Source organism: Undibacterium sp. Ji83W, assembly GCF_049340385.1.
Taxonomy (GTDB): domain Bacteria; phylum Pseudomonadota; class Gammaproteobacteria; order Burkholderiales; family Burkholderiaceae_D; genus Undibacterium.
In genome coordinates, this window is the sequence record NZ_JBMPOZ010000025.1 from 1 (window position 1) to 57,671 (window position 57,671).

Below are 57,671 nucleotides of genomic sequence, written 5' to 3' on the forward strand. Positions count from 1 at the left end.
CGTTGCCGGTGGTCGAAAGCGTACGCGTGGCACCGCCTTCGCCGGTAATCGTCAGTGTAGAAATCGTGACGTCATTGGTGACACCGATGGTCTTGACCAGGTTGGTGCCAGTCACGACGAAGGCATGGGTGGTGCCGTTATAAGTCGCTGACGTGATCGTTGGTGCTGCGATATTCGAGACGGTCACGGCATTGCCTGTCAGATCGGCACCTGAGGTGGTGGTTTGATCCCAGTTGGCAGCAGCAGCGAGGTTGAAGGCGGTACCGCCTGCGGCAGTCGAGCCATTTTTGTTCAATATGCCATTGATATGGATACGGTCTGCGGGATCTAGTGTGACCGTGAATGATGTGGCGCCAGTCGCGGTGACATTACCTGTATTAGCCAACGTGTAGGAGCCGCCTTCTCCAGTCAGTGACAATTTACTGACATCAATGGTGTCACCACCGAAGATGTTGGCGACAGAAACTGACAAAATACCGGTGCTGGCGTCATACGTAGAACTGAGTATGCTAGGTGCAGCATTGGAGACAGTAATGCCATTGCCAGTCAGGTCGGCAATATTGCCGCCAGTGATGACGCTGTTCCAGTCGTCGGCTGCAGCAACATTGTAGACGGTAGCACTGCTGGCCGATGAGGTGCCATTCTTGTTGAGCAAGGAACTTACACCAGCAATGTCGGCACCAGTCAGGGTAATGATAAAACTGGTGTCGCTGGCAATTTCGGCATTAGCCGTCGTCGACAGAGTATATGTTGCACCGCCTTCGCCTGTAATCGTCAGTTTGCTGATGGTAATGTCATTGGTACCACCGAGCGTATTGACCAGGTTGGTGCCGGTGACTGTCAGCATATTGGTAGCGCCATTAAATGTTGCGGACGTGATCGTTGGGGCGGCGACATTGGAGACGGTGACCGCATTGCCGGTCAGGTCGGCTGGTGCACTTGTCATCCAGCTAGTCGCTGCTGCCAGGTTGAAGGTAGTAGCATCAACAGCTGAAACACCATTCTTATTCAAAATGCCATTGACATTAAGCTTGTCAGTAGCATTGAGTGTAAAACTGATCGTTGTCGCGCTGCTGGCGGTCACGCCAGGTGTAGTGGTCAGCGTATAAGAGCCGCCCTGTCCATTGAGCGACAGTTTGGTGACATCAACTGCACCACCATTGATGATATCCACACCGGTAATGGTCAGCGCACCTGTACTGGCATCATAGACAGCACTGGTGATAGATGCCGGTGGCACTGCAGAGGTAAATGTCCAGGTCGAGGTTGATGAAATACCGTTGAAAGTCTTGTTCGCGCCATCTTTAAAAGCACCACTGTCAATCAGGACATAATATCCTGTGGTACCAGCAAAATTGGCTGTGGGGTTGATGGTGACCTTGCTGTTGGCACCACCGGTACCGCTACTGAAAGTCACCTTGCTAATGTCTGTCGCAGCAATGGTTTCCAGTATCGCGTTATCAGACTGTCGGTAGATAACGATATTCTTGGCAGCAACGGCAGTAACAGCCTCACCAAAGTCTATGACCAGATCGTAATTGACAGGGACATCAACGACGCCATTGGCGGGTGACATAATACCGCTGAAATTGAAACTGCCATTGTCGCTGGATTCGAAAGCACCAATGTCGGTCGAACCGCCGCGGCCAAAACCACGGGCATCTGTTACCGGTGCACCAGTTGACGTACCGGCGTTGATGGCATTGCTGCCCGCCAGGATGGCAATGGTCTGTACTGCACCACCATTATTGGCCAGAGTACCCAGGGCACTGCCGAGCGTAGTGATAGTACCCGTCGTGGTATTGCTACCGCTGCCAGTAGTTCCTACCGTGCTGATGATCAGGTTATTGCTTCCTGTCAGCGAGGTCAATGTCCCGATAAAAACATCGTCGTCATCAGAAAGATTATTGGTGCTGCTATTGTTGGCGATGATAGAATTTTTAACCGTCAGCGTACCGCTATTTTGGGTCAAATAAAGGCCACCACCACCAATGGCCGCGCCATTCCCGCCAACAAATGAGTTGCCGACGATAGTCGAGTTCGTCAGTGTTTTTGCGCCTGTACCTGAGAGACTGATCCCGCCGCCGCCGCCGCTATTGTCGCCAGCCTTACCGGCTGAGTTACCTGCAATAGTCAGGTTTGTTAGTGTCGCTGCGGTACCGGCAGCAACGGAAATGCCGCCGCCATAACGACCATTGCTGGCAACATTGCCACTGATAGTAGTATTAGAGATTGTGACATTCGCCGCCTTGACATAGGCACCACCACCGTTACCAGATGAGTACGTGGCAGTCGCCGTATTATTGGCAATGGTAGTATTGCTGATACTGACAGTTGCTCCTGAATCATAGAATACCAATCCAGCACCCTTGCTCGTAGAATTGTTATTCCTTATGGCCACGTGATCAATTGTCAATGAGCCTGAGTACATCATGGCGATCGCGCCATACCCGCCGCTTGCATTGGACAAGGTCATGCCAGAGATACTAAGTGCTGAAGTATTGAGCGAGCCATAACTGGCCACAGAGGTAAAAATTGGCGAGCTATTATTGCCGCTGATGGTCAGCAGGTTTTCACCCGCGCCTACGATGGTCAGCGCATCACCATTATTTGTTGAATCTACATTGATTGCGCCGGAAGTCAGTGTCAGCGTTGCCGCGCCACTGGCAAACAGGGCAGGATCAAAAACAATAGTGTCAGCAGAACCGTCACCTATAGTCGCAGCTACCGCAGCCCGCAAAGATCCCGCACCACTGTCATTCAGGTTGGTAACCTTGATGGTTGCCAGATCATACTGATAATGCTGGGCCGCGATTGCTGTGGTTTCTACCGCACCGCTATGGTATTCCAGTACCCAGTCACCATGCGCCCCGGTGTCATTGGTCGATGCGGCGACATCTGTGCCAGTCGCTTTGGCCAATTCATTCACAAAATGGGCACCAGCATCACCTTTGGCGACATCGCAGCCATACAGCAAAATATCCGCCCCAGGTGCCATTGCCTTTTTTATGGTCGCCAGACTGGCCTGATAGTCTGTCAGATTATAAGAAGACAGCATGGTATTGCCGACTACCAGGTAACCTTCGCCACCATGCGAAACAACATGAACAGCAGTGATATCCGCCTTACCCTGCAAAGCATCAGCCATTTGCTGCACACCGTTCTTGAGCGGATCAAGCGTAATGACTTCAGTGCCTGGTTTGAGGTTACCAATCAGGCTTTGCCAGTTTTGCAGCGTAGTGTCTACAAACACTACTTCATGTGCAGCACTAACGACCGGAGCAGGGGCAACAGTTATTGCGGGTAACGACTGTATATGCAAAACAGCGTCCGGTGCCAGGCTGGACGAAAAACTGGAAGATGAATTTACATCAGGATTGGCAGTGTTGAGGGGATTAGTCGGTGTCATCTTCAGTTTTCAGTAGAATTTGGAACAAATTTGGCGGTAATTACATTGGCGCGGCTACCTGTCGTATCTTTCCAGAACGATAGCTGGCTGTATTGCTGAAACAGATCAGGGGGCAGTATGGTGTCGCGAGCCTGGAAGCTGACTTCTGGCCTCACCTTGTGCAAGCCACGCATGCCCAGTGGTGCATCAAATTCTGGCGCGTCATACTGGATATTCAGGAAATCATGCTCAAACGGTTCGGCACCGATAAAGTCATAAATCAAAGGCAGCACTTTTTGCGGCGCTTGCGCCAGCAAGTCGTAATCAATGAGCAGCATGGAGCCAGCATGTTCGCTATAGAAAGCGCTCTTCAGCGCAGCCCAAGGGTAGCCCACCATGCGGTTGCGCTGCGCCAAAGTCTCTACCCTGCTATAGACCGTAGCACGCTCATTGTCGTCATTGAAGAGACGGGTTATTTCATAAGGATCAGACGCATATTTGCGTTCTATGCTATCCATGACCCAGGCGACATTACGTACACAGGCAATCACTTTGGAATCGGGAAACTGGTCCATCAACATCGGCAGATGGGCCGTCCACATGCGGTTGGTATCAAACACCACGCTTTTATCAGTGTGCTCAGCATAATAAGAATCGAACAGACCTCGTACCAGACGCTTGCGCTCGGCCTTGGTAATGACCGGACCAAATTCCGTGCCAGCACCAAACTGATGCAACATGCTGGTATATAAAGTACCGACGGGGCTGGTCATTCCGGCATGAAAGCGCGGATTTTGCAGTAACAAAGCTGCCAGCAAAGTAGAACCTGAGCGTGGCAGGCCAGAGATGAAATGGTAGATGGGTGTTGTCATTATTTATGGCAGGCAAAACTAAAACTACGTAGATGGAGTTCTCTCTAAAACAGAGCAAACTATCGAATTGAGGCTACACGATAGAAATGCATCGCTAAATGTCATTCAATTGCTTTTCAATCACTCACCCTGCTAACAGTTTCAAAGTGCGCTTTGATGAAAAGATAGACAAAAGGCAAAACAATACCTGAGAAGACGGTAAATATTTATTTTTAGCAAAAAGCAAAATGTTAAACATAGTTAAACTCAGTTTTTATTTCCTTGCTGCATCAAATTTACCGACACTTCTTTCGTTTTGAGCAAAAAGACTCCCTTAAAACAGAAATTCAGCCTCAAAAAAAATCGTATATCTAATGCAAGGAGCGGAGTTATAGCACAGCAAAATTGGAAAAACGGCAAAAAAATACCCGCCTTTTAAGACGGGTATTTCAAGAAATTGTATATCTTTACTTCAGCGAGCCAGCTTTAATTGCTGCTTGTAGTTGTTCCAGATCAGACATGAGGCTTGATCGTCTCCAGCCATTTTTTCATGCGGTCTGCATCAGCCAGACGTGAATATTTACCCTTGGAGTCAAGGAAAACCATGACGATATTGCGACCTTCAATGATGGCTTGCATGACCAGGCAGCGGCCAGCTTCGGCAATATAACCAGTTTTTTGTAAACCAATTTCCCATGCAGGGTTGATGACCAGTTTGTTGGAAGTACCGTATTCCAGGTTTTTTCCACCAGGTGCGACGACATATTTTGAATCGGTGGAGTACTGTCTGATCACAGGATGTTGATAAGCCGCATTCACCAGTTTGACCAAATCTCTTGCACTGGCGCGGTTCTGGCTGGAGAGGCCGCTGGAATCAACATAATGCGTATCCGACATGCCCAATTGCTTGGCTTTGGTATTCATGGCCGTGACGAACGCAGGCAAGCCGCCAGGATAACTACGTCCCAGTGCTGAAGCAGCACGATTTTCTGAGCTCATCAAAGCGATGTGCAACATGTCAGAGCGTGAGAGTTTGGCACCTATCTTCAAACGGGAACTGGTGTTTTTTTCCTTGTCGATGTCGTCATTCGTCACTTCTATCTGCTCATCCATGTCCTGGTGGGCTTCCACCACAACCAGGCTGGTCATCAGTTTGGTAATCGAGGCGATGGGCAGGGAGACTTCGGAATTTTTTTCAAACAAAACCTTGGAGCTGTCCTGATCAACCACGTAGGCCACATTCGACTTCAGATCCAAAGGGTCTTGCGTATTTTTCAAGCCGGCACTATCACCCATACTTGGCCTGTCAGGCACTTCACGCACCAGTGCCACACGTTCAGTAATCACCTTGCGCTTGCCATGTACCATGACGGTACGCTTGACCAGTGTGCCTGATGCAGTATGAATAACAATTTTTTTGTGCGTAGCCACATGCGTCTTGCCGTGAGCCGCATGTTTTTTGGAAGAATTTTTGTGTGAGTTTGTGGCAGCCAACACACTAGCCACGGGCAAGAGCGCGATTAATGAGAAAACCACTGCACATCGGGCAAATTTCACCATTAATGACTCCAGATCAGATATGCCAAAAAGATAGTGCAGTGTAGCAAAATTCGGAAATTCCGCAAGGAAAATAAGGAGTTAGCGAAGCTTATTCATTAGGTGTATTAGACTAAGTTGCAAAAACATTCTGACTTTTAAACAAATTTCACAATTCAATTTCCAGAAATATTCAATTATCTTTTCTAATCGATAAAACGAACAAAGTCTGCCAGGCTGGCCCTTTCAGTCACCAGGGTATTTTCAATCTTGCTGTGATCCGCATAACCTAGTGACATACCGCACACCAGCATTTCATCCTCCGGTAGTTGTAATTGCTGGAAGATGATTTTGTGATACTGGGTAAATGCTGCCTGTGGACATGTATCAAGGCCACGACCACGTGCGGCGACCATGATGCTTTGCAAAAACATGCCGTAGTCCAGCCAGGAGCCTTGCTCCATCACTCTGTCTATCGTGAAGATGAAACCAACAGGCGCATTAAAAAATGCGTAATTGCGGCCATGCTGTGCATGCATGCCCGTCTTGTTCTCGCGCCCCAGACCTAGCAGCGCATACAAGTCCCATCCCACTTTGCGGCGGCGCTCCAGATAAGGCGTTACCCATTTGACCGGGTAATAATTATATTCTTGCTCATGTCCGCCCTGCCCCTCGCTGTTATGCGCCGCCAGGATGGCACGTGACAGTGCTTGCAGTTTCTCCCCTGTCAGCACATATACCTTCCATGGCTGGGTATTACTGCCTGAAGGAGAACGAGCCGCCACTTCCAGTATTTGTTGAATATCTTCGCGGGCCACCGGCGTTGGCAAGAATGCGCGTATGGAGCGACGTGACGTGATGGCTTCATCCACCACTTGCTGTGCAGTTGAATTGATCATGCGGATCATGCCTCTATGGTTTGCAAAAGCTGGCGCATGGCCGTCGGGATGGTGGTTGGACGACGATTTTCCCTGTCTACATAAACGTGAACGAAATGCCCCTGGGCAGCCGCATTGTCTTCACCATTCTTGAAAATGCCTACTTCATAGCGAACGCTGGAATTACCCAGCTTGCTGACAGTGACGCCAGCCTCGACCACATCAGGAAAAGCCACCGAAGCCAGATAATTACACTGAGTTTCTATGACCAGACCAATGACAGGGCTGTTCTCTATGTCCAGCACCCCATTGGTGATCAAAAACTGGTTCACGACCGTATCGAACCAACTGTAATACACGACGTTATTAACATGCCCATAAGCATCGTTGTCCATCCAGCGAGTGGTAATCGCATGAAAATGCTTAAAATCTTTTCTGGTTTTTGCTTGTATCGCCATCGTCTGCCACCCTACCATGATTAGAAAATGAATTGCCCGAGCGCAAGTCTCAACACGAAAGTCTAACATAGGCAACACACTTCATTTTCTGGTCATAATTGCCATACATAATTGCCGCAGGAAAAATGTTTTCAATAAATTCTATTTTCCTGTTTGCGTTTTTGTAAAAAAGTATTTTGAAATGCATAATTATTATATTGCGGCGCACAAATTTATCTTGACTTCATTTTGTGAATCAATAGAATATGGCTTATTGCATCGCACAATTTCATGGTTTATTAATTAAGTGCAGCGCTGCAACATTCCACTTAGCAATCGCCAGGTTTCTTGTATTCCACTTTCCTACTTAGGAGATGTCCATGTTTACTGCACCAGAACAAATTTCCGCAGCAACTAAAGCCAATTTCGATGCACAACTTGCTCTGTTCACTACATTGACAGGCAAAGCGTTTGAAGGCGTAGAAAAATTCATCGAACTGAATTTGAATGCCGTCAAATCCTCTTTGGAAGAAAGCTCTGCTGCAACCAAGCAATTGCTGGCTGCCAAAGACCCGCAAGAATTTTTCAATCTGTCCGCAGCCCAGGCACAACCTACTGCTGAAAAAGTATTGGCTTACAGCCGTCACCTGGCCAATATCACTTCCAGCACACAAGCAGAATTTACGCATGCTGCTGAAGCACAAATTGCAGAAACCAATCGCAAAGTTTTGTCTTTGATCGACGAAGTATCTAAAAATGCTCCTGCTGGTTCCGAGCAGTTTGTTTCCTTCTTCAAAACATCGATAGATAATGCAAATGCTGGCTACGATCACATCAGCAAAACAACCAAGCAAGCTGTTGAAGCGCTGGAAGCCAATCTGAACAATGCGGTCTCGACTGCAACTAAAGCTGCCACACCAAAAGCTGCAAAGAAGTAAACAAGAGTTAAGCCAAGTTAAGTAAGTTGCCGCAGGGCACTCCCATCCTGCAGCAATAGGCGCTGGTAAGCAAAAGCCCCGGAACATACCGGGGCTTTTGCTTTGTTACATATACGGCTTATGCAAACATGGCAACGACTTTCATCGCCGTCTGCCAGACCCCCCATCCCAGCGGGATGCAGGCCAGAGCCCAGTAAAAAATCACTTTTCCAGTCATGCTGGGATCAATATGCTTGTTCGTATCTTCCATGCTTACTCCTGATCTGAATTATTCTGATAGTCTATTAAGTTGCCAATTGCGCTGAGGTTTCAGGATTGAAATTTGATACTGGAGCCTTTACAAAAAGGTTCAAGGCAAATTCAGCGACCAGCAAACCACCCAGCACATAAACAACTGTCGAATAGGCAGCAGCGTCTGCCAACCCCTGGTTTTTCACCAGGTAATCGCGCCCTGCATTGACTACCAGTGGACCAATTACACCAGCCATGGACCACGCCGTCAGTAAACGGCCATGAATTGCGCCGACCTCTTTTTTGCCGAACATATCAGCCAGGTATGCGGGAATAGTGGCGAAGCCAGCGCCGTAGAAACTCATTACCAGGGCAAACAGGGCAACAAACAACAGCATATTACCGCTGGCTGCCGCACCAGGAATCGCCCAATAAGCAAGAGCACCGATACCAGAATACATGGCATATGCCCATTTACGCCCTATCTTGTCGGAGAAACTTGACCAGATAAAACGCCCGGCCATATTGCATAACGAGAGCAAGCCGACAAAGCCAGCTGCCGCTGTGACAGAAATACCAACCATCTTCTGCGCCATCAATGAAGCCTGTCCGAGTATGCCTATACCTGCAGAGACATTGAGCAACAATATCCCCCACAATAACCAAAACTGTGGTTTGCGTATGGCTTGTGCAACAGAAAAATCACCCGCACCTTGCGCGGCAATATGCGCAGCTTCTGTCTTGCTGGGTACCCAGCCGGCAGGTTGATAGCCAGCAAACGGCAAGCGGGCTATCCTGACAGCCGCAAGCTGAAAGCACAAATACAAGACCGCCATGCTAATAAAGGTGGCCGGAATACCGCCATATAGTGAACCCTCACTGAAATATTTCATCAGATTCACTGCTAATGGCGATCCCACCAATGCACCACCGCCAAACCCCATAATGGCCAAGCCAGTAGCCATGCCACGCTTGTCAGGGAACCATTTGATCAGGGTGGAAACTGGTGAAATATAGCCTATACCCAAGCCTGTACCACCAATCACGCCATAACCAAGAATAACGATGGGCAAAGAACCAATAACGACGCCCAATGCAGAAACCAGAAAGCCTGAAAAAAAACATAGCGCCGATGCCAGCATGGCCTTACGCGGCCCTACACGTTCAACCCACTTACCAAATACCGCAGCTGACAAACCCAAAAAAATGATGGCAACAGAAAAGATCCAACCCACACTGGTCAGACTTGATCCCAGTACCTTGACCAGCGGCCCATTGAATACAGAAAAACCATACGCCTGGCCAAGTGGAAAATGTATCAGTAATGCCGCAGCAGCCATCAGCCAGCGGCTATAGCCAGGTGCAGCAATCGCGGCATCTTTACTCAATGCCGTCTGCAATTTATTCGCAAGCCCCATATATATATTCCTTTGTTGTTTTATATAAACTATTAAACCAGAATGAAATATATCTTGATCTATATCAAGATCAAGTAAAAAAACATGTGCTTGCAAAAAATAGTGTGGCAATTACATTGAGATACTTAGATTCACGGCAATTTTTTGACAAAAGCATGCTTCCTGGCAGGCAAGAAAAACACTTTTCAGTAAGCCCCTGTAAGCGCCACCATCATCAAAGTCCAGCAATTGATCAGGCTTTCAAGGAGCAGATTGCTTGCCTGATGCTTCCCAGGGTAGTGAGCGCGTCAGCAAGACATTCAAGAGATTATCCTGAAAATTGATGTTATTCGTCAGTTGCACATGGTTCTCACACAAGAAGAACCAGTAGGCAATCGGGATGAAACTGTCCTCGCTTTGTTCAGCCGATGGGTCCAGGGTTTCCCTCGCCAGAAGAGATGGTTTGGTAACCCGGCCATCGCCTGGCTCCAGCATCAGCTCTTCATAACGCACACCGGCAACTGGTTTGCGTATATGTGCCGGGTCCAGTCTGGTCAGTAATTGCTCTCCTTCTTTTTCCAGCATCAGGCGGGCCGGTGTCAAACTGCAGTCGCCGCCAAACAAGACATAGCGTATCGGTGTCTCTGGTTCTGGCGTAGACAATGCCCACATGAAGCGGCGGGCACGTTCCAGCCGGTAAGCAAAGAAACGCTCCAGATCTTTTTGAGGCATACCTGCCATGGCCGTTCCCTGCCCCTGGATGCGTGCTTGTATTTCAGGATTGAAAAGGCTCCAGCGATAACGTTGCCAGGTCGCCATATCGAACAGATTATCGCCAAGGATATTGCCGTTCGCGTCGATCAGCCATGTCACCAGGGGATGAGGGAATAATTGGTAACCACTGGGCATGGTCGCCAGCACTTCCGGCGGGATACGTCCAAGGCCTATCGGCTCTCCACTCAGAAAGGCATGCAAGGACGAGGCCGAACCCAGATTGGGTGTACCAAGCAACACCAGCTTGCGTACCCGCGTTGTACCATACAATGTCACCTGTTCATGTTCGCCACTGAGTACGTCGGCGATGCCATAGCGCAGATAATAGCGCGCAACCAGTCCGCCCATACTGTGAGCAACCAGATCAACCCGCAATTGGGGATTGGCATAATCACGTCGCACCTGATTGATCAAGGCTTCCAAGGCCAGGGCATGACCACTGTTATCTTGCCTGAAGTCATAGGGAAACAGGTAGTAGCGGCGCTCACCCTTGCGGACTGGGGTACCTGGCACTCCTTTTACATAACCACCAAATTTCTCCAGGGTGCTGATGATGGGGCCGTAAATATCCTGACCAAGCACCTTGTCAGCAACATCAAAAGCTTCCAGGTCATCAGGCAATACTTGCAAAGTTTGCGGGTCAAATTTCAATGCCAGTTGGCGATAGTCGCCAAACAATATATCTGTAGTGGAACCGGGCCAGACTTCTTTGCCCGTATGGCGATTGCGTAGCTTCGAGCCAAACAATCCCGGGATAAGAATCACAGGTGTGTTATCTGACGCCTGATCACTGAGTCGGTACAGGCGCGATAAATCAGGTCTGGGAGCAGATGCGCAGGACAATAATAAGCCACACAATAACAGGCAACTAAAAATGGCAAGGCATGGGGAATAAGATAAACCCAAACCTAAGCTGAACAAGCGCTTGAGCTGATTTGACATCTGCTTACTCCTCGCTGGAATCATGCATGCTGCGATCTGATTTTCTCTTGCCTTCCTGATTGTAAATGACATCTGTCGCTGCGAGATCGATGAATGATGATGGATGAGCAAAAAAATAGACAAAAAAATACCTGCAATCGCTTGCAGGTATTTGAAATGCCCTGGCGCAGTCACACTGAGCAGAGGGCTTACCTTACTTCGTAAATCGCGTAAATCGTATCAGCCTTCACCCAGATAAGCTGCCTGGACTTTAGGATCATTCAGCATGTCCTTGGCGTCGCCACTCATGGTGATGGCGCCAGAATCCATGACGTAACCACGATGGGCTGCCTGCAAAGCCAGCTTGGCGTTTTGCTCAACCAGCAGGATGGTAATACCCTGGGCTGACACATTACGCACAACTTCAAAAATCTTTTCCACCATGATAGGTGACAAGCCCATGGACGGTTCATCCAGCAACAACAAGTTAGGATGACTCATCAAGGCACGTGCCATGGCCAGCATCTGCTGCTCACCACCGGACAAGGTACCTGCCAATTGAGCCGAACGCTCTTTCAGGCGCGGGAAAATTGAAAACCATTTTTCAACGTCAGCATTGATACCCGCTTTATCGTTGCGGATATAGGCACCCATCATCAGGTTTTCCAGAATCGTCATGCGGGTGAAAACACCACGGCCTTCTGGCACCATGGCCAGATGATTTTTCACCATCTCGAAAGAGTTGACGTTACGGATGGATGCACCCAGGTAGACGATTTCGCCTTCGACCTTGCTGGCTGGCAGCGTGCCAGTGATGGCTTTCAACGTCGTAGTTTTGCCCGCACCGTTGGCGCCAATCAGGGTAATCAATTCACCCTTGTTGACTTCCAGGTCTATCCCTTTAACGGCCTTGATGCCGCCGTAAGCAACTTTAAGATTGCTTATCTTTAATACGTTCTCAGCCATTAGTGACCACCTCCCAAATACGCTTCGATAACTGCCGGATTTTTCTGTATGTCTGCTGGCAAACCTTCTGCAATCGGTTTGCCGTAATCCAGAACAGTCATCCTGTCACATAATCCCATCATCAATTTGACGTCATGCTCAATCAACAAAATCGTCTTGCCTTCTGCCTTGATCTTGACCAGCAACTCACGCAGTGCAAGTTTTTCAGTCGCATTCATACCAGCGGCAGGTTCATCCAGTGCCAGCAATTTAGGGTCAGTTGCCAGGGCGCGGGCAATTTCCAGACGGCGTTGATCGCCATAAGACAAGAACTTGGATGTGCGGCTGGCAAACTGGCCTATACCGACAAAATCCAGCAACTCTTGTGCGCGCTTGCGAATATCCAATTCTTCTTTACGTGCAGCAGGATGGCGAAATACCGCGCCGAACACACCCTGATGGGTACGGATATGGCGGCCCACCATGACGTTTTCCAGCGCAGTCATTTCGCCAAACAGGCGGATGTTCTGGAAAGTCCTGGCGATACCTGCCTTGGCTACTTCATGCGGTGCCGACGGCGAATAAGGCTTGCCATCAAGTTCAAAAGTGCCAGTGTCAGGCTGGTACAAGCCGGTAATGACATTGAAAAAAGTTGTTTTACCTGCGCCGTTTGGGCCTATCAGGCCATAAATCTGGCCTTTCTTGATATTAATGCCGACATTCGACAGCGCCTGCAAGCCGCCAAAACGTTTATTGGCGCCTTCGATTTTTAAGATAGTCTGTTCAGTCATCTTGATCTTCCTTAAGCTGCCGCTTCGTTAGTCTTGGCCATACGATCTTCATGCTTCGGTGCAGGCCACAAGCCGGCAGGACGATTAAGCATGATGGCAACCATGGCGAAGCCGTACAACAACTGACGCAATACTTCAGCTTCGATCCAGACTTTACCGAAAATCAGGTTTTGTACTGGTTCAACCACGTGACGCAATACTTCTGGCAACGCAGCCAGTAATACAGCACCCAGAATAACCCCGGGGATATGACCAATACCGCCCAGTACCACCATCGCCAGAATCACAATGGATTCCATCAGCGAGAAAGATTCTGGAGAAACAAAGCCCTGGAAACTGGCAAACATCGCACCAGAAACACCACCGAAAGAAGCCCCCATGGAAAACGCCAGCAATTTGACGTTACGAGTATTGATACCCATGGCCTTTGCTGCAATTTCATCTTCACGTATCGCTACCCAGGCACGGCCCAGACGCGAATCTTGCAAACGCAGCGAGACGATGACAATCGCGATACACAGGAACAAGAACAGGAAGTAGTATGCATTCACCGAAGGCATGCTCATGCCTAGGAAACGTACTGTCGCATTCGAACCTTCTTCACCGCCCAGCGATACACCAAAGATGCGGATAGGATCGATCATGTTGATCCCTTGAGGGCCGTTCGTGAAATTGATCGGTGCATTCATGTTGTTCATGAAAATACGGATAATTTCACCAAAACCCAGGGTCACAATCGCCAGATAATCGCCACGCAGTTTCAATGTTGGTGCGCCCAGCAAGGCACCAAACATGCCTGCCACCGCTGCCGCAAACGGCACGATGATCCAGACTGACAAGTGAATACCGTTCTTGGTAATTTCAGGGCCGCACACGGCGACCAGGAAATCACCCACTACCGGATAATTATTGACGAAAGATTCAAGGATAGTCGCGAACTGCTGCGAACCAAAAATCGCGGCCAGATAAGCGCCGACAGCATAGAAAGCGATATAACCCAGATCCAGCAGACCGGCAAAACCGACCACGATATTCAGACCCAGCGCCAGCATGATATACAACAGCGCGAAGTCAATAATCCTGACCCAGGAGTTACCGAAATTAGAAGCCACGAAGGGGAACAAGACCATGACTATGCCCAGCACAGCAAAGCTGGCATAGGCTTTGGTCGGATTAGCTTTTACATCAAATATGGTTGACATTGATTTTCTCCTTACGCACGGTCAGCAACACGCTCACCCATGATGCCGGATGGACGCAAGGTCAGTACGATGATCAAAACGACGAAAGCAAAAATATCCTGATAGTGACTACCTAACACACCACCAGTCAGGTCACCGATATAACCGGCACCCAGACTTTCAATCAGACCCAGCACGATACCGCCTACCATCGCACCATAAATATTACCAATACCACCCAGGACCGCTGCCGAGAAAGCTTTCAGGCCAGGCACAAAGCCCATGGCAAACTGTGCGGATGAATAGTTGGCTGCCCACATCACACCAGCAATCGCAGCCAGTGCAGCGCCAATCGCAAAGGTAGCGACGATGACTTTGTTGGAATCGACACCCATCAAACCGGCAACACGTGGATTTTCCGCCGTGGCACGCATGGCCCTGCCCATTTTGGTTTTTTCAACCAGCAAGACCAGGCCAACCATCGCCAGTGTCGCCAATACCAGCAAGACGATCTGGGTTTGGGAGATCACCGCACCGCCGATTTGCACGGGGATGAAGGACATCACGGAAGGGAAAGAGATAGGACTGCGACCCCAGAGCATCATGGCGAAAGTCTGCACCAGGATGGACACACCGATCGCGGTGATCAAGGGGGCCAGGCGTGGTGCATTCCGTAATCGTCGGTAAGCGACGCGTTCTATCAATAGATTCACTGCGATACAAACCGGGATAGCTCCCAGAATCGCGATGATGAGTTTGACGATGCCTGGCAAATCAGGGGCAACTACTTGCAATACTTTGATGATACTCAGGCCTGCCATCGCACCAACCATCAGTACGTCGCCATGCGCGAAGTTAATCAGATTCAGTACACCATAGACCATGGTGTAACCGAGTGCGACCAGAGCATACATGCTGCCCAGCACCAGACCGTTAATAATTTGTTGGATAAAGGTATCCATATTTTGCTTCTCACTTTAAGAACGAAACGAATTTCTGAAAAAACCAGGAGATGAACTGCTTGCCATCTTGCCACCGGAAAGAATCAGGTAACAACAGGCAGGTTTCAGCAAAAATCATTCCTGATAAGGAAAGCGGCACCCTGTCTGGGTGCCGCCGGAATTCGAACGCGCGTTAGCCAAACAGGCGCGTCATCAAAGTAGAAGCAGTAATGGCGTAATTGATACACATAGTAGAACTCTCCTCAGCAACTTTTGGTAAAAGTTTTTGTAATATATTTTGACTTAAAGGTTATCCCAGTAAAGTCGGCGGGATTATACATAGTTTGTCTCTTCTTCCAGTGGTAAAAAAGCCACCGCAAGCTACGTACTTTCCACAAGTGCCGAATACCAGCATACACGTTTTGCCAAATCCGGCAAATACCGAACTTGATTGTGCCGCAATCTTAAACACGTATTTGCAAAATAAAATATCGAAAACAACAGCCAAAACAAATTTTTAATCAAATTCACTTACTTAAGAGAGTTACAAGCATCATATCTTTGCTGCGGATAGTCCTTTGGGCATGGGGAAAGTCACTGCCTCTTCCACGCCATCGAGCGCCCTTACACTGCGTGCGCCAAGTTGGCGCAAACTGCTGATCACTTCCTGCACCAGTACTTCTGGTGCAGAAGCACCAGCTGTCACGCCGATACGCAGGCAATTTTCCAGCCATTCAGGTTTGATCTGACTGGCATTGTCGACCATATAGGCAGTCACACCTTTCTTCTCTGCGACTTCACGCAAACGGTTTGAGTTGGAACTGTTCGGGCTACCGACCACCAATACCAGGTCCACTTGCGGTGCCATGAACTTCACAGCTTCCTGACGATTGGTAGTGGCGTAGCAAATGTCGCCCTTTTTTGGTTCACTGATCAAGGGAAAGCGCTTTTTCAAAGCATCTATAATTTCTGCCGTGTCGTCAACAGACAAAGTCGTTTGCGATACAAAGGCCAGCATTTCTTTATTATTGACTTGCAGATTGGCCACATCTGCGACAGTTTCAACCAAATACATGCCCGCTTCAGACTGACCCATGGTTCCCTCAACTTCAGGGTGACCGTGGTGGCCTATCATGATGATCTCGCGCCCTTCCTTGCGCATCTTGGCGACTTCTATGTGTACCTTGGTAACCAATGGGCAAGTTGCATCAAAAATGGTCAGCCCTCTGGACTCTGCTTCCTGACGCACGCTTTGTGAAACCCCATGCGCAGAAAATATCAGAGTATTACCGGCAGGGACATCGTCAAGCTCTTCAATGAAGATGGCACCTTTCTTTTTCAGGTCATTGACGACATAGGCGTTATGCACAATTTCATGCCTGACATAAATCGGCGCACCGAATTGTTGCAATGCACGCTCAACGATTTCGATGGCACGGTCAACGCCTGCACAAAATCCGCGTGGTTGGGCTAATAAAATTTCTTTGTCCATAAGCTTTGATTAAAGAATCCCGATAATTTTTGTTTCAAACAGCACGGTTTGCCCGGCAAGGGGATGATTAAAATCAAACAAGGCACCCTCGTCATCCAGTGCACGCAAGATGCCGGCAAACTTGCCACCAGCAGGTGCGGCAAATTCAACCAGATCACCAATCACATATTGCTCGCCAAAAGCGGAGTTTTCTTTTAGTGTAGCCAGCGACACTCTTTGTATCAAATCGGGATTGCGCGGGCCAAAGGCTTTTTCTGGTGCCAGTTCCTGGGTGGTATGAGAGCCTTCTTCCAGACCCAGCAAAGATGCCTCCAGTTCAGGGGCCAGTTGCCCGGTGCCCAGTTGCAGGGTTGCAGGGCGTTCTTTGAAGGTACTGAGTATATCTTCACCATCCAGCGTCGCAAGGCGATAATGCAGGGTCAGATAGGCGTCGGGTGTCACGGTAGGGATAGCATTTGCAGACATGGTATGAAGCTAAAAGTAATAGGCTGAGAATTTGATATTGTAAGCCAGCTTTAACTTATTAAGAGGTAAGGACCGCATTCTATGGAGAAAACTTAGATGGCAATCAAGGAATGGCCGGAAGACCAGCGCCCACGTGAACGACTGATCAAGCATGGAGCCAGCGCTTTATCGGACGCTGAATTACTGGCGGTCTTTCTCCGGGTCGGTGTCAAGGGCAAAAGCGCAGTCGACCTGGGGCGCGACATGATCAAGCACTTTGGCTCTCTCTCAGGCCTATTTGCTGCCAATATCAAGGATTTTTCTTCCATACACGGACTGGGTGCAGCCAAGTATGCGCAATTACAAGCCGTGCTGGAACTGGCCAAACGGGCAATTTCCGAGCAATTGGAAGAGAATGCTTCACTCTCGTCTCCCCAGGCCGTCAAAAATTACCTGCAACTGATGATAGGAAATAAACCACATGAATCTTTTGCCATTCTTTATCTGGATGTCAAAAACCGCCTGATCAAGGCTGAAGAGTTGTTTCGCGGCACATTGAACCACGCGAGCGTTTATCCGCGTGAGGTGGTCAAATCAGCCTTGCATCAAAATGCTGCCGCCATCATCCTGGCCCACAATCACCCTTCTGGCTCATGTGAACCTAGTCAGGCAGATATCAGTCTCACTCAAACCCTAAAGCAAGCTTTGGCACTCGTAGATGTGCGCATACTGGATCATTTCATCGTTGCCAATCCGAATGTGTACTCTTTCGCAGAACATGGCCTGATGTGATTATTTCCCTCTCACCTGTGGCATTTTGCATAGGTGTCAAATATGTTGACGCGAATCTGGCCTAGCGTAAACCACGGTTGATATCCTTGTTTACTCGGTCTAAAACCAGGAAAATCGAATTGTTAAATCAATTTTTTAAATAAGACACACTTGTTTTTCGCAAGTCGTTGATATTTCATGAGATTTTGTTTATACTTGCGTTTTTCCAATTTCGGAATCGTCTAAGGAGTTAAACATGGCACGTGTCTGCCAAGTGACTGGGAAGGGGCCAATGGTTGGCAACAACGTTTCCCACGCTAACAACAAAACAAAACGCCGCTTTTTGCCTAATCTGCAAAATCGTCGCTTTTTCGTAGAATCAGAAAACCGTTGGGTTTCTCTGCGCTTGTCCAATGCTGGTCTGCGCGTCATCGACAAAATTGGCATCGATGCCGTTTTGACTGACATGCGTGCTCGCGGCGAAAAAGTTTAAGCTAAACTATTGTTAGGAAAATATCATGGCTAAATCTGGTCGCGACAAAATCAAGCTGGAATCGACTGCTGGTACAGGTCACTTCTATACAACCTCCAAAAACAAGCGCACTATGCCTGAAAAAATGGAAATCATGAAGTTCGATCCTAAAGCACGTAAGCACGTCATCTACAAAGAAACCAAAATCAAGTAATTCTGATTTCCGTTCTGTAGAAAAAAAACCCTGCACTGCAGGGTTTTTTTATTTGCGCTGCCTTTTCCCACCATCATTAATTGCGAATGGCATATTTCAAAGCCACCCCTCCAATATATCTGTCTGAACTCAACTTCCAGACCTGCCCGAATTTCCTCTGACATGGGCTTGCTTCCAGGCTTGCTTCAGGTGAATAGCTCACGAGGCTCCCAATCAAGCCTGCACATCCATGCCTGGAATAAGGCTTAGTGATCAATGCAATACCCTCTTAAGCAGACGCCAGGCAACCTTGATGACAATGAACAGGCAGCAAAAACAAAAACGGCGCATCAGCACCGTTTTTGAAGAAGCAAATAAGCTTTTTACGCGTAAGTCCGCAATCTCAGTGAGAACTCGCGCAAAGTCTGAATACCTGATGCTTCTGCACGAACGCACCAATCCTGCAATTGCTGCACCAGCTGCTCCCGACTGACGGTAGACCGTTCCCAGATCAGGCCCAGTTCCACACGCATATCATGCATGGTTTTCAGTGCACGGCTATGTGCCAGGACTTCAGATAATTGCTGTTGCTGAGGCGCTTCCAGCTTGGTTGGCTCACGCTGCAGTAATTTCTTGGTCGATTTCAGCATGTGCGCTTCGAACATGGCTTTCTCACGTAAGCTGGCTACTTCTTCACTCCAGGCACGACGCAAGGACTTGGTATATTTCGCCATGACGTCATAACGATTCGTAATAACGGCTTGCAGGGTTTCCAGATCGACGACAGTCTTGATCTCTTTGAACTTGGGTTCAGGCGCGACTTTCTTGACCTTGGCCAAGCCAACTATTTCCATGCAGCGGATATACAACCAGCCGATATCGAATTCATACCATTTGGACGACAGTTTTGCTGATGTACCAAATGTATGGTGGTTGTTATGCAGTTCTTCGCCACCAATCAGGATACCGAAAGGCACGATGTTACGTGAGGCGTCGGTGCAATCATAATTGCGATAACCCCAGTAGTGACCAATACCATTGATAATGCCAGCAGCAGTCACAGGTATCCACAACATTTGCACTGCCCAGACTGTCGTACCAATCACGCCAAACAGCATGAGGTCGATAATCAGCATCAAGGCGACGCCTTGCCAGCTAAAACGTGAATAGATATTGCGCTCCATCCAGTCATCTGGTGTGCCGTGACCATATTTTTCCAGGGTCTCCAGATTTTTGGATTCTGTGCGATACAGCTCAGCACCTTCGAGCAAGACTTTTTTGATACCACGTGTCACCGGGCTATGCGGGTCTTCTTCAGTTTCGCATTTGGCATGGTGCTTGCGGTGAATCGCTGCCCATTCCTTGGTGACCTGGCCAGTCGTCAGCCACAACCAGAAACGGAAGAAATGACTAGGAATAGCATGCAATTCCAGTGCGCGATGCGCCTGGCAGCGGTGCAGGAATATCGTCACACTGGCAATCGTGATATGTGTCACGACCATGGTGAAGACAAATACTTGCCAGCCCGTTGCACGGGTCAGTCCATTGGACAGAAAATCAACTACTGTATCGATAAAAGTGCTCAAAATGACATGTACTCCATTGTTATTGACGGCATCTTGGTTGATTTCGCAAAAACGCGATCAACTTTATTCATTATAGACATCGGACGGCATTGTACGCCGTTTTAGAGGAATTCCCCCAATTCTAGAACTAAAACTATTGCCTGGCTTCAAGTTTCTTTGACTGGACTGTTAATTATGGTCACAACCCTTTGGCCGTAGGGCAAATTCACTTTATGTTCTTGCAAAACCTGCCACAAAGCAAGGTTTACTGCTGACATGACGCTGGAGCGCCCATTTTCTGGGTCGGCAATCCAGAACCCTACCCGCAGCTCAAAACCGTCAGCACCAAACTTCAGCAAATAGGCAGTAGGTGCAGGATCCTTGCAAACACGCTCTACCGTTGCTGCTGCCTGGCCAAGTATGGGCATGATCTTGTCGAGTTCAGTTTCATAACCTACTGTCATGTCCGTCCACATTGCCACAGTTCTGTCGCTCAGTGAGTAATTTTGCACAGGCGTGGACACCAGCATTTCATTCGGAATAACAGCTTCGCCACCATCCTGTCCTTGCAATACCGTATAGCGGGTATTGATCTGGGTTACCCGCCCACTGAATTTGTCTACTGTAATCATATCGCCTATAGACATACTACGGTCCAGCAAGATGATGAAACCGGAGACATAGCTACTGGTAATTTTTTGCAAGCCAAAACCCAGACCCACGCCCAGGGCACCGCCAAATACTGACAACACGGTCAGGTCGATGCCAACCAGGGTCAGGCTGATGAGTATGGCCAACAGAATAAATACCGCCCTGCCCACACGTGACAGGACGACTTTCAAAGAGGTATGCGCATTCGGCAACTTCATCAAGCGCGTCTCTAGCGCGGCACTCGCCCACATGGCGACGACGAGAGTAATCACGACTGAAGCTATCGCTTGCAAGATGGTCAGTAGCGATACCTTGTTCTTACCTATAGGCAGGGAAATTTCATCCAAAGTGGTAAATAATTCCAGGCCCAGGCCGGTAAAATGCAAGACCACACCCAGCCAGACCAGACTGGCAAACAGTTTTTCAAAGACCGCGAGGAAGCTGCCTATGGAACCGTCACGGGCAAAGGTTTGCCGCACGACATAAAAGGCAAAGCGTATCAGTGCCAGCGAACCGATGATGGGGAATAGTAAAGACAGCAAATGCGTATGCTGCCATTTGCCTAAAATCATTTTAGCAATCAGGATAAAAATCATCGCCAGGGCTGGCGAGAGTACGCGGGTAAAACTTTCCACACCCAGCTTCACCACACCAGAATCAGTGTCCTTGGCAGGGAAGCTGCGCCTGAGTGCGCGAGACAGCAGCCAGGCCAGACTGAAACACAGGGCGACCACCCCTATTTGCCAGTAAAAATCAGACTGGCCTAAATCCTTCGATAAGTCAGACAATAAACTGGCAAGTAAAGGCGTACTCATGGAGCGTACTCAGAGGCAATGAAGTGGATGATTGAATTAAACTACGTCAGCGCGTGAATTAATCTTCTTCTGCTTCTGCAGCAACTGCTTCTGAAGCGACTTCTTCTGGCACAACTTTGGGTGGCGCTTTTTTACGTTCCATTATCGCGGCAAAGAAACCGTCAGTCTGATGCAGATGCGGGTAGAGCTTCAGATAGTCACCCATTTCCAGATCCACTTTTTGCTCGGCCAATACCTGTGAAGCAGGTACCAGTACATAGTCAGCATGTTCAGCCAGGAAAGCCTGGACGATGCCTTCATTTTCTTCATCGAGAATACTACAGGTTGCATACACCAAACGGCCACCCGGTTTGACCATGCGTGCAGCACTGGCCAGGATGGAGGCCTGCTTGACATTCAATTCGGCAACACCAACCAGAGTCTGACGCCATTTGACATCGGGATTACGGCGCAAGGTGCCCAGGCCACTACAAGGCGCATCGACCAATACGCGATCAAGCTTGCCTGCCAGACGTTTGATCTTGGCATCTTTTTCATGCGCGATGACGACCGGATGTACATTCGACAAACCACTACGCGCCATGCGTGGCTTCAGTTTGGCCAAACGTTTTTCAGAAATGTCGAAAGCATACAAACGGCCTGTGTTGCGCATCAATGCGCCCAGTGCCAAAGTCTTGCCACCGGCACCAGCGCAAAAATCAGCGACCATTTCACCGCGTTTGGCTCCCACCAGTTGGGCCAGCAACTGACTGCCTTCATCCTGTACTTCTATCGTGCCATCTTTAAATAAAGGCAAGTTCTGGATGGATGGCTTTTTGCGTACTCGCAAACCCGTGCTGGAATATGGTGTAGGTTCAGCGATGATAGGTGCTTGCGCCAATGTGGTGATGACAGTATCGCGATCACCCTTGATTGTGTTCACACGCAAATCCAGAGGTGCCGGGGTGTTCAGTGACATGGCCAGCGCCAGTGCGTCTTCTTCACCAAAGCGCTCCACCAGTTTTGTCCACAACCATTCTGGCAGATTGGCTTTCATCATCAAAGGCAGGTGCGTGCGGTCAATTTCCATGACGCGCTGCAGCCAGGCGGTTTCATCATCTGTCAAACCACCAAGTGCATCGACGCCAACTGCATCGGCCAGCCCCAGCAGACTAAGACGGCGCATAGGTGAACCTATGCCGGACTCAGAAAAATTGGTGTACACCGATTTATTGCGCAGCAAGCCGTAGACAGCCTCCGCAACCACGCCACGTTCACGTGAACCCAGACGTGGGTGATCACGGAAATAACGCGATAAAGTGCCATCTGCCGGGCCGGTAAAACGCAAAATCTCACGTAATACTTCTTCGGTATTGACGAGTATGGCTGGAGGTAATCTCATGCTGCTTCCTTCTAATATGCTGACGTGGTCCGGACGGACCAAATTACTGTGTAGTGTTGACTATTGTGTTGACTATTGTTCACGCAAAACCGCGCTAGCAGCCTTGCTGATGTTCACTAATTAATTTATTAATTACTGATATGAACACGATTACCGTCTATGCGCAATTTGCCTTCGACAAATTGCAATACGGCGCGTGGGTAAATCTGGTGCTCTTGCTCAAGTACCTTGTGCGACAGAGTGTCTTCGGTATCGTCGTAAAGCACAGGCACAACCGCTTGCGCGACGATGGGGCCATGATCGAGTTCAGCAGTGACAAAATGCACGGTCACACCATGCACTTTAACGCCCGCATCAATGGCCTGCTGATGCGTTGCCAAACCAACAAAGCTAGGTAACAGGGATGGATGGATATTCAACATCCTGCCCGCATAATGTTCGACAAAACCGGCAGTCAATATGCGCATGAAGCCAGCCAAAACGACCAGATCAGGGGAAAATTCATCTATTTTTGCCTGCAAAGCAGCATCAAATGCATCACGCGTTGCAAATTGCTTACTGACGACTACCGCAGTCGGTATGCCACGGCTGGCTGCATATTCCAAACCGCCCGCATCAGCGCGGTTACTGATAACAGCGGCGATTTGCGCAGGCCATTGCTGCTTTGCAGCAGCTTCAACGATGGCTTGCATATTGCTGCCACGACCAGAAATGAGGATAACAATCTTTTTCATGGCGGCATTGTACCGCTGACAGGGGCTTAGCCCCAAATAAAAATGCCAGCGATTACTTGCTGGCACCTATTATACAGGGTATAAAATGACTATTCAAAAGAGTAAAACACGCGGAAAGCGACTTTTCTGTCAGCCCAAAAATCGGCGGCGTCACGGAAAACGTCCAACAGCGTCTCGCGTGCTTCCTTGTCAAATTTTTGCGTATTTGGCAATTGTTCAAGCACGATCAAAAAACCTGGTTGCGGCCCGGCCTTGTAAATCATGTCAGTCAGGCAATCTGACAAGGCATCCAGATTACGGCACATGGGCTTGGGGAAGCCAAAAGACAAGGCAATCTTCCCCAACACCTGTTGCTTGGTCAGAGCCTCCAGGCAATAGGCATACAAGAAATGCTGCCCCAGTTTGGCTGCTTCAGCCTGTAAATCCGGAACACGGAAAGCACGTATGGATTGCACCACATTCGGCGCTACCGTTGCCAACAATTCCATTTCTCCCTCGGTTGCTGAGATCATATTTACTCTTTAATTCTGCGAAAACTCTCGTAGTGGTCTTCTGTGTAATAGTATTCACCCGAAGTCTGAGGGTCTGCTCCGGCAATGATACGACGCACGCCGCGATTACGGGCACGCGGTGTTTTCACCGTATATTCATGATAGTAACCACGCTTTTGCTTGGGTAGCCTGGATTCATAATTCCCGAACACGACACCATCCTTGTCATATGGAAATGGGCCACCCTGCTTGATGAGCTTCAGAGTTGTCTGTGCTTCTTTGGGTAATTCAGCAACGGTAACCTGGCCAAGACTATTGGTGTCTTTGGCGAAGCTGGTTGCAGCCAGCAAAGCAAGCGTCAGGAATACCAGCCATTTTTTAAAAAATGTTGGATTTATCATTATTTTGTCTATCCGCACATGCTTAAACAGGGCATAGAGTAACGGTTTGTCGATGATGAATCAACCATTGTTGCAGATGTTACAATATATTAATTCATGCGCCTGTCACATTTTTGACGAAAATACTTTGCGGCAATATGGTGCTGGAATCAGGCCGATCGCACAGGTGCCCGTACTGTTGTATCAACCCCAAAGAAGTGCAAGACATCATCTACCCTGGCGCGGGTATCACGTCGCCCTAGCGCAATCAATTCCTTGGTATAAGTGGACTCAAACAAGAGATAAGACGCCAGCGCAGAACCACGCGCCTCGGTAGCGCCTATGCCGCCCAGCATGGTGCGTACAGGCAAAGGCAGGCTGTTGGTATGACGACTGGCAATTTCATCGAGCCGCTCAGATGGTGCGATAACCAGCAGGTCCACTGGCCGCAAAGGTGTTTTTTCCAGCAATTCCGGCGGCAACATCGACAAGGTCTTGTTGATGCGCATCAGCCTTTCTATATCCACTGCCAGGCTATCAAGAAAAATGCTGGACAAGGCGTGACCGGCAATTTGCGCCAGGCTGGGGTAACGTGCAGTTTCAGTACTGACACTGGGTGGCTCAGTCAAACGGCCCGCGCCGACAATCAAGACCTTTTGCGCACCCAGATGGATGGCAGGCGATATCGGTGCCAGTTGACGCATGGAGCCGTCACCGCAATATTCCATACGCCCGCCCCAGTTCAATGGTACGGCAGGAAAAATAAAAGGGATGGCAGCAGATGCCAGCAAATGCTGGACGCCGATAAAATCACGCTGTGCCAGACGCTGGCTCCTGACCCAGGGCTCAATATCAGCCAGAGTCTGGTAAAAAGTCAGATGCTGACCCGCAGTATAAGAAGATGCCGTGACCGCCAGCGCATGCAGACTGCCATTGTTGAATGCAGCATCCAGGCTGCTCAGATCCAGCATGCGCGTCAGCAGCGCTTCCAGCGGAGAATTATCGAGCAGGGAATTTGGCGGTGCCTTGCGCCATTTGTTGAGCAACCAGCCAAACGACCACAACGTCAGCCAGCGCGCCCCACTACGCATGACTCCCAGCGAATCGGCCCGGTACACCTGCGCCGCTTCAAAATTTTCCCAAATATGCAGCATGCGCCCGACTGCATCAGCAAAATTATCAGCCCCGCACGCCAGCGAGGTAGCGTTAATCGCCCCCGCCGAAGTGCCGCAGATAATGCCAAAAGGATTGCTGGCAGGATGCCAGCCAGACTCCACCAGTATCGCCGAGATTTCATGAAGCACCCCAACCTGATAGGCCGCACGCGCCCCACCACCCGTCAAGATCAATCCTGTTCCAGCATTATTACTCGTTTGTGTAGGCATAAAAAAAGGGCAAATCCAGATTTGCCCTAGTGTAGTAGCCCCCTAGCAATTTGTCATGCTGCACGGCACAGTGAAAGAATCATGCTCTGCAAATACAACAGCAATTCCAGAAGCACAGCAGCTTTCTTATGTCAGATTACTAAAGTCGTGTGAAGCGTTGAGAAAGCGTAGCGAGCGGCGCAAGTTTGAGTTAAGAAGCGCAACCGTACTTTAGTACGGTGAGCATCGCAGGCTCAAAATTGCGTCGCGCAGTAGCTTTATCAACACTTCACTTGGGTTGCATGCGAATGGCCCCGTCCAGGCGGATGGTTTCCCCATTCAACATCACATTCTCAATAATCGCCTTGGCCAGATTCGCATACTCACCGGGCTTACCAAGACGCGGAGGAAACGGCACCATTTTACCCAAAGCATCCTGCACTTCTTGCGGCATGCCCAGCAACATCGGTGTTTCAAAAATGCCAGGTGCAATCGTCATGACGCGTATGCCGCTGCGTGACAAATCGCGTGCCATAGGCAGGGTCAGGCCAACTACAGCTGCCTTGGAAGAAGCATAGGCTGCCTGGCCAATCTGACCATCATAAGCAGCAACCGATGCTGTGTTGATGATGACGCCACGCTCACCATGCTCGGCTGCTTCAGTCTTGCCCATGGCATCTGCTGCCAGGCGGCACATATTGAAAGTGCCGATGAGATTAATGTTAACCACACGCTGGAACACATCCAGCGGATGCGGGCCATCTTTGCCAACTGTCTTGATGGCAGGAGCAACGCCGGCGCAATTTACCAGACCACGCAAGGTGCCCAGGGAAGCGGCGACCTCGACAACGGCTTTGCCATCGGCTTCGGAAGTCACATCACATTTGACAAACTTGCCACCCAGCTCAGCAGCGAGTACTTCACCAGCTTCTACCTGCACATCGGCCAGCACGACCTTGCCGCCATTAGCTACGATCATTCTTGCCGTAGCTGCGCCCAGACCGGAAGCGCCACCAGTAATAATAAATACATGATTTTGAATTTGCATGTTTGTCTCTCCAAGCTATTGTCAATGAGCACATTAATCGAATTGTGGGGATGGTACTTATTTGCATCCAATAGTTACATCCACGATTACGATTACGTTTACGTAAACGTCACATCCTCGTATTGTAGCGAATAATCTTCATCAGGCAAAAAATAAAAGAAGTGGTGGCGAAAATATCGCCACCACTTCTTCACTACCCAGCCAATGCAAGCTTAAGCTTATTTGCTGGCGGGTACTGCTTCTTGCATAGCTGGTGGCTCTGGCACTACCATAGGGGCAGATACTGGGGCAGAGGCAGACGCCGATGCCGGTGCCAATACAGGCGCCGACGCTGATGCAGATGCCGCCGGTGCTGCCGACTGTACTACCGGCATCGTTGGTGTGACATGCTTGGCTGCTTCATTGGTACCAACCGCAGGCAAGATAGGCACGAGCAACAAGGCGACAATATTGATGATTTTGATCAGGGGGTTAATAGCGGGGCCAGCAGTATCCTTGTATGGATCGCCAACAGTATCCCCTGTCACGGCAGCCTTGTGCGCTTCCGAACCCTTGCCACCAAAGTGACCATCTTCTATATATTTCTTGGCATTGTCCCAGGCACCACCACCGGTAGTCATGGAAATCGCCACGAACAAACCAGTCACGATAGTCCCCATCAACAAACCACCAAGCGCAGCTGGCCCCAGCACCATGCCAACCAGGATAGGCACGATGACAGGCAACAGCGAAGGAATAATCATTTCCTTGATGGCTGATGTTGTCAGCATATCGACAGCCTTGTCGTATTCAGGCTTGCCTGTACCATCCATGATGCCCTTGATTTCCTTGAACTGGCGGCGTACTTCCACCACCACGGCACCAGCTGCACGACCAACCGCTTCCATCGCCATGGCACCAAACAGGTAAGGAATCAAACCACCAATAAACAGACCGACGATGACTTGCGGATTGGACAAATCAAACGAAGTGCTCTTGCCGACAGAATCAAGCGCGTGGGTGTAATCGGCAAACAGCACCAGTGCTGCCAGACCGGCAGAGCCAATTGCATAACCCTTGGTGACAGCCTTGGTAGTGTTGCCAACTGCATCCAGCGGATCAGTAATCGCACGCACCGATGCTGGCATTTCAGACATTTCTGCAATACCGCCAGCATTGTCAGTAATTGGGCCATAGGCATCGAGTGCCACGATGATACCCGCCATCGATAACATGGAAGTTGCTGCAATCGCGATGCCATACAAACCAGCAAGGTTGTAGGAAACCAGTATCGAAGCACACACAGCCAGCACTGGCCATGCAGTCGACTTCATCGACACACCCAGGCCGGCAATGATATTGGTACCGTGACCAGTAGTCGATGCCTCAGCCACATGCTGTACCGGTTTAAAGTCTGTGCCTGTGTAATATTCAGTGATGTATACCATCAGGCCAGTGAGCACGATACCCACCAATGACGAGCCCATCATCTTCATGCGCATGGCTTCGTCAGGCCAGACTTGCCATGTCACGATGGCAAAACCAACCAATGACAAACCGGCAGCCCACCACAAACCTGTGTACAGGGCAGACATGATTTTCTTGCCGGGCTTCGCCTTCACCATGGAGCAGCCAACGATGGAAGCCAGGATGGAAACAGCACCGAGCAATAAAGGATAAACAATCGCTTCAGTGACATTGGTGGTAATTACCAGCGCGCCCAGCAACATGGTGGCGATCAGGGTCACGACATAGGTTTCAAACAAGTCAGCGGCCATACCAGCGCAATCGCCAACATTGTCGCCGACATTATCAGCAATCACGGCAGGGTTACGCGGGTCATCTTCAGGGATACCAGCTTCGACCTTACCGACCAGATCGGCACCAACGTCAGCACCCTTGGTAAAGATACCGCCGCCAAGCCGCGCGAAGATGGAAATCAGTGAGGCACCAAAGGCAAGGCCTATGAGGGGCTTGATGACATCATGCTGTGTCAGCGTGCCGCCTGCGGCATTGCACACCAATACCCAATAAAAGATAGTCACGCCCAGCAAACCAAGGCCGACCACCAGCATGCCGGTGATGGCACCGCCACGGAAAGCGACATCAAGTGCTTCATTCATGCCCTTGGTTGCTGCCTGTGCAGTCCTGACATTGGCCCTGACCGAGACATTCATACCGATGAAGCCGCAAGCTCCCGACAAAACCGCACCGATCAGGAAACCGATAGCAGTAATCAGGCCCAGGCCTGGTATGGCGGCAACGGCAATGAACAACACCACGCCGACGATGGCGATGGTGCGGTATTGTCGCGCCAGATAGGCGGCTGCGCCCTGTTGAATAGCAGTAGCTATTTCCTGCATACGTGCGTTACCGGCATCCTGTTTCAAGATCCAGCTACGCGATATCAAACCATATAGTACGGCGATGACGCCACATGCGATGACAAACCAAAGACTTGCTGCCATGTTGACTCCTCCAATGTTATAGGCATGCTGGCCTTGTGGGCGCATGCATTTTTTTAACGACAAAGTGAAACAACGACAATTCTTCATTTTCCAGACTTTGGTACCAGACTGCTTTGTACCAAATGACAAAAATGAATCCTGCACACTGCGAAACTTTTACGTAGCCCATATTTTTGGAGAAATCTGGCTGGGGCTTAGCCGTACTTAGCGATAAAAAAAGCGGACATTGCAGTCCGCTTTTTTTCTTACTTATTCAGCCAGCGCCGCAAATGCGCTGTCGCGGATGGACTCTACCGGTCCGACACCAGCGATCTTGCGATATTTCGGCGCTCCTGGTTTGCCAGACTTTGCCCAATCACCATAGTAAGACAACAGGATTTCGGTTTGCTCGTGATAGACGGACAAACGCTTCTTGACGGTTTCTTCCTTGTCGTCAGGGCGTTGCACCAGGTCTTCACCAGTCACATCATCCTTGCCTTCAACTTTTGGCGGATTGAATTTGACATGGTAAGTACGGCCAGAACCTGGGTGAACACGGCGGCCACTCATACGGTCAATGATCGCTTCGTCAGGTACATTGATTTCCAGTACATAGTCTATCGTCACGCCAGCATCTTTCATCGCATCTGCTTGTGGCGTGGTGCGTGGAAAACCGTCGAACAGATAACCATTAGCGCAATCAGGCTGTGTCAGCCGGTCTTTGACCAGACCGATGATGATGTCATCAGATACCAGTCCACCAGTGTCCATGACCTTTTTTGCTTCCAGACCCAAAGACGTGCCAGCAGCAATTGCAGCACGCAACATATCACCAGTAGAGATTTGCGGGATATTGTATTTTTCTTTGATGTAATTGGCTTGTGTACCCTTGCCGGCTCCCGGCGCTCCCAACAAAATAAGACGCATGTTAAATTTCCTAAGACGAGTTTGAATTTTTTGTGCTTGTATTATCAAAACATGACAGCCAGTGGTTTCATGGCAGGCACGGCTCTTTTTTTGCTTTTCTTATTTAGCTTGATAACACAGTTTCTTTTCACGAAACTTACCACAATTTTCGTAATTCTTGATGCTTTGCCACGAAAACTTGGGGTTTTGCCCGTTTTTTTATTTCTTATCCATAAAAAACTGCCGGACACGTTCCAGATCTTCTGCCGTATCCACCCCTGGCGCGGGGCTGGAATCGGTCACATGAACCGCGATGGCATAGCCATTCCACAATACCCGCAACTGTTCCAGCGCCTCAATTTGTTCCAAGGGAGAAACAGCAAGTTGCGGATATTTTTTTAAAAAATCGTTGCGGTAGGCATACAAACCGATATGACGCAAAGGTGCATAAGCGGGCGGAAACTGCTCGCGACTGAGAGCAAATCCATCCCTATGCCAGGGTATGGTAGCCCGTGAAAAATACAGGGCGCGGCCATGCTTGTCCAATACCACCTTGACGACATTCGGGTTAAAACCATCTTCTACCGCATGGATGGGATGGGCAGCCGTCGCCATGGGCACATCAGCATTCACCAGTGCTGCCGTTGCTGCGATCAGCGCTGGATCTATCAATGGTTCATCACCCTGCACATTGACGACAACTGCGTCATCAGCGAGGTTCATGCTGGCGGCGACTTCGGCTATGCGGTCAGTGCCTGATGGATGGTCTGCCCGCGTCATGCATACCGGCACGCCATGTGCATTACAAGCTGCGACGATATCGGCATGATCGGTGGCCACCATAATGGCACTGGCGCCAGACAACAATGCCTGTTCAGCCGTGCGCACTACCATAGGCTTGCCACCTATGTCTGCCAGCGGTTTATTGGCCAAACGGCTGGAGGCCAGCCGGGCCGGGATAATGGCGATAAAACTCATAAAACTCAAGCCTTGGGTCTGGCGTCAATTTCTTCATTGGTCAACGCGCGCGCCTGATCTGCCCACATGATAGGGATATCATCGCGTATCGGGTAAGCCAGTTTATCGCCATAGCAAATCAATTCCTGATTGGCTTTTTGATAGACCAATTGTCCTTTGCACAAAGGGCAAACCAACACATCAAGCAGACGTGCGTCCATGTTTTTTCTCCGAAATCATTTGTATCAGGGATGCGGCAAATGCTGCATCAAGTTGAGCCTCAACTGGCACCACCCAGATGCGGGCATCGTCCAGTAAAGCCGGGATTTGCCTACATTTTACTGCATCCTTTTCAGTAATCAGGATGCAATCAGCATCGGTGCCCTCAAAACTCTTCGCATCAAAGGCATGATGATCAGGAAAAGCCCTGGCCTGGCATTGCAAACCCTGCATCGCCAGCATATTGAAAAATCGTTGTGGATTACCTATGCCAGCGGCTGCCAACAGGCGCTGCCCTGCGAATTCGACGAATGACCGGCGCTGTCCATCATCATTTAAACGATACGCCTGACCTGCTTGCAGCTGCATACGTACGGTATCCGCAGGCATCATGCCTGGCAATGCCCCATCCGGCCCTGGCAGATTACAGATAGTAAAGTCACGCCGTCTTTCCACAGGTTCCCGCAAAGGCCCCGCTGGCAAGAGCCAGCCATTGCCAGCGCCGCGCTGGTCAAACAAAATCAGTTCAACATCACGCCCCAAGGCGTAATGCTGCAAACCATCGTCAGCAATAATAATATCCACTTGCGGATTGGCTGCCAGCACACAACGCGCCACTGCGACACGATCACGTCCCACAGCTACCGGGCATTGTGCCCTGGCAGCAATCAATACTGGCTCATCACCAACCTGCTGCGCTTGCGAAGCAGCATCCAGCAGGATCACGCTCTCGGCGTGCACGCCATACCCACGCGAGATGACAGCTGGATGCCAGCCCGCCTGCTTTAATTGCTGCACCAGCCAGATGACCAGAGGTGTCTTGCCAGTACCGCCGATAAAAATATTGCCGACCACAACCACAGGCACTGGCAATTTTGTTTGTGCTTTATAACCCATCACAAACAAACCAAAACGGAAAGTGACGATGAGCTGGAATAGCTTTGACACAGGCCACAACAGACAAGCCAGCAGCCCGCGCTTTTGCCAGGTATTCAACAAGACTTTTTCCAGTACTGCCCGCATGTCACTCACTTCTAGTTTTCTTGCAGTTCTCTAAAAAAGAAACCGGGGAGTTATGCACTCCCCGGCTTATATGCTACCCCGAAATTATTATTAAAACCTGGGGTAGTTTCTATCCTTACTTCGCAGTAGCCTGGGCAGCAAACGTGACCTTGGCCATGCCTGCAATACGTGCGGCTTCCAGCACATCGATCACAGACTGGTGACTAGTCGCACGGTCTGCATTGATGATGATCACAGGGTCAGGCTGGGTACCGGTCTTGCCAGCTTCCAGCGCTGCTGCCGCTTTTTTCAAGTCTTCAGCCAGCGTCAGGGTATCAAGGAAAGACACGGCCTGGCTATTGATCTTGTAGCGGCCCTGGGCATCAATACCGATATCTATCTGATTCGGCTTGTCCTGGGCTTTTTCTGCATCTGCAGTCGGCAAGGTGATTTGCAATTCGGTGAAACGGCTATACGTCGTCGTCACCATCAGGAAAATCAGGATCACCAGCAAGACGTCGATAAACGGGATCAGGTTGATCTCTGGCTCTTCCCTGCCCCTTCCTTTACGAAAATTCATGACTACTTCCTGGCGCTGTGGACAACATCAACAAACTTGATTGCCTGTTGCTCCATATCGACGACGATGCTATCTACCAAAGCGCGGAAATGACGCCAGAACACCATCGCAGGCATGGCAATCATCAAACCAAAGCCAGTGTTATACAAAGCAACAGAAATACCATGCGCCAGTTGCGCAGGGTTGGCACCCGTCGCATTTTGCGAACCGAAAATTTCTATCATACCGACGACAGTACCAAACAAGCCCATCAAAGGTGCCAGTGAAGCGATCGTGCCCAGTGTCGTCAGGAAACGCTCCAGCTCATGGGCAACAGCACTGCCTGCCTCTTCTATCGATTCTTTCATGACTTCACGCGGCGCATTCACATTGCGCAAACCCGCTGCCAGCACTTTACCCAAAGGTGAATTACCTGCCAGTTGCTCTATGACTTCTGGCTTGACCTTGCCTGCCTGATAGACACGTATGACCTCGTCAACCAGGGTAGGTGGCAAGATACGGCTACGGCGCAAAGAAAGACTGCGTTCTATGATTAATGTCAGCGCAATAACTGAGGCAATCAGCAACAAATAAATTGGCCAGCCTGCGGCTTGAATGATGGCGAACAAAATAACTCCTTGAAGGTTCCTAAATCCAAGCCCGCAATGTAGCGCGTTGTCTGCCTGTGGGCAAGAGCGCAACGCAAAAAACTCGGTACAAAATGTTTCAAAGCATCATTTTCAGCAAAAGCACAAAGTTTGCACGAGGTTTGCCCGGGGTTTGCCCGAAGCTTGCATAAATCATAGCAATTCAGGATATCCACTGTTTTACACAAAATCTGTGTGCAAGCTTGTGGATAAGTCCACTGAATCTTGCTAAGCCCATGATTTATTTCATTTTTTCAGCCCTGCCAAAGATTTAAGCACATTCATTTTGTGGATAAAACAGCATTTTTCTCATTTTCGCCCCGTCTTTTCTACACATAATTTGTGGACAAGTATGTGCAAAAGTCTTGCACATAATGACAAGTGACTGATTTAAAAGCAAATTATTGCACTGCCAATATTTTAGGCAAGTCGGTAATTTCAGCCATTTTTGCACAATATTTAATCAAAAAAATTTAACCAGGAACAAGCCAGTTGTTTTACACAAAATATGTGGACAAGATTGTGCATTACTGTAAAGAAACACCATAAGTCACTGATTTATATACGATATGCAAGACTGCCAGAAAAACAGGCAAACGGCCATTTTAATGAGAAAATATGCTATTCCAACACAATAATTAACTTTAATACAAGTTTTCACCAGGATAAAATTACGCGAATCAGGCTTTTGCACAAAATATGTGGACAACTATGTGAAAAACTATGGGGCTTGTAACTAAGCAATTGATTTTATTACTTATTTTAATCGCGCCTAAAAAAGTGGCAAACTCTGCTTATTCACAAGCAAGTTTCAAATTTTGCTTTTTTGATCACTTATTCTCTGAATAAACGCTTATTCTGCACAAAATATGTGGACAAGCTTGTGTAAAAGCGCAGGGAAAGAAGATAAGTACTTGATTTTAATAAAGATTACTATCGTGCCAATATTTTAGGCAAACTGGCATACTTCACCATAAACAAAGTTTTCAACAGCTTAATCACAATTTCTGTGGATAAGTTTGTGTACAAGCTGCCTGATATACTGCAATGTCCTTGATTTGAAAGAGAATTTTCATTTTGCCTCATTCTTTTGCAGATTGATTTTTATTAAAAATCAAAGACTTAGATAGTAAACTTTCATTTCTTTTGACATCTCAGAGGCAAAATGACATGCTGATGACCAAACCACGCTTCTGTGGACAGATTTTCCCCTGCCAAGCTTTATGAATGCTGAATCGCCTTACGCAAAGCCAGTAAACACGCCGTCCGTGATGACAGTTACGGCGCTCAATCAGGCCGTTGCTCAACTTTTGGAACGCAACCTGCCATTGACATGGGTTTCTGGCGAGATTTCCAACTTTACCCGCGCCGCTTCTGGACATTGGTATTTCACTTTAAAAGATAGTGGTGCCCAAGTCAGATCCGTGATGTTCCGCGGCCGTGCCCAATATGCCGACTTCCAGCCCAAAGAGGGCGACAAGGTAGAAGTACGGGCACTGGTCACTTTGTATGCGCCACGCGGCGATTATCAGTTAAGTGTAGAAGCCATACGCCGCGCTGGTGTCGGCAATTTATATGAAGCATTCTTGCGGCTGAAGGCGCAATTGACGCAGGAAGGCTTGTTTGATCCTGAGCGCAAGCGCCCCCTGCCCGCCTTTGTCAAAACCATAGGCATAGTCACCAGCCCGCAGGCGGCCGCCCTGCGCGACATTCTGATCGCCCTGCACAGGCGTGCGCCACACGTCAACGTCATCCTCTACCCGACTCCGGTACAGGGTGAAGGCGCAGGTATGAAGATAGCCCAGGCCATCGCCTCTGCTGCTGCCCGCGAAGAATGTGATGTCTTGCTGGTCTGCCGTGGGGGTGGCAGCATGGAAGACCTGTGGGCCTTCAATGAAGAAGTCGTGGCCCGTACCATCGTCAATTGCCCCATGCCTGTGATTGCCGGCATAGGCCATGAAACTGACTTTACCATCGCCGATTTTGCCGCCGACCTGCGCGCAGCCACACCGACAGCAGCGGCAGAACTGGCAGCCACACCCAGGGATGCCTGGGTGCAGCTATTACAGCGCCAGGCACAGATACTCAGCCGTTGCATGCACAGGCAACTGGATGACCAGGCCCAGACCCTGGACTGGCAAAGCCGTCGCCTGCTCAGCCCCAAGACCGCCATCACAGCCAGACGCCTGCAACTGGCAAACCTGGCCCGTAACCTCAGCCACAGTGCCAGCCTGCCTTTGCGCCAGGCCAGACATGCGCTGAGCCAATTGACACAAAGCTGGCAGGCGCATAAGCCAGACCTGGGCAGGCCCAGGCTGCTGTTGACGGATATGCAAAGACGCCTGCAGCAAGCGGCCAGACACAGCCGTGAAGGCCAACAGCAACAGTTGTCTGCCTTGCGTAGCCAACTGGAGCTGCTCAACCCACAACGTACGCTGGAACGTGGCTACGCCATCCTCAGCGACCATAAAGGCAAGGCTTTGCGCAACACGGCTGAGCTCAAGCCACAATCGCTGTTGCAAGTCAGGCTGGCATCAGGCACCGCTGAAGTTGGCATCAGCAGTGTGCAAACCAAACTCGACTAATCCATACTCTCAATAAAACAACTTCGTCTTACAGTCATCATTTTGCGCATATACATGTAATTACTGTGAATTTGTATAAGCCTGCGTGCAAGCTTTTGTACAAAAGCTTACAATGCTGGTCTGGCTTTTCCGGATTGCCGGAAATGATAAACTCACGATAAAAGGACGCGATATGGAACATACCTTACCGGCACTGCCTTATGCACTGGATGCTTTGGCTCCACATATCTCCCAGGAGACTCTGGAATATCACTATGGCAAGCATCATCAAACCTATGTGACCAATCTGAACAACCTGATCAAGGGTACAGAATTTGAAAACTCCACACTGGAAGAAATCGTCAAGAAATCTTCTGGCGGCATTTTCAATAACTCCGCACAGATCTGGAACCACACTTTCTACTGGAATGGCCTGAAACCTAATGGCGGCGGCGCACCTAGCGGCAAACTGGCAGATGCCATCAATGCCAAATGGGGTTCTTTCGATGCATTCAAGGAAGCCTTCACCAAATCTTGCGTAGGCAATTTCGGTTCTTCCTGGACATGGCTGGTCAAAAAAGCCGACGGCACACTGGATATCGTCAACACATCCAATGCAGCTACTCCACTGACTACAGCAGACACAGCTTTGCTGACTTGCGATCTGTGGGAACACGCTTACTACATCGACTACCGCAATGCACGTCCAAAATACCTGGAAGCATTCTGGGCACTGGTCAACTGGGAATTTGTAACAGCAAACCTGGGCTGAGCCAGCTTGTCGTGATGCCAGCCGCATCATGACATATACATCACAGATGAAAAAAAACCTGCGCATGCATCAGCACCGCAGGTTTTTTTTCATCCATCATTCAAGTTGTTTATGCGAAGATCATGGCTCAAACGAGCGCCAGGAACTTTCCCCTATGCTCTATCGCCTTACTCTTTGAACAGCATGCAAACCAAAGCCTCTCATCTATTACGCTTTCTTCCCGCCATCTTCATTTTCATCTGGGCATCCGGTTATGTCGTCGCTAAATACGGCCTGCCTTATGCCGAACCGCTGACGTTTTTATGTCTGCGTTATCTGGGCGTGATCATCTTCATGCTGATACTGGCGCTGACCATGCGTGCGCCCTGGCCTGAGCGCCGCTTCTGGCTGCCGATAGCCATCGCAGGCATCATGATGCAGGCCATGTACCTCGGCGGTATCTGGTGCGCGGTCAAACTGGGCATGCCAGCTGGCGTCGCCGCATTGATCGCCAACACCCAACCCATCTTTACTGCATTTCTTGGCCCCATCATTGGTGAACGCATCTATGGCAAACAATGGGCAGGACTGGCATTGGGCATTTGCGGTGTGGCACTGGTGGTCGCCAATAAAATCTCTGTCATAGGCCTGTCCGTCAGTAGCGTGGCGCTGGCCGTCATGGCATTGACAGCCATGACCATAGGCACGCTATACCAGAAAAAGACCTGCCCCAGCTTTGATGTCAGAACAGGGCAAGTCATACAGTTTGTAGCTTCATTACTGGTGACATTGCCATTTGCGCTGGCTCTGGAAACCCAGACCATTATCTGGACACCACAGTTTTTTGCTGCCATGGCCTGGTCGGTATTTGTCTTGTCTGGCGTCGGTATCTCGGTGCTGTTCATCATGATACGGCATGGTGAAGCGACCAAGGTCACCAGCTACATGTACCTGGTACCCGCAGTCACAGCGGCCATGGCCTGGCTGATGTTTGGTGAAAAGCTGACGATGACGGCCATACTGGGCATGGTGATTGCGCTGGCGGGTGTGGCGCTGGTGGTGAGGCCAGCAAGATAAAAATGGAATTGATTGGAATTGCCGCCTTTACCTCAATTCCAATCAGCAATGTATCATTCTGCCTCTCGCCATCGACGCAAGCGTATTGTCATGTAAAACATAAGCGTTGCCGCCAGCACACCCCACCATATTTGCGGGCTAGACAACGTATTCCAGGAGATGGAGAGAACGGCACCAAAGTCCACACCGTTCGTACCCGGCCGAAATGCTGTTTCGTATGGGATATGCTCAAAATGTACCCAGGATCCTGGCACAATTCCCCCCAATCCCCGTCCCACAATGAGATCTGCAAACCACGATACATCAAGACTTTGGAATTGAATCGTCTGCGCCATGGTCAATAAGAGCAGCGACATCAGAGGTACACCGATTGCCCATAAGAAAACCTTGGAGCGTGCCCAACTTGAAACCAGCAATAGCCATCCTAAGCTAGGTAAAGCCCATAATACATACACAGGTAACATCCCAAAAACTTGCAAGGGTGAGAGATATAATGTTTTATTCAATAGCAAATCCTTGAACAAATAGACGTCTTGTGTTGCCAATCCAATGCTGACTATCACCATCATGATAAAAGACATGGCCGTACCAATGAGCAGAAAAATAACCGGCACAACTACGCAGGCGGTCAACAATTTAGACAACACAGTTTCCACATCCGACACTGGTAAAGATTTCCAGAAAAGAATACTGCGGTCTCGCCTGTCATCGTAAAGGCAGCCCAAGCAGTAAAAGAAAATAATAAAGGCCATCACTGCCAATATCGGGCCGGTAAACATCATATAGACACGTGCTAGTACATCACCAACTAAGGCAGTATGGTCTCTCATTGACGCAATGCGCGCAAAATGTCGTTCCTTCAACAAGGTTTTCCCGAATATCACTGGCAATACAAACACAAGTAACATTGCTGAAGCCGATGCCAGTGGCGTCCACAGGAACATGCCTTTATGCTCCCAGAATTCTCGTCGCAATAAGTAAATCATGGTTTTCATTTAGCAGTTCCTTTCATACTTGCGGCAAACAGATCCGCCAATCCCGGAATTCTTGTTTCGCCAAGCGAGGCTAATGTCTCTCGGTCAACGCCATCAAAGGTCAAGATCGTTTGTCCAAAAACTGCTCGTTGATCTATGGGATGTAAAGATTTGGCTTCTTCCATATTTTCCGGCTTGACCATGACCTCAATAAATCGGTCAATCATTTGTTGCGTGCTGGTTTCCAGAACGATCCGTCCTTCATTAATAAAAATGACGTCACTCAGGATGTGCTCTACTTCTTCTACCTGGTGTGTAGTAATGATGATGGTTTTGTTTTCGTCGAAATAATCTTCAAGCAAGTTTTGATAAAACTGTTTGCGATACAAAATATCAAGGCCCAAAGTCGGTTCATCCAGGACCAGCAATTTGGCATCAATTGCCATGATGAGCGCTAAATGCAATTGCGCCACCATACCTTTCGACATAGCCTTGACTTTCATATCCGGACTCAACTTGGTGTTGGCAATATAATGTTCAGCCTTGGCACGATTAAACTTGGGGTGTACACCCTCAACAAACGAAATTGCCTCTTTCACTTTCAGCCATCTAGGCAAAATCGCTACATCCGCGATAAAACAGACATCAGCCATGAGCGCATCGCGTTGGGTACGCGGATCTAATCCAAATACCGTCAATTCGCCATCAAAATTATTCAAACCCAGTATCGCCTTGAGCGCCGTGGTTTTACCCGATCCATTGGGCCCGATCAAGCCGACAATACGTCCGGCAGGAATATCAAAATTCAATGAATCCAATACAGTTTGCTTACCGTAGCGTTTGCTGAGACCACGTGCAGAAATAATCACTGTCATTGCTGTGCCCCCTTTAACAAATTCACTGACAAGCCCGGTAATTGCTCCACATCCAAACCCAGCCTGCGTATGCGCTCCAGCATGGCTGGCCATTCTTCTTCAATGAAACGCTGGCGCTCATTGGCCAGCAATTTATCGAGCGCTGCTTCGGTCATATACATGCCCACCCCTCTTCGTTTTTCGACCAGTTCTTCATCTACCAATTCCTGATAGGCTTTTAAGACGGTAATCGGATTGAGCTGATACTCTGCGGCCACCTGCCTTACCGAGGGCAAGGCATCCCCTGGCCTCAACAAGCCATCCAGCATCATGCCAAGCACCCGCTGTTTCAATTGCCGGTAAATCGGCGTCTGATCATTCCAGTTAACACTCATGCTTGCACCTTCCTGTGAATACCTGGGACAGCGAGCTTGATACTTCTGCAGCGCCATCTCACAAGTAAATTAGTGTTGTAGTTAACTATAACACTAACTCAATATGCTTTGTGTAAGTTTTTTTGTCGGTACATGACAAGAAAAATTCTGCATGGCACACTTGTCAATCTTTCCTCTCCTGTACGGATAGCACTCATGCATCGCCTGATCTCTTCTTTTTACCTGCTCGCTTTCATGTTTACCACTACAGCGGCATTGGCCGATTGTGATGAACCTACCAAACAAGAATTAAAGTCTGTGAAATCTGCTGGCTGGAAGCTGGACGATGATGGCAAGCGGCAAAGCCTGGCACTCTCTGCGGCTGATTGCCTTGGGTTGCCAGATACAGAATTGCGAGATGAACTGGCGTTTGAGGGCCTGTCTGCCTGGATGCGCGCCGAGAAACTGAGCGTACCGACGCTGACAAATTTGCGCGTAAAAATGCTGAATGCCGTACAGGCACCGGCGGCAGAAACAAGCAGTTTCCTGCGGCCATTTGCGATTTTGACGCTGGCTGAGCTGGTGCGGGTAGACAGGAAAAAACCTTATCTAAGTACAGAAGAGAGAATCGATATCGTCAATGCAGGCAGCCATTACCTGACGAATCTGCGAGACTATCGCGGCTTTGATGCTAAAGATGGCTGGCGTCACGGCATAGCCCATAGTGCAGACCTGATGCTGCAACTGGCAATGAACCCGGCCATAGATAAACCCCAGCATGAAACCATGCTGGCTGCCATCGCATCGCAGATCGCGCCTTCCACGCATTTCTATCAATATGGCGAGGGAGTCAGGTTGATGACAGCCGTGTTTTACCTGGCAAGAACACCGAGTTTCAACAAGCGCGACTGGGATCTGTGGTTCAACAAACTCATGGACAACAGCATACAACCTGGCCCTTATACACAGGCCAGGTTGGCGCAAAGACATAATGTCAGTGCTTTTTTACTGCCGTTATATTTTTCAGTCAGGGAGAGCACCGAACCCGCCCTGAAGGAAAATCTCTTGCCCGCTTTGAGGGAAGCCCTGCGCAAAGTCAATTGATACTAGTGAACTGTAACAGTGAAAATCGGAGTGCCTGCCATGTGCGCGACGATCATGGCTGCGTTGCAAATACTCGCGATAGCCCCACTATCGCTGCGTTTTTCGTCTTGCCCTGATGCTCCGGACACATGTCCTTCACTCTCGATTTCACTGTTACAGTCCACTAGCCACTCACGACAAAGCATGGAGCGCAGCACTGCGCGCATGAATGGCTGTAGTATCAAACAAGGGCACACCGGCATCATCCTGACCTACCAGCAGGCTGATCTCGGTACAACCGAGAATTATTGCCTGTGCCCCACTCTCTTTCAGGCTGGCCATGATGCGGCGGTAGTGCTGGCGTGATACAGGGTTGATCTTGCCCAGGCAAAGTTCTTCATAAATAACCTGATGAATAATGTCGCGGTCTGCCAGCTCGGGCACCAACACTTGCAAACCATGTTTGCTGTGCAAACGCTCGCGGTAAAAATCCTGTTCCATGGTAAAGCGCGTACCGAGCAAACCTATCTTGCTATAACCCGCATCCTTGATAGCTTGCGCAGTAGGGTCGGCGATATGAAACATGGGTATTGCTACCGCAGCTTCAATGACGTGTGCCAGCTTGTGCATGGTGTTCGTACACAGGACCAGAAAATCTGCGCCCGCCAACTCCAGTGAGCGCGCTGCTTGTGCCATGATGACACCAGCAGCATCCCAGTTACCGGCACGTTGCAGTTTTTCTACTTCATGAAAATCGACGCTATACAGTATGATTTTTGCAGAATGCAAGCCACCCAGTTTTTCCTTGATGGTTTCATTAATTTGCTTGTAATAAGGTATCGTTGATTCCCAACTCATGCCGCCTATCAGGCCTATGGTTTTCATTGCAACTCCGTCTGTGAATTAAAGGCCAGTGCACTAGCCAAGTGATTGATTGCCTCTATAATAAGAGGACAGCATTTTCCAGGCTATCAAGAAATTTCAGCAGAGAGCTTTTGTTATGAGCATGGATACCATCGACATCAAGTGGGCAAGACTGGAATTATTACCAGCCACGCCCTATACCATCAATGGTGCATCGTCCCATACCAGCCTGGGCTTGGCATTTGCACGTCAGACGGGAGTGCATGCGATAGGCAGTGATATCCGTCACGACTTTGATGCCTGGCCAGGCGACTTTGCCATTAGTACTGCTGGCTTGCCGATGTTTTCAGAATCTGCGCATGGCGGTGAATACCTGCTCATGCACATCAGCGATCCTGATCTGTTGGCAGGCATGCGTGCATCATCGCCGAGACAGATATTCCATGGCGACAAACAGGCAGTCATGCTGGCCTGGCAACTGCGCAGCCTGCTCATACAAAAAGATAAAGATGCACTGCTTCTGCAAGAAAAAGCAGGCATGTTTTTGCAACGAGGCTTAGCACTCGCCAATAAAAAATCAAGCAAGACAATAACATCCAGCCAATATGCACAAGACAAAGTTTTGCATGGCCGCATACTGGATTACATAGAAGATCAACTCGACACCACATTGAATCTGGAAGAACTGGCAACAATGGCAAATATGCCACTGCTGCGTTTCTTACGCAGCTTTGCCCACGCTACTGGCACCACACCGCATGCCTACATTACCGAACGCCGCCTGCAAAGGGCGAGGCAACTATTGAAGTATAGCAATTTGTCGCTAGCCACAATTGCGGCTGAGTGCGGGTTTAATCATCAGTCGCATTTAGGGGCGGTGTTAAAAGAAAATTTTTTGATTACCCCAATAAAATACAGAAAGATTTGCATTGAAGTGTGAGATTTAAGATTTTGAAATTGTCAACTTAATCTGATACAAAAGTTTCTCACGCCGCCGACGAAAACTAATGCTATTTGATAGATTTTTGCTTAATAGAAAGCTTTCACTATAAAGAGCGATATTTATCAAATTAAAGACAATTCAATACTGTTAATAAATTGATCCAATGTTGGAGCATTAGGCCTTACATTTACATATATTTCAGTCATGTCAATTGCATCGATAGTACGCACTCTATGCTTAGCTTTTTTTGTATAGCTTTTCCCCCATGCCTTATAAATTGCATGCAATGTCTGAGCAGGATTAGGCCATTGATGGCCTTGAACGCCAACAATATCAAACCCTCTATTTACAATTTCAGAAACTGTCATTGTCGAATCAATTTGTTCATAATGAGTACGTTCATCTATAAACCAAGCTTCTATTTCCATTTCAGCTAAATGAATATCGATTGGCGTACTACCACATGGTAAGCCTGCAGTCAGCACTGCCCTGAGGTTTGAAAGATCGGTATGCGTAAACGGGAAAACATCTCGAAGTCCAATGATCTTGGAATATCCATTTGTCGAGAGAGAGTTGTATTGATCCCTTATTTGCGATTTAACCTGATTATCAGTGCAACAGTTAACGATTAACACATAAAATTCGTTATTAGGATCTTGAGATTTCATTCCCTTTGCCTGAAGAATACCTTGAAATTGTTCTTGTAATTCAAACGTCACTCCTCGTAGTCCAGCAATTTCAGTAACAAGTCGAATAGTGAACTCTTGCTCCGTATAGCCTTCAACAAAGATTGCGATTTTTTTTGTCATTTTTTTAATCAAAAACGTCTGCGGTGAAAAAATCGAAATTATTTAACCCCATATACTTGAATTCCTCGAAATGTTTTATTGAATTTCTTTCAGAATAAGAACGAACATCCCGCCCTGTACGTTTGAGAATTGTCCAATATTTAAGAGGTACACTGTTCATCACAAACCGATCATTACTTGTCATCAGTAATTGCATAGATGTACCTTCTATTCGATGTATCAGTAACTCGATTAAAGACCTTGACCTTTCGAAGTCCAAACCTTCGCCAATATCATCTAACAATAAAGTTCCAGAACGATTTGAAAAAATTGACCAATTTAAATTAATAATTAATGCTAACGCTCGAAACATTCCAACAGACATTCCCATCTGATAGTTACGGAATTGCAAATCTTCTTCAGTCGTGAACAGTCCAACCAATTCCAATCCTAATGGATTACTTCCAGGTATCGGTAAATTGCCAACGCCAACATCCGTCAATTTATAACCGATTTCGCGCATATCATTAAGAATTGCATGATCAAAATCGTCACCAAACTTCTCGTATGCAATCACATAGGTGCGCATCACATTCGCAGGATCATCTTCTTGCTGTTTTTCTTGATCTTCTATTGGTTGAGTTGCATCTTTAAGAGTAATAGCACTATTTCTTCCAAATTCGCTACCGAATTGATATATCACTACAGACTTGGCCCATTTATTGAGGCTAATTAAGTACGGGTGCTGTAATGTATCTCGATATTGCTGAACAGCAATTGAACTTACTTCAAGCTTAAATGAAATGTTCCTGTTCTCAGCCTCATAGAATATTTTCCCTTCTCCTTTTGAATTACGAGATAGTTTTTCTACTCCATTTACCGTCAAATACTCAGACTTCACGCAATTATTTTTAAATTCAATAACGTATCTATACTCATCTTCACCTACTAGAATCTCGCCATCATACGTAGCATTTGTATAGGGAGTATTTTGTTTTCCATTAATCAAATTAGCATAGCCACTGATCAAATTTAGAAGCCGGCTTTTCCCAGTTGAATTTTTACCAACAATTAAATTCACTTCTCGAAAATCTGTTTCGCCTAATGTCCATTCATTCGGCAATTCGTCAGACTCTGTATATTTAATTTTTTTAATTGACATAGATGTTTTTGATACTTCCGGTATGCAATCTAACTTGCATCATGACAAAACGATTTATATTGGAATGAAAGTTTCTGAAATTTTATTAACCATTTAACATCAATCAATTAGGCAATAAAGTAAATATATTATCTCAAGTACTTGATCTTAGATATGTCGTCATTGTACCTATTACAGATTAAATTTTATAAACACACTGGTCAGTCGCAAATTAAATCCAAAAACCTCATGGCATTTTAAAAAGTCGTCGAAGAAACTAGAACTAGTTTAGAAACGTTTCTTAATTTGAATCAATACTAGTGATAACCACATCAAAAGTTGAATGCTATTTAAAACAAATTCTCTTAAAAGTTTCATCTAAAGGAACTGTTTCGATAAACCATCTGTCTATGCCAATTAAGCTAACTCTAATCAGTCTTGCTTGATGTCAGCAATCCCTTACCTTATCAGAATATCACTAAAATTAAATTATAAACAAGGTTTTCACTATGTCTCCGAAAATTCTCACCGTCAGTATTGCGCTCGCTTTCAGCGGAGCAGCCAGCTTGCTATTTCCTCAAGAAACCGCACAGGCCGCACCAGCAATTAACAATGTCGCCAAAATCAAGCCAGCCGACCTGACGCTGGAACAGGTATACCGCGCCAAAGGCTATGCAGGCCAAGCCGCACGCCATATACAATTCAGCAAGGATGGCCGCTATCTGGCTTACACCTGGAACCCGTTCGGTGAAAATGGTTTTGATTTATATGTGCATGACACCCAGACTGGAGAAACCAAACGCATTACTTCACCAGCCCTGATGAAAACCTACGATGCGCCAGAGGACTGGGAACGCTTCGATAAAAAAGCCAAACAAAAAGAAAAAGAAGAAGCCGAGCGCCAGGCCAAGGCAGAAGCCCAGGCCGCCTACCTGCGCGGTGAAAAAGTCAACCTGATGCAGTGGGAAGAAGCCGCGCTGGAAGAAGTGAAACGTGAACTGGCCGAGAAAAAGGCCAAGGACGCTGCCAAGAAAGCTGAAACCGATGCTGAAGCTGCGAGGGAAAAAGCCGCTGCTGCCGCAAAAACCGGCACAGCCAGCGTAGCTAAAAACGATGGCGACAAAAAAGACGAAAAGAAGGATGCAAAAGACGATAACAAAGCCAAGGAAATTTGGGAACTGCGCGACGAGTTGAAAAAGAAACTCGAAAAAGAAAAACTCAAACCCAGTGACCTCTACCCAGGTGTAGATGGCCTGGTCTGGGCGAATAAAAAGAATGAGCTGATCTTCCAGTACCGCGGTGACCTGTTCCGCCTGAATGCAGCAGATGGCAAGATAGAACGCCTGACGCAAACCGACAAAGTCGAACGCATCGTCGCTTACCAGGCAGATGATAATGGCTATATCTACATGGATGAAAAACGCCTGTTCAACGCCAGCTTTAGCAGCAGCGCAATACGCCAGTTGAACCGTGAACTGATACACCCTGACGACGCCGATAAAAAATACCGCATCGCCAATACTGTACTGAGTGAAGACAAGCAATGGATGGCGATTTCTGCCGAGGCACCGGATGTCAAGCCAGAAAATGGCAAACCGCCTCCACCTGCTGAACGCCAGGTCGAGATCATGAACTACAGCGAACGCTTTGCTACGGCAAAAAAAGTGCCACGTGAAGTGTCCGATGACAAACGCAAGATACCCGCTACGGCCCTGTATATACGCCGCGTTGGCGATGCCTTTGCACGCCAGCCACAACCCGTCTTCACCAATGATGGTGGCGATGTCTGGTTTGAAATGAGCCCGGTTGCCTGGGCCAAGGATGGCAGCCGTTACACTTTCTCTACCTGGGAGCGTGAAAAAGACTTGTTGCGCATCTATGTCGGCAAGGCAGAAGAAGGCGTCAAGCCACAAATGGTTCTGGAAAGACGCGGCAACGTTGGCCATGAAGTCGTCAATGTACTGGCACCTCGCTTCACTGCCGACAGCCAGCAACTGGTTGCCGTCCTTGATGAGCAAGGTTATCGCCAGCCCTATGTCATTGATGTCAGCAACGGCAGCGTGAAACCCTTGCTGAAAGGCGACTTTGAAGCGCACAACATCATCGGCTTTAGCGACGACAATAAATCCATGTTCGTACTCGCCAACAAGGATGATTTTGCAGCCATGAATGCCTACAAGGTCGATCTCGCAACTGGTGACATGAAAGCCTTGGGGCAGGCTGGCGACTTCTATCGCAATAGCACAGTCACAGAAAGCGGCGACAAGCTGGCCAGCATGGCAGGCCAATGGGCCAGTCGCCCTGAATTGAAACTGGTGGATATCAGCAAAGCCAAATCCACCACGCTGACGCAAAGCCATGACCCGCAGTGGAATGCGATAGACCTGCAACGCCCTGAGCGCTTCAGCTATACCAATCGCCATGGCGACAAGATACAGGCGTATGTGTTCAAGCCAGCCGGCCTGAGTTCATCTGATCACCGCCCTGCGATTGTTTATACCTACGGTGGCCCGCTGAATGACAGGCATATCGTCGAGACTGACAGCTTCCAGCAAACGGCCTATATGTTTGGTATGTATATGGCAGCCAAGCATGGTTATGTGACTGTGGCAGTAGATCCACGCGGCCACTCCAATTATGGCCGCAAGTTCAGCGATGCCAACTGGGAACAGGTGGGCAAACCGCAGGCTGAAGACCTGGAAGACCTGACCAAATACATGCAAAAGAACCTCGGCGTAGATGGCAAGCGCATAGGCCTCACAGGCTGGAGCTTTGGCGGCTTCCAGACCCAATACACCATGTACACCAGCCCTGACACTTTTGCCGCCGGTATCGCCGGTGCTGGCCCGACAGAATGGGAAAACTACAATAGCTGGTACAGTGGCCGCACCATCGGCAAGACAGAACGCAGCAAACCTAACTTGCGTAAATATTCACTGCTGCCCCTGACTGCTGGCCTGAAAAAACCGCTGATGCTGGTACACGGCATGCAGGATCCAAATGTCTTGTATCAGGACACAGTGAATGTGTATCGTGCACTGCTAGAAAACGGCAAGGAATCCCTGGTTGATCTCTTCCTTGATCCAGATGGTGAACATGGTCTGGGTGGCACAGTCAAACCCAAGGCTCTGCATAAAAAATATGAAGCTTTCTTCCTGCAGCATTTGGGTAAGGCTAAGTAAGCAATGAATTAGCCTTAGTAACTTGAATAAAAGAGCGACCATGCTGGTCGCTCTTTTTGCTTTTATCAAGGGATTACACTGCAGAATTGGCCCTGAAAAACAGGGAACGGCAATTTCGCATTAAAATTACCGTAGATTATTTACGCAAGCATGCTGATAATGCCCCCATCGCCTGATTTTCAGATCAGGCAAGCACCAATTTCAGGAGTTACCCATGAAAAATAACATCAGCCAATACCTGTACTCTGTCTGCCGACAGGCAGCGCAAGAATTTCGTCAGATAGGACAAAAGGTCGGAGAACGCCTGCTGCGTACACCCTTGCCAAAAATCCTGGTCGTCGTGCTTGCTATCGCACTATTGATCACCATTATTCCGCTGATCATTACCTTGTTTATTGCCTTTGTACTCATCAGGATATTATTGAAAATCATTTCCATGAGCGTGCGGCAAAACCGCGGGAAAGATTCAAGCGTGCCGTATGAACGACGGATCAAGGATATACATTGATTGAATGGTTGCAGAAACGGCCCGACTACTATCCCACCATCAAATCCCAACACTGAAATTCAGCCCAGGAAAATCCTGAGTCAAATTTTCTTTCAGGCTGCTGGGCGTCAGCCCTGTCCAGCGTTTGAAAGAACGCCGGAAATTATTCGCATCATGAAAACCCAGGTGCATGGCGACAGCCTCATTATCGTAATGACGGCTCTGGAATAAATACAGGGCGACATGGGTGCGTACCTGATCCAGCTCGGCCTGGAAATGCGTGCCCTCTTTGGCCAGATAGCGTTTCATGCTGGCCGGGCTGACCGCAAATGCGAGCGCCAGTTGCTCCAGGCTAGGGTTCCTGCGTATATGGGTCAGCAGATAATCATAGATCGCATTTAACAGACTCGGCGTTTCATCGCTGAGCAAGGCTTCTTGCTGTGCCTGTTGCAAGGCCAGGCTGGCTGCCAGCGCACTACCTCGTGGCCAGGGCGAGTCCAGATATTCTGTGGCGATCAGCATGGCATCCAGATGGCAATTAAAACGCAGCTCACTACCGAGGTGCACTTCATGCTGCTCAGTGTGACGGGCAGCGCTGCGATTGAAACAGAAGCGCCATGGCAGGCGCATACCGCTTAGCCAGCGGCACATCGCAACCACGGCTGTCATGTGCATCTCGACTATTGCCGGGCGCAGACTGGGGGCACCATAGCTATCCATCCAGTACAAGACAGCCACATCTTTCCCTTCACTGAACCTGGGCCTGAGCAAAGGGCACAAACGGGTGGAATGCGCGCACAAAATCTCCAGCGCCTGCCGCAGGCTTTGTGCCTGCAACAAGGCATGGCTGAAACTGCCAAAATGCCCCGGCAGCATTTGTTGCCCCAGCATGAAACTGCTGTCGGCACTACGCAGGGCTTGCAAGGCATTTGCCAGCAATTGCAGATATTGCTGTGGACTGATATTGCATTGCCCTTGCGTGATCCGTGCAGCATCAAGGCCTACACTACGCAAGATGAGCTCATCATCGACTTCGCGGCTACGCGTATAGGCCAATATCTGCGCCGCATGGTATCCGGCTGGCAGGCAGGCATCTGCAGCCTGATGGAAATGCATTACACGCCCCTCGTTGCCAACTGCGGCTCAGTAGAGGCAAGTGCACTGGCTTCTACTGCGCGACTGAGCCTGCTCAGCAAAGTGTCCGGTGTATCGTCTGCCATAGTGCAGGCATGGCGCATACTGATTTCTAGCGTCGCCTCTCTGGCACAATAACGCATCTGCCTGACCATCTTGCACAGATGCACGGCCAATGCCTGCGCCTCCTCCAGACTAGTGTCATGCAAGACCAGGGCAAACCTGTCGCCCGCATAACGACATAACACATCCTCATTACGCAGGTTCAGCAAGAGCATGTGGCTGACAGCCTGTAAGACACGGTCGCCCTCATGCTGTCCATGCTGACGGTTGATGAGATGGAACTGGTCTATATCCAGCAATACCAGCGCACAGGGTACGCCAGGATGGCTGTCCAGCTCCAGCTTGATTTGCAGACGCAAATAATCAGCATTGCTAAGTTGGGTCACGCGATCAAACGCGCGATGATCGCGGAACAGTCGTTCGCGTTTTTGCAAATGTTCATTCAGCGTAAACTGCTCTTCGCGCCAGTAATACATGCCGGCAGTGACTACCAGCATGCCGACAAAGACCAGCATGGATTCCAGCCAGTTATCCCAGACATCTTCCTTGGGTATCGCAAAAAACTCATCCAGGCAATCTGCCCATGAGCCCAGCATGATGGCCGCGAGACCAAATGCAAACAGCCGCGTCACCAGACCCTTGGGACGGCTGCTGAGCATGATCAGCAACCACAGGCCAGACATGAGCGACGTGCCACCCTCGCCGACGATGTCCATCCACTTCCATTTGATGAAGGGTTTGGGTGTGCCCATATAGGCATACAGAAAAATAAAGGCGATCAATGCCACACAGGCAGTGATGATGAAATTTCTATGCAGGCGCAGCATGGAATTTTTAAGCATTGCGTTCACATCCAAAGGTCAAGTCGCGCGAGGGTAAATGAGATGCGTGACAGGACGATGACATGCATGTTTTTTGATATGGCCTATGGATGAAAAACAACGGGGGTGCAAACGGCTCAGTTCTTTTCCATTTTCACGGGTTCGTTGCCTGAAAGACCTTTCACCACAGAGGCACAGAGACACAGAGACACAGAGACACAGAGACACAGAGAAAAACAAGAGGAAAAAATCTCTTTGCCAAAATGGATAGACTCGATTTGAGTATTCTCTTCTTTCTTCCTCTGTGCCTCTGTGACTCTGTGGTGAGCTTTTTGGTCTGTTTTTCAAAATGGACCCGTTATCAGTTGAGTATCGCCAAACGCAAAAGTCAATTCAGCTCACATCTTCGCGGTTTACATTGCGATTTCCCCGCAACGGCAAATCTGGCGCCCATCTGTCACAGAACCGACATATACCTTCCCTAGAATCCGCCCACTCTTTTGCCATTCACTATCTGCGGAAACCCTGTCCATGAAAACCCTGAAGAAAAAACCTGTGCCTCAACTATCCATCATCATGCTGGGCATCTCGGCCATGCTGAACGCCCATGCCCAGGGGCCGAACGTAACTGTCAGTGATGCCAGCAGCGTTGTCATCAGCGGCCAGCGCGCCAGTATGCGCAAGGCACTGGAGATGCAGGAAAAAGCCGATAATATCGTCAGCGTGGTCAGCAGCGATGACATCGGTGGCCTGCCGGATAAAAATGCAGCAGAAGCATTGGCACGCCTGCCCGGCATCTCAGTCCAGCGTGATCAGGGCGAAGGCCGCTACATCGTTGTGCGTGGTCTGGGGGCTGACCTGAATGGTGTGACTATCAACGGCGCTCTTGTACCATCGCCAGAAGCCAGCCGCCGTGCGGTGGCGCTGGATGTTTTGCCTGCCGGGATGATACGTTCTCTGGAAGTCACCAAGACCCTGCGCCCTGAACAGGATGCCAGTTCACTTGGCGGCGCAGTCGAAGTCAAGAGCCTGACTGCCTTTGATTTGCCCGGCAAGATACTGACATTGAATACCGGTGCCAGCTATGACCAGGTGACAGGTAAAACGAGCCCGAATGCCAGCCTCTTGTGGGCTGACCGTTTTGCCGGTGGCAAGCTGGGTATCGCCGCTGGTATCAGCGCTGAGAAACGCAGCTTTGGTTCTGACAATGTGGAAACCGGTGGTGCCTGGGACAATGGCAAACTGGGTGGATTTGAATTACGTGATTACCTGCCGGTACGTGAGCGCCATGCCTATGCCCTGAACCTGGATTACAAACCGACTACGTCGCAGACTTACTTTATGCACGGCTTTTTGAGTGACTTCAGCGATGATGAAGTGCGTGACCGCATCACCATAGGCAGCTTTGCCAGCGGTACCCTGGCCGAAGGTGCAACGACTACTGCGAGAGCAGAACGCCGCATACGCCAGCGCAAGTACACCCAGACCATCAGCTCTGTTGTACTGGGCACGGAACAAAAATTCCAGGATTGGAAACTGGATCTGGCAGCAGGCTCCAGCCGCGCCAGCGAAGATACGCCAGAAGCCCTGAACGATGGCCGCTTCCGTGGCAATGCCAATTTCGCTGGGGTTGGTTTTGTTGATGGTGAAGTGCCCAAAATCATCGGCCCCGCCAGCCTGTATGATCCGGCAAACTACAGCCTGAATGCCATCAGTCTGCAACAGCGTTTTTCCAAGGATACTGAGCAGCATCTCAAATTTGATCTGACACGCAAATTCCACTTCGAGCAGTTTGAATCGAATCTGAAATTTGGCGCAAAAACCAGCCGTCGTGAAAAGACTAATGACACCAATCAATGGACTTACAACAGCAACAAAACCAGCAGTGGCAATTACTGGGGACCGGGTTCCACCTCCATGAGCGCCTTTGTACAAAACCAGGCGATTGACTATCCATTGGGTAATATCGGCACTGCCATCAGTGCTGACCTGATACGCGCCCGCGTGGCAGGCCTGGATAGGAATGCCGCCCGCCTGGTGCTGGAATCTGCCATCAATGATTACAAAATCAATGAAAACATTGATGCCGCCTACCTGCAAAACAGCTTTGACATGGATGCCTTGCACATACTGGCCGGTGCCCGTATGGAGCGCACGCAGTTTGATGCTGCCGGCACACAAGTAACTGGTGGCACCAGTCTGCAAGCCATCAGTCGCCAGCGCAGTTATTCTGACTGGCTGCCATCCCTGCATCTGCGCTATGACCTGGACCAGAAGACCAGTGTACGTGCAGCATGGACCAATGCCATCGTGCGTGCCAACTTCAGCCAACTGGCACCCGGCATCAACCTCACCAGCACTACCGAGGCAGTGATTGGCAACCCGGATTTGAAACCACTGAAAGCCAGCAATCTTGATCTGGGTGTAGAAAAAATATTGAGCCATGATGGCAGCGTATCAGCCTATCTGTTCAACAAGGACATCAAGAATTTTACTTATACGACCAACCTGGCCGGGTCTGGCGCATGGCAAGGCTATACCAGCGCAGTTTCTTATGCGAATGGTGATACCGCTAATGTGAAAGGCATAGAACTGTCTTACTCACAGCCTTTGCGCATGTTGCCAGCACCGTGGAAATACCTGATCGTCGGTGCGAATGCCAGCTTGACACGCTCCAGTGCCGACATTGCCCGCTTTGATACCACAACGGGTAAATCCCGCAGCCGTTCCATCAGTCTGCCCGGCCAGTCTGACCGTGTCATGAACCTGATGCTGGGTTATGAACATGGCCGCATCAGCACCCGCCTTGCGCTCAACTACAAATCTCCTTACCTGCTGGAACTGGGCACGGATATCTTGCGCGCAGACCAGGACCGTATTGTTGATACCCAAAAACAGCTCGACTTTTCGCTGGCCTATCAACTCAGCAAGCGTTTCCAGCTGGTCTTTGAAGCGGCAAACCTGAACAATGAAAAATACTATGTGTATCAGGGTGCGCATCAATATAACTCGCAATATGAGCAATATGGCCGCACGTACAAGATCAGCCTGAAAGCCAGCGTATTTTGATGAGCATGAAAACGATGAAAACAAAATATCTGATATCCAGCCTGGCATTAATACTGGTCTTTTCCTGCGCTTCAGCAGCAGGCGCTCCCCCGGCAGTTGTTGGCAAAGCCCAGGAAATAATCGCCCTGCCAGATGGTGGCTGGCTCACGCTGGACAAACAAGGTGTACGTCTTCTGGATGCACAAGGCAAGGAGCGCAGCAAAGTCAGCCTGCGGGCGAAGCACCTTGATGCCCGCCCCCATGCAGATGGCATGCTGGCGGTATTCACTGATGCCGATACGCAAAAAACCTATGTCTATGTGGCAGATCAGAAAACCGGGCAATTGCGTTTGCAGGCCAGCATGGCGTCACCGGATTTTTCACTGGAAAGCATGTGCCTGTATCGCGATGCGCAACAACTGGATCATGTGTTCCTGATTGGCAAGGAAGGACTGAGCGAGCAATGGGTCATGCATAAGGGCAGCGCGCAACTGGTACGCAAGCTGGCACTGCCACCACACAGCAAGCATTGCCGTGTCGATGACCAGAGCCAAACCTTGTACCTGAGCGTACCAGAGACCGGCGTCTGGGCATTTACGGCTGAAGCAGAAACTGCAGCCAAACTGAAGCCTGTCGCCATGGCCGCGCCGTTTGGCAAATTGCAAGGTGGTGCTACAGCCATCAGTGCGCTGCCAGGTGGAGTGGCGGTGCTGGATGCCAGCGGCAAGAAACTGCATCTGTATCGCCATAAGGATGGTCAACATTTCCAGCCTGAGCAAATCGTGAACCTGCCGTACAGTGCAACGAATGTCCATGCGCAGGCATCCAGCAATAACAGCAATAAACTGGATTTCCTGCTGCAGGATGAACAGGCAAAAACCTGGCGCGCCAGCAGCGCCGCCTGGAAGCAGTCAGCAGTATCCGAAATAGTCGTCATCGAACCCACGGTGCAAACCGATACCGTCGCTCGCCATGGCGACGCTGCTGATGATCCTGCTATCTGGGTACATCCAAAGGATGCCAGGCTTTCCCGCGTTCTGGGCACCAACAAGAAACAGGGTTTGCTGGTGTATGACATGCAGGGCAAGCAAACCCAGTTGCTGGAAAGCGGACGCCTGAATAATGTGGATGTGCGTCAAAATATTAAATGGGGTCAGCAAAGTTTTGATATCGCCATGGCGACCCAGCGTGATGAAAACAGCCTGGTGTTATATGTCATCAATGATCAGGGGCAAGTGGCGGAGGCTGCGCGCTTCGCTACCAAACTGGACAAGATTTACGGTTTTTGCCTGTACCAGCCAAGCACAGGCGGGCTGGAAGCATTTGTGAATGACAAGGATGGCACTTACCAGCAGTTTCGCATTGTCCACAATGAACAAGGTTTCAGCAGCAGCCTGGTGCGCAGTTTCAAACTGGCCAGCCAGCCAGAAGGCTGTGTGGCTGATGACAAGACTGACCGCCTGTTCATGGGAGAAGAAAAGCGCGGCATCTGGGTCACGTCTGCCAAGGCAGATCAGCCTGCGGATTTGCAAATGGTGATGCCGGTTGGCAAACAACTGGTGGCCGATGTTGAGGGCCTGGCCATGTATTTTGGTGAACGGGCAAATTACCTGCTGGTATCAAGCCAGGGGGACAGCAGTTATCTGGTACTGGAAGCGCAAGCTCCCTATCGTCTGCGCGGCAAGTTTCGCATAGGCATGAATCTGGCCAAGGGTATTGATGGCACTTCAGAAACAGATGGGATAGAGGTCAGTTCTGTCAATTTTGGTGGCGAGTTTGCACTCGGCATGCTGGTCGTGCAAGACGGTTACAAGCGCCTGCCAGATGGTACGCAAAACTTCAAGTACATCCCCTGGTCTGCGATTGCCAAGGCTTTCAAGCTTGAGTGATTTTTGATTGTTACCATGACTGAAACATCATCAGGCGCGGTACAAATTCATGACAATTTGTCGACACTTTTCAAGAAGTATGCTTAGCCTCAGCGTCTATCATAATAGAACGACAAAATAGACAATGAGGCAGCAAATTGAAAGCTCGACATATATTCCTGACAGGCAGCTTGTGCCTGATGACCAGTTTGCTGGCAGCCTGCGGTGGCGGCAGCTCGACTGCCAGCAACCCGGTGGTGACCCCACAGGTCGCCGGCCTTAGCTTGAGAGGCACGGCGGCAACAGGCAAGGCCATCGCTGATTCGGCTGTCAATTACAAATGCCGCACAGGCACAGGGGCAACCAGGACGGCGGCAGATGGCTCGTTTGAAATCAACTTGCCGGCAGGCAGTGCACTGCCCTGCATACTGGAAACTTCAAATCCTGCGAATGGCAAAAAGCTGCATGCGCTTGCAGTCAATACTGGTGTAATTAATCTGACGCCTTTGACCGAGATGCTTTCCACCCGCCTCATGCGTACAGATATGGCGGCGTTTTTTACCAATCCTGATCTGGATGCGGTAACAAAAACCTTTACCAGCGCGAATGTCACGGCAGCGCAAACTGAAATTCGCAATGTACTCAGCGGCTTGCTGGATACCAGTACCTTAAGTGACTTTTACAGCACGCCGCTGAAAGCAGCTACCAGCGCCAACCCGGCCAGTGGTGACGCACAGGACAAAATACTGGACACCCTGAATCTGGCATTGGCGGCAAACTTATATGATCCGCTACTCACTATGCTGGCGAAGACAAATCCACCTGCCAGTCTCCCGGTATTTGGCCGCGCTGGTTGCCTGATACAGTTGGCTGACAAGCAGTTCATCTCATGCAGTGGTCCCAACCTTTGGGAAAATGCTCCCCGCATTGACATTACCCCTGGTGCACTGATCATGACACCTGGTAGCAAACGCGTATTTGCTGCATTATTGAATTATTCGCCATTTGTCGATTACATGCGCGATCCAGTCACCTGGCAGGTAGTGGAAGCTGATGGCGGAGCTATCAATAACTTTGGTGAATACACTGCTCCCAGCAAGCCAGGCACTTATCATGTCAAGGCAGGACGCGAAGACTATCCTTTATTGAGCGTTACGGCCCTGGTGGTGGTTGATAACAGCACACCTGACTTTGTGCCAACTTTGAGCGTCGATCGGCACGTGGTAAATGTCATGCCGGGTGCCACCATAAACTTGCAGGCAAGTATTAATTATCCGCCAAATATCAACTACATACGCCAACCCGTGACCTGGAGTGTCATTGAAGCTGACGGCGGCAGCATTAACTTGTCAGGTAGTTACGTAGCGCCAACAAAAATCGGCACTTATCACGTCAAAGTGCAGAGAGATGACTTTCCGTCTATATACTTAATAGTCGATATTTTGGTAAATTACCCCCCTGATTAAAACTTGCATGATTCCCCTGAGCGCGTATGCTATCGACATACTCTGGATGATTGCAAAATAAAGTTAAATTAGAAGTTGCTTTTGAGAATTTATTGACTATCATACAGACAGTCGATCATTCCTCAAGGCAACTTTTAATATTCTGCACAAGCCGCAACATGCAAGTTCATGTAGCAACAGGCCATTGAGTGGAGGAATCGCCAGATGTTTATAGGGAGAAAGTCATGGACAGGTTGGAAATTTTCAAAAGCATAGCCGCAGAAGTCAATCGTGGGGACATCGTCTTCCCTACCAATGTGGAAGCTTCGCTAAGACTACAACGTACCCTGGACGATCCTGATTGCCATATAGACACGGCAGCCAAGCTCATCATGGCAGACCCCTTGCTGTCTGCGCGCACGGTCGCCATCGCTAATTCGGCAGCCTATCGCCGCTCGACGAATGAAATCACGCACGTCAGGCT

Annotated in this window: 52 protein-coding genes (1 of these 52 running past the window's edge); 15 read left to right on the plus strand and 37 right to left on the minus strand. The window is 49.2% G+C overall.

What is annotated here, in order from left to right; translation table 11 throughout:
- From ACO0LD_RS27475 to ACO0LD_RS27495, 5 genes are all read right to left on the minus strand, one after another.
- The coding region (locus ACO0LD_RS27475) for a DUF4347 domain-containing protein (RefSeq protein WP_423011968.1) at positions 1-3,409 on the minus strand (3,409 nt) is incomplete at its 3' end.
- Positions 3,410-3,411: 2 nt separating this feature from the next.
- The gene (locus tag ACO0LD_RS27480; protein WP_423011970.1) at positions 3,412-4,260 is read right to left on the minus strand and encodes a sulfotransferase; all 849 of its coding nucleotides are present in this window, start codon (positions 4,258-4,260) and stop codon (positions 3,412-3,414) included.
- 492 nt (positions 4,261-4,752) lie between these two features.
- Positions 4,753-5,799, minus strand: a complete 1,047-nt coding sequence (gene pbpG / locus ACO0LD_RS27485; RefSeq protein WP_423011972.1) for a D-alanyl-D-alanine endopeptidase — start codon at positions 5,797-5,799, stop codon at positions 4,753-4,755.
- A 182-nt stretch (positions 5,800-5,981) separates the two neighbouring features.
- Entirely contained in the window at positions 5,982-6,674 is a 693-nt protein-coding gene (locus ACO0LD_RS27490; RefSeq protein ID WP_423011974.1) for a nitroreductase, read from the minus strand.
- Between the two features lie 5 nt (positions 6,675-6,679).
- Positions 6,680-7,111 (minus strand): acyl-CoA thioesterase, encoded by a 432-nt coding sequence (locus ACO0LD_RS27495; RefSeq protein WP_423011976.1) that lies wholly within the window; start codon positions 7,109-7,111, stop codon positions 6,680-6,682.
- Positions 7,112-7,470: 359 nt separating this feature from the next.
- On the opposite strand from ACO0LD_RS27495, the gene ACO0LD_RS27500 reads away from it, so the two are divergent.
- Positions 7,471-8,028, plus strand: a complete 558-nt coding sequence (locus tag ACO0LD_RS27500) for a phasin family protein (RefSeq protein WP_423011978.1) — start codon at positions 7,471-7,473, stop codon at positions 8,026-8,028.
- A 118-nt stretch (positions 8,029-8,146) separates the two neighbouring features.
- Here the strand turns inward: ACO0LD_RS27500 and ACO0LD_RS27505 are convergent, their stop codons facing one another.
- From ACO0LD_RS27505 to ACO0LD_RS27545, 9 genes are all read right to left on the minus strand, one after another.
- A complete protein-coding gene (locus ACO0LD_RS27505; RefSeq protein ID WP_423011980.1) occupies positions 8,147-8,278 on the minus strand; it encodes an MFS transporter small subunit in 132 nt (43 codons plus the stop codon).
- A gap of 34 nt (positions 8,279-8,312) precedes the next feature.
- Positions 8,313-9,677, minus strand: coding sequence for an OFA family MFS transporter (locus ACO0LD_RS27510; RefSeq protein ID WP_423011982.1), 1,365 nt, complete (start codon positions 9,675-9,677; stop codon positions 8,313-8,315).
- A 240-nt stretch (positions 9,678-9,917) separates the two neighbouring features.
- A complete protein-coding gene (locus tag ACO0LD_RS27515) occupies positions 9,918-11,372 on the minus strand; it encodes a lipase/acyltransferase domain-containing protein (RefSeq protein ID WP_423011984.1) in 1,455 nt (484 codons plus the stop codon).
- Positions 11,373-11,591: 219 nt separating this feature from the next.
- Positions 11,592-12,317, minus strand: coding sequence for an ABC transporter ATP-binding protein (locus tag ACO0LD_RS27520; RefSeq protein ID WP_423011986.1), 726 nt, complete (start codon positions 12,315-12,317; stop codon positions 11,592-11,594).
- Entirely contained in the window at positions 12,317-13,087 is a 771-nt protein-coding gene (locus ACO0LD_RS27525; RefSeq protein WP_423011988.1) for an ABC transporter ATP-binding protein, read from the minus strand. Before ACO0LD_RS27525 ends, ACO0LD_RS27520 begins: the two co-directional genes overlap by 1 nt.
- An 11-nt stretch (positions 13,088-13,098) precedes the next feature.
- Positions 13,099-14,289, minus strand: a complete 1,191-nt coding sequence (locus ACO0LD_RS27530) for an ABC transporter permease subunit (protein WP_423011990.1) — start codon at positions 14,287-14,289, stop codon at positions 13,099-13,101.
- Positions 14,290-14,300: 11 nt separating this feature from the next.
- The gene (locus tag ACO0LD_RS27535; protein ID WP_423011992.1) at positions 14,301-15,230 is read right to left on the minus strand and encodes a branched-chain amino acid ABC transporter permease; all 930 of its coding nucleotides are present in this window, start codon (positions 15,228-15,230) and stop codon (positions 14,301-14,303) included.
- Between the two features lie 532 nt (positions 15,231-15,762).
- A complete protein-coding gene (gene ispH, locus ACO0LD_RS27540; protein ID WP_423011994.1) occupies positions 15,763-16,701 on the minus strand; it encodes a 4-hydroxy-3-methylbut-2-enyl diphosphate reductase in 939 nt (312 codons plus the stop codon).
- A 9-nt stretch (positions 16,702-16,710) separates the two neighbouring features.
- Positions 16,711-17,166 carry an FKBP-type peptidyl-prolyl cis-trans isomerase gene (locus tag ACO0LD_RS27545; RefSeq protein ID WP_423011996.1) on the minus strand — a complete coding sequence of 152 codons (456 nt, stop codon included), beginning with the start codon at positions 17,164-17,166 and terminating at the stop codon, positions 16,711-16,713.
- Positions 17,167-17,262: 96 nt separating this feature from the next.
- On the opposite strand from ACO0LD_RS27545, the gene radC reads away from it, so the two are divergent.
- The 3 genes from radC (at position 17,263) to rpmG (ending at position 18,602) form a co-directional block, all read left to right on the plus strand.
- On the plus strand, positions 17,263-17,937 hold the full coding sequence (radC, locus tag ACO0LD_RS27550) for a RadC family protein (protein WP_423011998.1): 675 nt from the start codon (positions 17,263-17,265) through the stop codon (positions 17,935-17,937).
- Between the two features lie 235 nt (positions 17,938-18,172).
- Complete coding sequence (gene rpmB, locus ACO0LD_RS27555) at positions 18,173-18,409, plus strand: 50S ribosomal protein L28 (RefSeq protein WP_110257749.1); 237 nt, start codon at positions 18,173-18,175, stop codon at positions 18,407-18,409.
- Positions 18,410-18,434: 25 nt separating this feature from the next.
- On the plus strand, positions 18,435-18,602 hold the full coding sequence (gene rpmG, locus ACO0LD_RS27560; RefSeq protein WP_110257750.1) for a 50S ribosomal protein L33: 168 nt from the start codon (positions 18,435-18,437) through the stop codon (positions 18,600-18,602).
- Between the two features lie 362 nt (positions 18,603-18,964).
- On the opposite strand, the gene ACO0LD_RS27565 is transcribed toward rpmG, so the two are convergent.
- The 15 genes from ACO0LD_RS27565 to ACO0LD_RS27635 all read right to left on the minus strand — a co-directional run bounded on the left by ACO0LD_RS27565 (position 18,965) and on the right by ACO0LD_RS27635 (position 33,708).
- Positions 18,965-20,167, minus strand: a complete 1,203-nt coding sequence (locus tag ACO0LD_RS27565; protein ID WP_423012000.1) for a DesA family fatty acid desaturase — start codon at positions 20,165-20,167, stop codon at positions 18,965-18,967.
- Positions 20,168-20,313: 146 nt separating this feature from the next.
- Positions 20,314-21,612, minus strand: coding sequence for a mechanosensitive ion channel family protein (locus tag ACO0LD_RS27570; RefSeq protein ID WP_423012002.1), 1,299 nt, complete (start codon positions 21,610-21,612; stop codon positions 20,314-20,316).
- A gap of 58 nt (positions 21,613-21,670) precedes the next feature.
- Positions 21,671-22,993, minus strand: a complete 1,323-nt coding sequence (locus ACO0LD_RS27575) for an RsmB/NOP family class I SAM-dependent RNA methyltransferase (protein WP_423012004.1) — start codon at positions 22,991-22,993, stop codon at positions 21,671-21,673.
- A 128-nt stretch (positions 22,994-23,121) separates the two neighbouring features.
- Entirely contained in the window at positions 23,122-23,727 is a 606-nt protein-coding gene (purN, locus tag ACO0LD_RS27580) for a phosphoribosylglycinamide formyltransferase (RefSeq protein ID WP_423012006.1), read from the minus strand.
- 89 nt (positions 23,728-23,816) lie between these two features.
- A complete protein-coding gene (locus ACO0LD_RS27585; RefSeq protein ID WP_423012116.1) occupies positions 23,817-24,215 on the minus strand; it encodes a barstar family protein in 399 nt (132 codons plus the stop codon).
- Between the two features lie 26 nt (positions 24,216-24,241).
- Positions 24,242-24,619 carry a ribonuclease domain-containing protein gene (locus tag ACO0LD_RS27590; protein ID WP_423012008.1) on the minus strand — a complete coding sequence of 126 codons (378 nt, stop codon included), beginning with the start codon at positions 24,617-24,619 and terminating at the stop codon, positions 24,242-24,244.
- A gap of 149 nt (positions 24,620-24,768) precedes the next feature.
- Positions 24,769-25,983, minus strand: coding sequence for a patatin-like phospholipase family protein (locus ACO0LD_RS27595; protein ID WP_423012010.1), 1,215 nt, complete (start codon positions 25,981-25,983; stop codon positions 24,769-24,771).
- A gap of 268 nt (positions 25,984-26,251) precedes the next feature.
- Positions 26,252-27,010, minus strand: a complete 759-nt coding sequence (locus ACO0LD_RS27600; protein ID WP_423012012.1) for a 3-hydroxyacyl-CoA dehydrogenase — start codon at positions 27,008-27,010, stop codon at positions 26,252-26,254.
- 218 nt (positions 27,011-27,228) lie between these two features.
- A complete protein-coding gene (locus tag ACO0LD_RS27605; protein WP_423012014.1) occupies positions 27,229-29,457 on the minus strand; it encodes a sodium-translocating pyrophosphatase in 2,229 nt (742 codons plus the stop codon).
- A gap of 249 nt (positions 29,458-29,706) precedes the next feature.
- Positions 29,707-30,363: an adenylate kinase gene (gene adk / locus ACO0LD_RS27610; RefSeq protein ID WP_423012016.1), complete on the minus strand. Its 657-nt coding sequence runs from the start codon at positions 30,361-30,363 to the stop codon at positions 29,707-29,709.
- Positions 30,364-30,561: 198 nt separating this feature from the next.
- Positions 30,562-31,320 (minus strand): 3-deoxy-manno-octulosonate cytidylyltransferase, encoded by a 759-nt coding sequence (gene kdsB, locus ACO0LD_RS27615; RefSeq protein WP_423012018.1) that lies wholly within the window; start codon positions 31,318-31,320, stop codon positions 30,562-30,564.
- Positions 31,321-31,325: 5 nt separating this feature from the next.
- Complete coding sequence (locus tag ACO0LD_RS27620) at positions 31,326-31,520, minus strand: Trm112 family protein (RefSeq protein WP_423012020.1); 195 nt, start codon at positions 31,518-31,520, stop codon at positions 31,326-31,328.
- Complete coding sequence (gene lpxK, locus ACO0LD_RS27625; RefSeq protein WP_423012022.1) at positions 31,501-32,541, minus strand: tetraacyldisaccharide 4'-kinase; 1,041 nt, start codon at positions 32,539-32,541, stop codon at positions 31,501-31,503. Before lpxK ends, ACO0LD_RS27620 begins: the two co-directional genes overlap by 20 nt.
- 115 nt (positions 32,542-32,656) lie before the next feature.
- Positions 32,657-33,100 carry an ExbD/TolR family protein gene (locus tag ACO0LD_RS27630; protein ID WP_110257768.1) on the minus strand — a complete coding sequence of 148 codons (444 nt, stop codon included), beginning with the start codon at positions 33,098-33,100 and terminating at the stop codon, positions 32,657-32,659.
- 2 nt (positions 33,101-33,102) lie between these two features.
- Entirely contained in the window at positions 33,103-33,708 is a 606-nt protein-coding gene (locus tag ACO0LD_RS27635) for a MotA/TolQ/ExbB proton channel family protein (protein WP_423003552.1), read from the minus strand.
- Positions 33,709-34,949: 1,241 nt separating this feature from the next.
- Between ACO0LD_RS27635 and xseA the strand changes: the two genes are divergently transcribed.
- From xseA to ACO0LD_RS27650, 3 genes are all read left to right on the plus strand, one after another.
- Positions 34,950-36,311 carry an exodeoxyribonuclease VII large subunit gene (gene xseA, locus ACO0LD_RS27640; protein ID WP_423012025.1) on the plus strand — a complete coding sequence of 454 codons (1,362 nt, stop codon included), beginning with the start codon at positions 34,950-34,952 and terminating at the stop codon, positions 36,309-36,311.
- Between the two features lie 172 nt (positions 36,312-36,483).
- The gene (sodB, locus tag ACO0LD_RS27645; RefSeq protein WP_423012028.1) at positions 36,484-37,062 is read left to right on the plus strand and encodes a superoxide dismutase [Fe]; all 579 of its coding nucleotides are present in this window, start codon (positions 36,484-36,486) and stop codon (positions 37,060-37,062) included.
- Between the two features lie 183 nt (positions 37,063-37,245).
- Complete coding sequence (locus ACO0LD_RS27650) at positions 37,246-38,118, plus strand: DMT family transporter (protein WP_423012030.1); 873 nt, start codon at positions 37,246-37,248, stop codon at positions 38,116-38,118.
- 53 nt (positions 38,119-38,171) lie between these two features.
- Here ACO0LD_RS27650 and ACO0LD_RS27655 read toward each other — a convergent pair whose 3' ends face one another.
- From ACO0LD_RS27655 to ACO0LD_RS27665, 3 genes are read right to left on the minus strand one after another with little or no spacing between them, the layout of a single operon-like run.
- The gene (locus ACO0LD_RS27655; protein WP_423012032.1) at positions 38,172-39,113 is read right to left on the minus strand and encodes a hypothetical protein; all 942 of its coding nucleotides are present in this window, start codon (positions 39,111-39,113) and stop codon (positions 38,172-38,174) included.
- Entirely contained in the window at positions 39,110-39,967 is an 858-nt protein-coding gene (locus ACO0LD_RS27660; RefSeq protein WP_423012118.1) for an ABC transporter ATP-binding protein, read from the minus strand. The genes ACO0LD_RS27655 and ACO0LD_RS27660 overlap by 4 nt, the downstream gene beginning before the upstream one ends.
- Complete coding sequence (locus ACO0LD_RS27665) at positions 39,964-40,341, minus strand: GntR family transcriptional regulator (RefSeq protein WP_423012034.1); 378 nt, start codon at positions 40,339-40,341, stop codon at positions 39,964-39,966. Before ACO0LD_RS27665 ends, ACO0LD_RS27660 begins: the two co-directional genes overlap by 4 nt.
- A gap of 195 nt (positions 40,342-40,536) precedes the next feature.
- On the opposite strand from ACO0LD_RS27665, the gene ACO0LD_RS27670 reads away from it, so the two are divergent.
- Positions 40,537-41,424 (plus strand): DUF2785 domain-containing protein, encoded by an 888-nt coding sequence (locus ACO0LD_RS27670; RefSeq protein WP_423012036.1) that lies wholly within the window; start codon positions 40,537-40,539, stop codon positions 41,422-41,424.
- A gap of 171 nt (positions 41,425-41,595) precedes the next feature.
- On the opposite strand, the gene ACO0LD_RS27675 is transcribed toward ACO0LD_RS27670, so the two are convergent.
- A complete protein-coding gene (locus ACO0LD_RS27675) occupies positions 41,596-42,288 on the minus strand; it encodes an aspartate/glutamate racemase family protein (protein ID WP_423012038.1) in 693 nt (230 codons plus the stop codon).
- A 121-nt stretch (positions 42,289-42,409) separates the two neighbouring features.
- Here ACO0LD_RS27675 and ACO0LD_RS27680 point away from each other — a divergent pair, with 121 nt between their 5' ends.
- Complete coding sequence (locus ACO0LD_RS27680; protein WP_423012040.1) at positions 42,410-43,207, plus strand: helix-turn-helix domain-containing protein; 798 nt, start codon at positions 42,410-42,412, stop codon at positions 43,205-43,207.
- A 125-nt stretch (positions 43,208-43,332) separates the two neighbouring features.
- Here ACO0LD_RS27680 and ACO0LD_RS27685 read toward each other — a convergent pair whose 3' ends face one another.
- The gene (locus ACO0LD_RS27685; protein ID WP_423012042.1) at positions 43,333-44,019 is read right to left on the minus strand and encodes a hypothetical protein; all 687 of its coding nucleotides are present in this window, start codon (positions 44,017-44,019) and stop codon (positions 43,333-43,335) included.
- Positions 44,020-44,023: 4 nt separating this feature from the next.
- Positions 44,024-45,160: an AAA family ATPase gene (locus tag ACO0LD_RS27690; RefSeq protein ID WP_423012044.1), complete on the minus strand. Its 1,137-nt coding sequence runs from the start codon at positions 45,158-45,160 to the stop codon at positions 44,024-44,026.
- Positions 45,161-45,648: 488 nt separating this feature from the next.
- Here ACO0LD_RS27690 and ACO0LD_RS27695 point away from each other — a divergent pair, with 488 nt between their 5' ends.
- Together ACO0LD_RS27695 and ACO0LD_RS27700 are read left to right on the plus strand one after the other, a co-directional pair.
- Positions 45,649-48,321: a prolyl oligopeptidase family serine peptidase gene (locus ACO0LD_RS27695; RefSeq protein WP_423012046.1), complete on the plus strand. Its 2,673-nt coding sequence runs from the start codon at positions 45,649-45,651 to the stop codon at positions 48,319-48,321.
- Between the two features lie 214 nt (positions 48,322-48,535).
- Positions 48,536-48,829, plus strand: coding sequence for a hypothetical protein (locus ACO0LD_RS27700; protein WP_423012048.1), 294 nt, complete (start codon positions 48,536-48,538; stop codon positions 48,827-48,829).
- Positions 48,830-48,868: 39 nt separating this feature from the next.
- Here ACO0LD_RS27700 and ACO0LD_RS27705 read toward each other — a convergent pair whose 3' ends face one another.
- On the minus strand, positions 48,869-49,924 hold the full coding sequence (locus ACO0LD_RS27705; RefSeq protein WP_423012050.1) for an AraC family transcriptional regulator ligand-binding domain-containing protein: 1,056 nt from the start codon (positions 49,922-49,924) through the stop codon (positions 48,869-48,871).
- Positions 49,924-50,847 (minus strand): GGDEF domain-containing protein, encoded by a 924-nt coding sequence (locus ACO0LD_RS27710; RefSeq protein ID WP_423012052.1) that lies wholly within the window; start codon positions 50,845-50,847, stop codon positions 49,924-49,926. The genes ACO0LD_RS27705 and ACO0LD_RS27710 overlap by 1 nt, the downstream gene beginning before the upstream one ends.
- Positions 50,848-51,357: 510 nt before the next feature.
- Between ACO0LD_RS27710 and ACO0LD_RS27715 the strand changes: the two genes are divergently transcribed.
- From ACO0LD_RS27715 to ACO0LD_RS27730, 4 genes are all read left to right on the plus strand, one after another.
- Positions 51,358-53,895: a TonB-dependent receptor gene (locus ACO0LD_RS27715; RefSeq protein ID WP_423012054.1), complete on the plus strand. Its 2,538-nt coding sequence runs from the start codon at positions 51,358-51,360 to the stop codon at positions 53,893-53,895.
- 14 nt (positions 53,896-53,909) lie between these two features.
- A complete protein-coding gene (locus ACO0LD_RS27720; RefSeq protein ID WP_423012056.1) occupies positions 53,910-55,763 on the plus strand; it encodes a phytase in 1,854 nt (617 codons plus the stop codon).
- 137 nt (positions 55,764-55,900) lie between these two features.
- Complete coding sequence (locus ACO0LD_RS27725) at positions 55,901-57,208, plus strand: hypothetical protein (RefSeq protein WP_423012058.1); 1,308 nt, start codon at positions 55,901-55,903, stop codon at positions 57,206-57,208.
- A 224-nt stretch (positions 57,209-57,432) separates the two neighbouring features.
- A protein-coding gene (locus ACO0LD_RS27730) for an HDOD domain-containing protein (protein ID WP_423012060.1) crosses the window boundary here: on the plus strand, positions 57,433-57,671 show its start. It continues 598 nt past the right edge of the window; 239 of the gene's 837 nt are visible here — the first part of the coding sequence; it begins with the start codon at positions 57,433-57,435; its stop codon lies beyond the right edge, outside the window.

What these genes read in the sequence shown, in the direction of transcription:
- ACO0LD_RS27480 (WP_423011970.1), bottom strand. Translation starts at nt 4,260, where the DNA reads ATGACAACACCCATCTACCATTTCATCTCTGGCCTGCCACGCTCAGGT.
- pbpG (WP_423011972.1), bottom strand. Translation starts at nt 5,799, where the DNA reads ATGGTGAAATTTGCCCGATGTGCAGTGGTTTTCTCATTAATCGCGCTC.
- ACO0LD_RS27490 (WP_423011974.1), bottom strand. Translation starts at nt 6,674, where the DNA reads ATGATCAATTCAACTGCACAGCAAGTGGTGGATGAAGCCATCACGTCA.
- ACO0LD_RS27495 (WP_423011976.1), bottom strand. Translation starts at nt 7,111, where the DNA reads ATGGCGATACAAGCAAAAACCAGAAAAGATTTTAAGCATTTTCATGCG.
- ACO0LD_RS27500 (WP_423011978.1), top strand. Translation starts at nt 7,471, where the DNA reads ATGTTTACTGCACCAGAACAAATTTCCGCAGCAACTAAAGCCAATTTC.
- ACO0LD_RS27505 (WP_423011980.1), bottom strand. Translation starts at nt 8,278, where the DNA reads ATGGAAGATACGAACAAGCATATTGATCCCAGCATGACTGGAAAAGTG.
- ACO0LD_RS27510 (WP_423011982.1), bottom strand. Translation starts at nt 9,677, where the DNA reads ATGGGGCTTGCGAATAAATTGCAGACGGCATTGAGTAAAGATGCCGCG.
- ACO0LD_RS27515 (WP_423011984.1), bottom strand. Translation starts at nt 11,372, where the DNA reads ATGTCAAATCAGCTCAAGCGCTTGTTCAGCTTAGGTTTGGGTTTATCT.
- ACO0LD_RS27520 (WP_423011986.1), bottom strand. Translation starts at nt 12,317, where the DNA reads ATGGCTGAGAACGTATTAAAGATAAGCAATCTTAAAGTTGCTTACGGC.
- ACO0LD_RS27525 (WP_423011988.1), bottom strand. Translation starts at nt 13,087, where the DNA reads ATGACTGAACAGACTATCTTAAAAATCGAAGGCGCCAATAAACGTTTT.
- ACO0LD_RS27530 (WP_423011990.1), bottom strand. Translation starts at nt 14,289, where the DNA reads ATGTCAACCATATTTGATGTAAAAGCTAATCCGACCAAAGCCTATGCC.
- ACO0LD_RS27535 (WP_423011992.1), bottom strand. Translation starts at nt 15,230, where the DNA reads ATGGATACCTTTATCCAACAAATTATTAACGGTCTGGTGCTGGGCAGC.
- ispH (WP_423011994.1), bottom strand. Translation starts at nt 16,701, where the DNA reads ATGGACAAAGAAATTTTATTAGCCCAACCACGCGGATTTTGTGCAGGC.
- ACO0LD_RS27545 (WP_423011996.1), bottom strand. Translation starts at nt 17,166, where the DNA reads ATGTCTGCAAATGCTATCCCTACCGTGACACCCGACGCCTATCTGACC.
- radC (WP_423011998.1), top strand. Translation starts at nt 17,263, where the DNA reads ATGGCAATCAAGGAATGGCCGGAAGACCAGCGCCCACGTGAACGACTG.
- rpmB (WP_110257749.1), top strand. Translation starts at nt 18,173, where the DNA reads ATGGCACGTGTCTGCCAAGTGACTGGGAAGGGGCCAATGGTTGGCAAC.
- rpmG (WP_110257750.1), top strand. Translation starts at nt 18,435, where the DNA reads ATGGCTAAATCTGGTCGCGACAAAATCAAGCTGGAATCGACTGCTGGT.
- ACO0LD_RS27570 (WP_423012002.1), bottom strand. Translation starts at nt 21,612, where the DNA reads ATGAGTACGCCTTTACTTGCCAGTTTATTGTCTGACTTATCGAAGGAT.
- ACO0LD_RS27575 (WP_423012004.1), bottom strand. Translation starts at nt 22,993, where the DNA reads ATGAGATTACCTCCAGCCATACTCGTCAATACCGAAGAAGTATTACGT.
- purN (WP_423012006.1), bottom strand. Translation starts at nt 23,727, where the DNA reads ATGAAAAAGATTGTTATCCTCATTTCTGGTCGTGGCAGCAATATGCAA.
- ACO0LD_RS27585 (WP_423012116.1), bottom strand. Translation starts at nt 24,215, where the DNA reads ATGGAATTGTTGGCAACGGTAGCGCCGAATGTGGTGCAATCCATACGT.
- ACO0LD_RS27590 (WP_423012008.1), bottom strand. Translation starts at nt 24,619, where the DNA reads ATGATAAATCCAACATTTTTTAAAAAATGGCTGGTATTCCTGACGCTT.
- ACO0LD_RS27595 (WP_423012010.1), bottom strand. Translation starts at nt 25,983, where the DNA reads ATGCCTACACAAACGAGTAATAATGCTGGAACAGGATTGATCTTGACG.
- ACO0LD_RS27600 (WP_423012012.1), bottom strand. Translation starts at nt 27,010, where the DNA reads ATGCAAATTCAAAATCATGTATTTATTATTACTGGTGGCGCTTCCGGT.
- ACO0LD_RS27605 (WP_423012014.1), bottom strand. Translation starts at nt 29,457, where the DNA reads ATGGCAGCAAGTCTTTGGTTTGTCATCGCATGTGGCGTCATCGCCGTA.
- adk (WP_423012016.1), bottom strand. Translation starts at nt 30,363, where the DNA reads ATGCGTCTTATTTTGTTGGGAGCGCCGGGAGCCGGCAAGGGTACACAA.
- kdsB (WP_423012018.1), bottom strand. Translation starts at nt 31,320, where the DNA reads ATGAGTTTTATCGCCATTATCCCGGCCCGGCTGGCCTCCAGCCGTTTG.
- ACO0LD_RS27620 (WP_423012020.1), bottom strand. Translation starts at nt 31,520, where the DNA reads ATGGACGCACGTCTGCTTGATGTGTTGGTTTGCCCTTTGTGCAAAGGA.
- lpxK (WP_423012022.1), bottom strand. Translation starts at nt 32,541, where the DNA reads ATGCGGGCAGTACTGGAAAAAGTCTTGTTGAATACCTGGCAAAAGCGC.
- ACO0LD_RS27630 (WP_110257768.1), bottom strand. Translation starts at nt 33,100, where the DNA reads ATGAATTTTCGTAAAGGAAGGGGCAGGGAAGAGCCAGAGATCAACCTG.
- xseA (WP_423012025.1), top strand. Translation starts at nt 34,950, where the DNA reads ATGAATGCTGAATCGCCTTACGCAAAGCCAGTAAACACGCCGTCCGTG.
- sodB (WP_423012028.1), top strand. Translation starts at nt 36,484, where the DNA reads ATGGAACATACCTTACCGGCACTGCCTTATGCACTGGATGCTTTGGCT.
- ACO0LD_RS27650 (WP_423012030.1), top strand. Translation starts at nt 37,246, where the DNA reads ATGCAAACCAAAGCCTCTCATCTATTACGCTTTCTTCCCGCCATCTTC.
- ACO0LD_RS27655 (WP_423012032.1), bottom strand. Translation starts at nt 39,113, where the DNA reads ATGAAAACCATGATTTACTTATTGCGACGAGAATTCTGGGAGCATAAA.
- ACO0LD_RS27660 (WP_423012118.1), bottom strand. Translation starts at nt 39,967, where the DNA reads ATGACAGTGATTATTTCTGCACGTGGTCTCAGCAAACGCTACGGTAAG.
- ACO0LD_RS27665 (WP_423012034.1), bottom strand. Translation starts at nt 40,341, where the DNA reads ATGAGTGTTAACTGGAATGATCAGACGCCGATTTACCGGCAATTGAAA.
- ACO0LD_RS27670 (WP_423012036.1), top strand. Translation starts at nt 40,537, where the DNA reads ATGCATCGCCTGATCTCTTCTTTTTACCTGCTCGCTTTCATGTTTACC.
- ACO0LD_RS27675 (WP_423012038.1), bottom strand. Translation starts at nt 42,288, where the DNA reads ATGAAAACCATAGGCCTGATAGGCGGCATGAGTTGGGAATCAACGATA.
- ACO0LD_RS27680 (WP_423012040.1), top strand. Translation starts at nt 42,410, where the DNA reads ATGGATACCATCGACATCAAGTGGGCAAGACTGGAATTATTACCAGCC.
- ACO0LD_RS27685 (WP_423012042.1), bottom strand. Translation starts at nt 44,019, where the DNA reads ATGACAAAAAAAATCGCAATCTTTGTTGAAGGCTATACGGAGCAAGAG.
- ACO0LD_RS27690 (WP_423012044.1), bottom strand. Translation starts at nt 45,160, where the DNA reads ATGTCAATTAAAAAAATTAAATATACAGAGTCTGACGAATTGCCGAAT.
- ACO0LD_RS27695 (WP_423012046.1), top strand. Translation starts at nt 45,649, where the DNA reads ATGTCTCCGAAAATTCTCACCGTCAGTATTGCGCTCGCTTTCAGCGGA.
- ACO0LD_RS27700 (WP_423012048.1), top strand. Translation starts at nt 48,536, where the DNA reads ATGAAAAATAACATCAGCCAATACCTGTACTCTGTCTGCCGACAGGCA.
- ACO0LD_RS27705 (WP_423012050.1), bottom strand. Translation starts at nt 49,924, where the DNA reads ATGCATTTCCATCAGGCTGCAGATGCCTGCCTGCCAGCCGGATACCAT.
- ACO0LD_RS27710 (WP_423012052.1), bottom strand. Translation starts at nt 50,847, where the DNA reads ATGCTTAAAAATTCCATGCTGCGCCTGCATAGAAATTTCATCATCACT.
- ACO0LD_RS27715 (WP_423012054.1), top strand. Translation starts at nt 51,358, where the DNA reads ATGAAAACCCTGAAGAAAAAACCTGTGCCTCAACTATCCATCATCATG.
- ACO0LD_RS27720 (WP_423012056.1), top strand. Translation starts at nt 53,910, where the DNA reads ATGAAAACAAAATATCTGATATCCAGCCTGGCATTAATACTGGTCTTT.